This window comes from Halopseudomonas xiamenensis (assembly GCF_014219065.1).
Lineage (GTDB): Bacteria > Pseudomonadota > Gammaproteobacteria > Pseudomonadales > Pseudomonadaceae > Halopseudomonas > Halopseudomonas xiamenensis.
The window spans coordinates 1-53,667 of sequence record NZ_JACLGO010000001.1; the positions used below are offsets into that span (position 1 = coordinate 1).

General features: G+C 60.6%; 63 protein-coding genes and 4 pseudogenes (1 of these 67 only partly in view). 38 read left to right on the top strand and 29 right to left on the bottom strand.

The window, feature by feature from the left end; genetic code table 11:
* Positions 1-407: 407 nt before the first annotated feature.
* The 5 genes from H6X51_RS00005 to H6X51_RS00025 all read right to left on the bottom strand — a co-directional run bounded on the left by H6X51_RS00005 (position 408) and on the right by H6X51_RS00025 (position 5,265).
* Positions 408-1,109, bottom strand: coding sequence for an ABC transporter ATP-binding protein (locus tag H6X51_RS00005; RefSeq protein ID WP_185265471.1), 702 nt, complete (start codon positions 1,107-1,109; stop codon positions 408-410).
* Complete coding sequence (gene livG / locus H6X51_RS00010; RefSeq protein ID WP_185265472.1) at positions 1,109-1,882, bottom strand: high-affinity branched-chain amino acid ABC transporter ATP-binding protein LivG; 774 nt, start codon at positions 1,880-1,882, stop codon at positions 1,109-1,111. The genes H6X51_RS00005 and livG overlap by 1 nt, the downstream gene beginning before the upstream one ends.
* Positions 1,879-3,135, bottom strand: coding sequence for a high-affinity branched-chain amino acid ABC transporter permease LivM (locus H6X51_RS00015; protein ID WP_185265473.1), 1,257 nt, complete (start codon positions 3,133-3,135; stop codon positions 1,879-1,881). Before H6X51_RS00015 ends, livG begins: the two co-directional genes overlap by 4 nt.
* Positions 3,132-4,058, bottom strand: a complete 927-nt coding sequence (gene livH / locus H6X51_RS00020) for a high-affinity branched-chain amino acid ABC transporter permease LivH (protein WP_185265474.1) — start codon at positions 4,056-4,058, stop codon at positions 3,132-3,134. The genes H6X51_RS00015 and livH overlap by 4 nt, the downstream gene beginning before the upstream one ends.
* Before the next feature lie 79 nt (positions 4,059-4,137).
* Entirely contained in the window at positions 4,138-5,265 is a 1,128-nt protein-coding gene (locus tag H6X51_RS00025) for a branched-chain amino acid ABC transporter substrate-binding protein (RefSeq protein WP_185265475.1), read from the bottom strand.
* Between the two features lie 155 nt (positions 5,266-5,420).
* Between H6X51_RS00025 and H6X51_RS00030 the strand changes: the two genes are divergently transcribed.
* Positions 5,421-5,720, top strand: coding sequence for a DUF2288 domain-containing protein (locus tag H6X51_RS00030; RefSeq protein WP_185265476.1), 300 nt, complete (start codon positions 5,421-5,423; stop codon positions 5,718-5,720).
* A gap of 15 nt (positions 5,721-5,735) precedes the next feature.
* On the opposite strand, the gene phnE is transcribed toward H6X51_RS00030, so the two are convergent.
* The 5 genes from phnE to H6X51_RS00055 all read right to left on the bottom strand — a co-directional run bounded on the left by phnE (position 5,736) and on the right by H6X51_RS00055 (position 9,783).
* Positions 5,736-6,500 (bottom strand): phosphonate ABC transporter, permease protein PhnE, encoded by a 765-nt coding sequence (gene phnE / locus H6X51_RS00035; RefSeq protein WP_185265477.1) that lies wholly within the window; start codon positions 6,498-6,500, stop codon positions 5,736-5,738.
* Complete coding sequence (locus H6X51_RS00040; RefSeq protein ID WP_185265478.1) at positions 6,497-7,333, bottom strand: PhnE/PtxC family ABC transporter permease; 837 nt, start codon at positions 7,331-7,333, stop codon at positions 6,497-6,499. The genes phnE and H6X51_RS00040 overlap by 4 nt, the downstream gene beginning before the upstream one ends.
* The gene (locus H6X51_RS00045; RefSeq protein ID WP_185265479.1) at positions 7,324-8,139 is read right to left on the bottom strand and encodes a phosphonate ABC transporter ATP-binding protein; all 816 of its coding nucleotides are present in this window, start codon (positions 8,137-8,139) and stop codon (positions 7,324-7,326) included. Before H6X51_RS00045 ends, H6X51_RS00040 begins: the two co-directional genes overlap by 10 nt.
* Positions 8,136-8,999, bottom strand: a complete 864-nt coding sequence (locus H6X51_RS00050; RefSeq protein ID WP_185265708.1) for a putative selenate ABC transporter substrate-binding protein — start codon at positions 8,997-8,999, stop codon at positions 8,136-8,138. Before H6X51_RS00050 ends, H6X51_RS00045 begins: the two co-directional genes overlap by 4 nt.
* Before the next feature lie 352 nt (positions 9,000-9,351).
* Positions 9,352-9,783: a PA0061/PA0062 family lipoprotein gene (locus H6X51_RS00055; protein ID WP_185265480.1), complete on the bottom strand. Its 432-nt coding sequence runs from the start codon at positions 9,781-9,783 to the stop codon at positions 9,352-9,354.
* A gap of 231 nt (positions 9,784-10,014) precedes the next feature.
* Here H6X51_RS00055 and H6X51_RS00060 point away from each other — a divergent pair, with 231 nt between their 5' ends.
* Positions 10,015-10,863: an SDR family NAD(P)-dependent oxidoreductase gene (locus tag H6X51_RS00060; protein WP_185265481.1), complete on the top strand. Its 849-nt coding sequence runs from the start codon at positions 10,015-10,017 to the stop codon at positions 10,861-10,863.
* Between the two features lie 154 nt (positions 10,864-11,017).
* A complete protein-coding gene (locus H6X51_RS00065; RefSeq protein ID WP_185265482.1) occupies positions 11,018-11,296 on the top strand; it encodes a hypothetical protein in 279 nt (92 codons plus the stop codon).
* 6 nt (positions 11,297-11,302) lie between these two features.
* On the opposite strand, the gene H6X51_RS00070 is transcribed toward H6X51_RS00065, so the two are convergent.
* On the bottom strand, positions 11,303-12,160 hold the full coding sequence (locus H6X51_RS00070) for an alpha/beta fold hydrolase (protein ID WP_185265483.1): 858 nt from the start codon (positions 12,158-12,160) through the stop codon (positions 11,303-11,305).
* Positions 12,161-12,391: 231 nt separating this feature from the next.
* Between H6X51_RS00070 and H6X51_RS00075 the strand changes: the two genes are divergently transcribed.
* Both H6X51_RS00075 and H6X51_RS00080 read left to right on the top strand, forming a co-directional pair.
* On the top strand, positions 12,392-12,805 hold the full coding sequence (locus H6X51_RS00075; RefSeq protein ID WP_185265484.1) for an HPF/RaiA family ribosome-associated protein: 414 nt from the start codon (positions 12,392-12,394) through the stop codon (positions 12,803-12,805).
* A 118-nt stretch (positions 12,806-12,923) separates the two neighbouring features.
* A complete protein-coding gene (locus tag H6X51_RS00080; RefSeq protein WP_185265485.1) occupies positions 12,924-13,628 on the top strand; it encodes an SDR family oxidoreductase in 705 nt (234 codons plus the stop codon).
* A gap of 93 nt (positions 13,629-13,721) precedes the next feature.
* On the opposite strand, the gene H6X51_RS00085 is transcribed toward H6X51_RS00080, so the two are convergent.
* Genes H6X51_RS00085 through H6X51_RS00100 form a run of 4 tightly spaced genes read right to left on the bottom strand, consistent with a single transcriptional unit; the run spans position 13,722 to position 18,407 of the window.
* A complete protein-coding gene (locus tag H6X51_RS00085; RefSeq protein WP_185265486.1) occupies positions 13,722-14,852 on the bottom strand; it encodes an ABC transporter permease in 1,131 nt (376 codons plus the stop codon).
* Positions 14,849-16,045, bottom strand: coding sequence for an ABC transporter permease (locus H6X51_RS00090; RefSeq protein ID WP_185265487.1), 1,197 nt, complete (start codon positions 16,043-16,045; stop codon positions 14,849-14,851). The genes H6X51_RS00085 and H6X51_RS00090 overlap by 4 nt, the downstream gene beginning before the upstream one ends.
* Positions 16,030-17,028: an HlyD family secretion protein gene (locus H6X51_RS00095; protein WP_185265488.1), complete on the bottom strand. Its 999-nt coding sequence runs from the start codon at positions 17,026-17,028 to the stop codon at positions 16,030-16,032. Before H6X51_RS00095 ends, H6X51_RS00090 begins: the two co-directional genes overlap by 16 nt.
* Positions 17,025-18,407 carry a TolC family protein gene (locus tag H6X51_RS00100; RefSeq protein WP_185265489.1) on the bottom strand — a complete coding sequence of 461 codons (1,383 nt, stop codon included), beginning with the start codon at positions 18,405-18,407 and terminating at the stop codon, positions 17,025-17,027. Before H6X51_RS00100 ends, H6X51_RS00095 begins: the two co-directional genes overlap by 4 nt.
* Before the next feature lie 186 nt (positions 18,408-18,593).
* Between H6X51_RS00100 and H6X51_RS00105 the strand changes: the two genes are divergently transcribed.
* Both H6X51_RS00105 and H6X51_RS00110 read left to right on the top strand, forming a co-directional pair.
* Positions 18,594-18,743 carry a type II toxin-antitoxin system HicA family toxin gene (locus tag H6X51_RS00105; RefSeq protein ID WP_185265490.1) on the top strand — a complete coding sequence of 50 codons (150 nt, stop codon included), beginning with the start codon at positions 18,594-18,596 and terminating at the stop codon, positions 18,741-18,743.
* 26 nt (positions 18,744-18,769) lie between these two features.
* On the top strand, positions 18,770-19,174 hold the full coding sequence (locus tag H6X51_RS00110) for a type II toxin-antitoxin system HicB family antitoxin (protein WP_185265709.1): 405 nt from the start codon (positions 18,770-18,772) through the stop codon (positions 19,172-19,174).
* Between the two features lie 170 nt (positions 19,175-19,344).
* On the opposite strand, the gene H6X51_RS00115 is transcribed toward H6X51_RS00110, so the two are convergent.
* Positions 19,345-20,052, bottom strand: coding sequence for a hypothetical protein (locus tag H6X51_RS00115; protein ID WP_185265491.1), 708 nt, complete (start codon positions 20,050-20,052; stop codon positions 19,345-19,347).
* 261 nt (positions 20,053-20,313) lie between these two features.
* On the opposite strand from H6X51_RS00115, the gene H6X51_RS19900 reads away from it, so the two are divergent.
* The 3 genes from H6X51_RS19900 (at position 20,314) to H6X51_RS00125 (ending at position 22,055) form a co-directional block, all read left to right on the top strand.
* Positions 20,314-20,607 (top strand): hypothetical protein, encoded by a 294-nt coding sequence (locus H6X51_RS19900; RefSeq protein WP_221627139.1) that lies wholly within the window; start codon positions 20,314-20,316, stop codon positions 20,605-20,607.
* Positions 20,595-20,825, top strand: a complete 231-nt coding sequence (locus H6X51_RS19905) for a DUF4351 domain-containing protein (protein WP_221627140.1) — start codon at positions 20,595-20,597, stop codon at positions 20,823-20,825. The genes H6X51_RS19900 and H6X51_RS19905 overlap by 13 nt, the downstream gene beginning before the upstream one ends.
* A 186-nt stretch (positions 20,826-21,011) precedes the next feature.
* On the top strand, positions 21,012-22,055 hold the full coding sequence (locus H6X51_RS00125) for a hypothetical protein (protein WP_185265492.1): 1,044 nt from the start codon (positions 21,012-21,014) through the stop codon (positions 22,053-22,055).
* A 231-nt stretch (positions 22,056-22,286) separates the two neighbouring features.
* On the opposite strand, the gene H6X51_RS00130 is transcribed toward H6X51_RS00125, so the two are convergent.
* The 6 genes from H6X51_RS00130 to H6X51_RS20395 all read right to left on the bottom strand — a co-directional run bounded on the left by H6X51_RS00130 (position 22,287) and on the right by H6X51_RS20395 (position 24,500).
* A complete protein-coding gene (locus tag H6X51_RS00130; protein ID WP_185265493.1) occupies positions 22,287-22,667 on the bottom strand; it encodes a type II toxin-antitoxin system VapC family toxin in 381 nt (126 codons plus the stop codon).
* Positions 22,664-22,906 (bottom strand): type II toxin-antitoxin system Phd/YefM family antitoxin, encoded by a 243-nt coding sequence (locus H6X51_RS00135; protein ID WP_185265494.1) that lies wholly within the window; start codon positions 22,904-22,906, stop codon positions 22,664-22,666. The genes H6X51_RS00130 and H6X51_RS00135 overlap by 4 nt, the downstream gene beginning before the upstream one ends.
* 28 nt (positions 22,907-22,934) lie before the next feature.
* The gene (locus H6X51_RS00140; RefSeq protein WP_185265495.1) at positions 22,935-23,228 is read right to left on the bottom strand and encodes a BrnA antitoxin family protein; all 294 of its coding nucleotides are present in this window, start codon (positions 23,226-23,228) and stop codon (positions 22,935-22,937) included.
* 160 nt (positions 23,229-23,388) lie between these two features.
* Entirely contained in the window at positions 23,389-23,694 is a 306-nt protein-coding gene (locus H6X51_RS00145) for a helix-turn-helix domain-containing protein (RefSeq protein WP_185265496.1), read from the bottom strand.
* Complete coding sequence (locus H6X51_RS00150) at positions 23,687-24,061, bottom strand: type II toxin-antitoxin system RelE/ParE family toxin (protein ID WP_185265497.1); 375 nt, start codon at positions 24,059-24,061, stop codon at positions 23,687-23,689. Before H6X51_RS00150 ends, H6X51_RS00145 begins: the two co-directional genes overlap by 8 nt.
* Positions 24,018-24,500: a transposase gene (locus H6X51_RS20395; RefSeq protein WP_407925923.1), complete on the bottom strand. Its 483-nt coding sequence runs from the start codon at positions 24,498-24,500 to the stop codon at positions 24,018-24,020. Before H6X51_RS20395 ends, H6X51_RS00150 begins: the two co-directional genes overlap by 44 nt.
* Between H6X51_RS20395 and H6X51_RS00160 the strand changes: the two genes are divergently transcribed.
* The 3 genes from H6X51_RS00160 to H6X51_RS00170 are packed head-to-tail and all read left to right on the top strand — an operon-like array spanning position 24,399 to position 25,231.
* Positions 24,399-24,635, top strand: coding sequence for a hypothetical protein (locus tag H6X51_RS00160; protein ID WP_185265728.1), 237 nt, complete (start codon positions 24,399-24,401; stop codon positions 24,633-24,635). The two genes, H6X51_RS20395 and H6X51_RS00160, sit on opposite strands and share 102 nt — an antisense overlap.
* Before the next feature lie 37 nt (positions 24,636-24,672).
* A complete protein-coding gene (locus H6X51_RS00165; RefSeq protein ID WP_185265710.1) occupies positions 24,673-24,942 on the top strand; it encodes a type II toxin-antitoxin system Phd/YefM family antitoxin in 270 nt (89 codons plus the stop codon).
* Positions 24,911-25,231, top strand: a complete 321-nt coding sequence (locus H6X51_RS00170) for a type II toxin-antitoxin system RelE family toxin (protein ID WP_185265499.1) — start codon at positions 24,911-24,913, stop codon at positions 25,229-25,231. Before H6X51_RS00165 ends, H6X51_RS00170 begins: the two co-directional genes overlap by 32 nt.
* Before the next feature lie 405 nt (positions 25,232-25,636).
* Here H6X51_RS00170 and H6X51_RS00175 read toward each other — a convergent pair whose 3' ends face one another.
* Positions 25,637-25,921, bottom strand: coding sequence for an addiction module protein (locus tag H6X51_RS00175; protein WP_328795596.1), 285 nt, complete (start codon positions 25,919-25,921; stop codon positions 25,637-25,639).
* Positions 25,922-26,026: 105 nt separating this feature from the next.
* On the opposite strand from H6X51_RS00175, the gene H6X51_RS00180 reads away from it, so the two are divergent.
* The 6 genes and pseudogenes from H6X51_RS00180 to H6X51_RS00205 form a co-directional block, all read left to right on the top strand.
* Positions 26,027-26,275: a type II toxin-antitoxin system HicA family toxin gene (locus tag H6X51_RS00180; protein WP_185265501.1), complete on the top strand. Its 249-nt coding sequence runs from the start codon at positions 26,027-26,029 to the stop codon at positions 26,273-26,275.
* On the top strand, positions 26,275-26,616 hold the full coding sequence (locus H6X51_RS00185; RefSeq protein ID WP_185265502.1) for a type II toxin-antitoxin system HicB family antitoxin: 342 nt from the start codon (positions 26,275-26,277) through the stop codon (positions 26,614-26,616). The genes H6X51_RS00180 and H6X51_RS00185 overlap by 1 nt, the downstream gene beginning before the upstream one ends.
* A gap of 63 nt (positions 26,617-26,679) precedes the next feature.
* A complete protein-coding gene (locus tag H6X51_RS00190) occupies positions 26,680-27,939 on the top strand; it encodes an IS256 family transposase (RefSeq protein WP_185265503.1) in 1,260 nt (419 codons plus the stop codon).
* A 253-nt stretch (positions 27,940-28,192) separates the two neighbouring features.
* Positions 28,193-28,438, top strand: coding sequence for an antitoxin (locus H6X51_RS00195; protein WP_185265504.1), 246 nt, complete (start codon positions 28,193-28,195; stop codon positions 28,436-28,438).
* A complete protein-coding gene (locus H6X51_RS00200; protein ID WP_185265505.1) occupies positions 28,435-28,752 on the top strand; it encodes a type II toxin-antitoxin system RelE/ParE family toxin in 318 nt (105 codons plus the stop codon). Before H6X51_RS00195 ends, H6X51_RS00200 begins: the two co-directional genes overlap by 4 nt.
* Before the next feature lie 105 nt (positions 28,753-28,857).
* Positions 28,858-29,037 (top strand): annotated as a pseudogene (locus H6X51_RS00205) (DUF2442 domain-containing protein); the annotation flags it as partial.
* 35 nt (positions 29,038-29,072) lie between these two features.
* On the opposite strand, the pseudogene H6X51_RS19975 reads toward H6X51_RS00205, so the two are convergent.
* From H6X51_RS19975 to H6X51_RS00215, 4 genes and pseudogenes are all read right to left on the bottom strand, one after another.
* Positions 29,073-29,408 (bottom strand): annotated as a pseudogene (locus H6X51_RS19975) (IS4 family transposase); the annotation flags it as partial.
* A gap of 23 nt (positions 29,409-29,431) precedes the next feature.
* A pseudogene (locus tag H6X51_RS19980) lies at positions 29,432-29,679 on the bottom strand (IS4 family transposase); the annotation flags it as partial.
* Positions 29,680-29,835: 156 nt separating this feature from the next.
* Positions 29,836-30,549 carry a hypothetical protein gene (locus H6X51_RS00210; protein ID WP_185265507.1) on the bottom strand — a complete coding sequence of 238 codons (714 nt, stop codon included), beginning with the start codon at positions 30,547-30,549 and terminating at the stop codon, positions 29,836-29,838.
* Between the two features lie 25 nt (positions 30,550-30,574).
* Complete coding sequence (locus H6X51_RS00215; RefSeq protein ID WP_185265508.1) at positions 30,575-31,432, bottom strand: hypothetical protein; 858 nt, start codon at positions 31,430-31,432, stop codon at positions 30,575-30,577.
* A gap of 531 nt (positions 31,433-31,963) precedes the next feature.
* Here H6X51_RS00215 and H6X51_RS00220 point away from each other — a divergent pair.
* The 5 genes and pseudogenes from H6X51_RS00220 to fliS (H6X51_RS00240) form a co-directional block, all read left to right on the top strand.
* A pseudogene (locus tag H6X51_RS00220) lies at positions 31,964-32,389 on the top strand (DDE-type integrase/transposase/recombinase); the annotation flags it as partial.
* Positions 32,390-32,722: 333 nt separating this feature from the next.
* Positions 32,723-35,074: a flagellin N-terminal helical domain-containing protein gene (locus tag H6X51_RS00225; RefSeq protein WP_185265509.1), complete on the top strand. Its 2,352-nt coding sequence runs from the start codon at positions 32,723-32,725 to the stop codon at positions 35,072-35,074.
* Between the two features lie 73 nt (positions 35,075-35,147).
* The gene (locus tag H6X51_RS00230) at positions 35,148-35,519 is read left to right on the top strand and encodes a flagellar protein FlaG (protein WP_235991183.1); all 372 of its coding nucleotides are present in this window, start codon (positions 35,148-35,150) and stop codon (positions 35,517-35,519) included.
* Between the two features lie 149 nt (positions 35,520-35,668).
* Complete coding sequence (gene fliD, locus H6X51_RS00235; RefSeq protein WP_221627141.1) at positions 35,669-37,123, top strand: flagellar filament capping protein FliD; 1,455 nt, start codon at positions 35,669-35,671, stop codon at positions 37,121-37,123.
* A gap of 2 nt (positions 37,124-37,125) precedes the next feature.
* The gene (gene fliS / locus H6X51_RS00240) at positions 37,126-37,494 is read left to right on the top strand and encodes a flagellar export chaperone FliS (RefSeq protein ID WP_185265510.1); all 369 of its coding nucleotides are present in this window, start codon (positions 37,126-37,128) and stop codon (positions 37,492-37,494) included.
* Between the two features lie 223 nt (positions 37,495-37,717).
* Here the strand turns inward: fliS (H6X51_RS00240) and H6X51_RS00245 are convergent, their stop codons facing one another.
* Positions 37,718-38,587: a DUF4351 domain-containing protein gene (locus tag H6X51_RS00245; RefSeq protein ID WP_185265511.1), complete on the bottom strand. Its 870-nt coding sequence runs from the start codon at positions 38,585-38,587 to the stop codon at positions 37,718-37,720.
* Positions 38,588-38,765: 178 nt separating this feature from the next.
* On the opposite strand from H6X51_RS00245, the gene H6X51_RS19910 reads away from it, so the two are divergent.
* The 3 genes from H6X51_RS19910 to H6X51_RS00255 are packed head-to-tail and all read left to right on the top strand — an operon-like array spanning position 38,766 to position 40,050.
* Positions 38,766-38,954, top strand: coding sequence for a hypothetical protein (locus tag H6X51_RS19910; RefSeq protein WP_221627142.1), 189 nt, complete (start codon positions 38,766-38,768; stop codon positions 38,952-38,954).
* Positions 38,955-38,984: 30 nt separating this feature from the next.
* The gene (locus tag H6X51_RS00250; RefSeq protein WP_185265512.1) at positions 38,985-39,728 is read left to right on the top strand and encodes a helix-turn-helix domain-containing protein; all 744 of its coding nucleotides are present in this window, start codon (positions 38,985-38,987) and stop codon (positions 39,726-39,728) included.
* A gap of 40 nt (positions 39,729-39,768) precedes the next feature.
* Positions 39,769-40,050: a nucleotidyl transferase AbiEii/AbiGii toxin family protein gene (locus H6X51_RS00255; protein ID WP_221627143.1), complete on the top strand. Its 282-nt coding sequence runs from the start codon at positions 39,769-39,771 to the stop codon at positions 40,048-40,050.
* 154 nt (positions 40,051-40,204) lie between these two features.
* Here the strand turns inward: H6X51_RS00255 and H6X51_RS00260 are convergent, their stop codons facing one another.
* A complete protein-coding gene (locus tag H6X51_RS00260) occupies positions 40,205-42,457 on the bottom strand; it encodes a sulfatase-like hydrolase/transferase (RefSeq protein WP_185265514.1) in 2,253 nt (750 codons plus the stop codon).
* Between the two features lie 167 nt (positions 42,458-42,624).
* On the opposite strand from H6X51_RS00260, the gene fliS (H6X51_RS00265) reads away from it, so the two are divergent.
* The 11 genes from fliS (H6X51_RS00265) to fliJ form a co-directional block, all read left to right on the top strand.
* Positions 42,625-43,005, top strand: coding sequence for a flagellar export chaperone FliS (fliS, locus tag H6X51_RS00265; RefSeq protein WP_185265515.1), 381 nt, complete (start codon positions 42,625-42,627; stop codon positions 43,003-43,005).
* 18 nt (positions 43,006-43,023) lie between these two features.
* Entirely contained in the window at positions 43,024-43,320 is a 297-nt protein-coding gene (gene fliT / locus H6X51_RS00270) for a flagellar protein FliT (protein ID WP_185265516.1), read from the top strand.
* Positions 43,321-43,713: 393 nt separating this feature from the next.
* Positions 43,714-45,198 carry a sigma-54 dependent transcriptional regulator gene (locus H6X51_RS00275; RefSeq protein ID WP_185265517.1) on the top strand — a complete coding sequence of 495 codons (1,485 nt, stop codon included), beginning with the start codon at positions 43,714-43,716 and terminating at the stop codon, positions 45,196-45,198.
* A 109-nt stretch (positions 45,199-45,307) separates the two neighbouring features.
* Entirely contained in the window at positions 45,308-46,519 is a 1,212-nt protein-coding gene (locus H6X51_RS00280) for a sensor histidine kinase (protein WP_185265518.1), read from the top strand.
* On the top strand, positions 46,516-47,928 hold the full coding sequence (locus H6X51_RS00285; protein ID WP_185265519.1) for a sigma-54-dependent transcriptional regulator: 1,413 nt from the start codon (positions 46,516-46,518) through the stop codon (positions 47,926-47,928). The genes H6X51_RS00280 and H6X51_RS00285 overlap by 4 nt, the downstream gene beginning before the upstream one ends.
* Before the next feature lie 297 nt (positions 47,929-48,225).
* The gene (gene fliE, locus H6X51_RS00290) at positions 48,226-48,561 is read left to right on the top strand and encodes a flagellar hook-basal body complex protein FliE (RefSeq protein WP_185265520.1); all 336 of its coding nucleotides are present in this window, start codon (positions 48,226-48,228) and stop codon (positions 48,559-48,561) included.
* 34 nt (positions 48,562-48,595) lie between these two features.
* On the top strand, positions 48,596-50,326 hold the full coding sequence (fliF, locus tag H6X51_RS00295) for a flagellar basal-body MS-ring/collar protein FliF (RefSeq protein ID WP_185265521.1): 1,731 nt from the start codon (positions 48,596-48,598) through the stop codon (positions 50,324-50,326).
* A complete protein-coding gene (fliG, locus tag H6X51_RS00300) occupies positions 50,319-51,338 on the top strand; it encodes a flagellar motor switch protein FliG (RefSeq protein WP_185265522.1) in 1,020 nt (339 codons plus the stop codon). The genes fliF and fliG overlap by 8 nt, the downstream gene beginning before the upstream one ends.
* Before the next feature lie 25 nt (positions 51,339-51,363).
* Entirely contained in the window at positions 51,364-52,167 is an 804-nt protein-coding gene (fliH, locus tag H6X51_RS00305; RefSeq protein ID WP_185265523.1) for a flagellar assembly protein FliH, read from the top strand.
* Positions 52,154-53,503 (top strand): flagellar protein export ATPase FliI, encoded by a 1,350-nt coding sequence (gene fliI / locus H6X51_RS00310; RefSeq protein WP_185265524.1) that lies wholly within the window; start codon positions 52,154-52,156, stop codon positions 53,501-53,503. The genes fliH and fliI overlap by 14 nt, the downstream gene beginning before the upstream one ends.
* A protein-coding gene (gene fliJ / locus H6X51_RS00315) for a flagellar export protein FliJ (protein WP_185265525.1) crosses the window boundary here: on the top strand, positions 53,496-53,667 show its start. The gene runs 284 nt beyond the window's last position; only the first 172 of its 456 coding nucleotides appear in the window; the start codon lies at positions 53,496-53,498; the stop codon falls past the right edge of the window. Before fliI ends, fliJ begins: the two co-directional genes overlap by 8 nt.

The window sequence follows — 53,667 nt, forward strand, 5'->3', positions numbered from 1 at the left end:
TGGTCTCCTCCCATCTCCTTTCGTTATCAATAGATGTTTAGCATCTATCCTCTGGCGCATCGCGACGCCGTAGAGGGAGAGGGAGGAGACCATCTTATCGAGCGCCTGCTCGACGACGTTGCTGTTGGAGCGGGTGGGAGTCCGCCGGCGTAGCGCAGGCGCGCTACACCCCGATGGTGCTGTATCCGGTATTGCTCCCGGCTCAGTCTCGCTCCGGGTTGTCGAACGCCTGCTCGACGACGTTGCTGTTGGAGCTGGTGGGAGTCCGCCGGCGTAGCGCAGGGGCGCTACACCCCGATGGTGCTGCATCCGGTATTGCTCCTGGCTCAGCCTAGCTCCGGGTTGTCGAGCGCCTGCTCGACGACTGCTTCAGCATCGCTGAAGCCAGGGGGCGCCCGAAGCATCGGTCACGCCCCCAGATAAGCCTCGCGCACCTGCGGGTTGGCCAGCAGCTCCTCGCCGCTGCCCTGCATGAGAATATGCCCGTGCTCCATCACATAACCCCGGTCAGCCAGTTTCAGCGCCTGGTTGGCGTTCTGCTCGACCAGGAAGATGGTCACCCCCTGGCGGCGCAGTTCCTCGATGATCTCGAATATCTGCTGGATGATGATCGGCGCCAGGCCCAGCGAGGGCTCGTCGAGCAACAGCAGCTTGGGTTTGCTCATCAGTGCTCGGCCGATGGCGAGCATCTGCTGTTCGCCGCCGGACATGGTGCCGGCGCGCTGCTGGTAGCGTTCCTTCAGTCGTGGAAACAGCTCCAGGGTGGTCTGCAGCTGCGGCTGGATCTGCTGGCGATCGAGGAAGAACGCGCCCATCGCCAGGTTCTCCTCCACCGTCAGCCGGGAGAACACCCGGCGCCCCTCGGGCACGATGGCGATATCCCGGCGCATGATGTCGCAGGTAGCCATGCCGGCCAGTTCCTCGCCATGGTAGCGAATGCTGCCGCTGGTCGGGCCGGGGTCGCCGCACAGGGTCATCAGCAGGGTGGTCTTGCCGGCGCCGTTGGCACCGATCAGGGTGACGATCTCGCCCTGCTGCACCTCAAGGCTGACATTGTGCAGTGCCTGGATCTTGCCATAGAAGGTATTGACCTCGGTGAACGACAGCATCAGGTTTCCCCCAGGTAGGCCTTGATCACATCCGGGTTGCGGCATACCTCCTCGGGGGAGCCCGCCGCCAGCGGACAGCCCTGGTTGATCACCACCACGTGGTCGGAAATACCCATCACCAGTTTCATGTCGTGTTCGATCAGCAGGATGGTCAGTCCATGCTCGCCGCGCAATTCGGCGATCAGCTCCTGCAGGTCGGCGGTTTCCCGCGGGTTGAGCCCGGCGGCGGGTTCGTCGAGCATCAGCAGGGTCGGCCGGGTGACCATGCAGCGGGCGATCTCCAGGCGGCGCTGCTGACCGTAGGCCAGGGTGCCGGCGGTGCGGTTGGCGAACTCCAGCAGGCCGGTGCGCTCCAGCCACTGCGCGGCGCGCTCCAGCGCTTCCTTCTCGCTGCGGCGAAAGCCCGGGGTCTTCAGCAGCCCGGCCAGCATGTTGGTATTCATGTGGTGATGCTGGGCCACCAGCAGGTTCTCCACCACGCTCATCTGCTTGAACAGCCGCACGTGCTGGAAGGTGCGCACCATGCCCTTGCGCGCCAGCTTGAAGCCCGGCACGCCGCTGACCTCCTCTCCGCGAAAGCGGATGCTGCCGGCGCTGGGCTTGTAGAAACCGGTCAGGCAGTTGAATACCGTGGTCTTGCCGGCACCGTTGGGGCCGATCAACGAGACGATCTGATGCTCGTGCACCTGCAGCGCCACGTCATTGACCGCCAGCAGGCCGCCGAAGCGCATGCACAGGCCGGAGACATCCAGCAGGGGCGTGGCGGCGCTCATGTGCGTAGCTCCATGTGCGGGCGCTTCATCGGCAGCAGGCCCTGCGGGCGCCAGATCATCATCAGCACCATGAGCAGGCCGAACAGCAGCATGCGGTACTCATCGAACTGGCGCGCCACCTCGGGCAGCAGGGTCATGATGATGGCCGCCAGGATCACCCCCAGCTGCGAACCCATGCCACCGAGCACGACGATCGCCAGGATGATCGCCGATTCGATGAAGGTGAAGGACTCAGGGCTGATGAAACCCTGGCGCGCGGCGAAGAAGCAGCCGGCGAACCCGGCGAAGGTCGCGCCTATGGTGAAGGCATTGAGCTTGACCGCGGTGGGGTTGATGCCCAGCGAGCGGCAGGCCACCTCGTCCTCGCGCAGTGCCTCCCAGGCGCGGCCGACCGGCATGCGCAGCAGGCGGTTGATGACGAACAGGGTCAGCAGGACCAGCAGCAGGGCGAGGAAATACAGGAACATCACCCGGTGTACCGAGTTGAAGGTGATGCCGAAGAACTCGTGGAAGGTCTGCGCGCCCTCGCTGGCGCGGCGGCTGAACTCCAGGCCGAACAGCTCCGGCTTGGGAATGTTACCGATACCGTTGGGGCCATTGGTCAGACTGGTGAAGTTGTTCAGCAGGATGCGGATGATCTCGCCGAAGCCCAGGGTGACGATGGCCAGGTAATCGCCGCGCAGGCGCAGCACCGGAAAACCCAGCAGAAAGCCGAACAGCGCGGCCATGGCCCCGGCGGCGACCAACCCGGTCCAGAAGCCGATGCCGAAATACATCGCCAGCAAGGCGTAGGTGTAGGCGCCCACGGCGTAGAAGCCGACATAGCCCAGGTCCAGCAATCCGGCCAGACCGACGACGATATTCAGGCCCAGGCCGAGCATCACGTAGATCAGCACCAGTGTGGCCAAGTCGATGTTGCTGCGGTTGGTCAGGAATGGCCAGATCAGCGCGGCGGCGATCAGGAAACACCAGAACAGCCGGTGCGCCGCCGGTCGCGCAGCCAGAATGCTGAACGCCGCCGGGGTGCGGGGCAGGGCGGGCACCTTGAGCCACAGCGCGGTCAACTGATCGCGGAACAGGTTGAACAGGAAGATGAACAGCGCAGCGCCGGCGATCTTCACCGCGACATCGGCGCCGGCACCCACCAGTACCAGGCTGGTGCCCTGCTGGCTCAGGCGTATGCCCATCAGCAGACCACTGAGAATCACCACCACCACGGCGGAAATCAGGGCGGGCTTGAGGTTGCGCATCATACCTTTTCCACCTCCGGGCGGCCGAGAATGCCGCTGGGGCGGAACAGCAGCACCAGGATCAGCACACTGAAGGCCACCACGTCCTTGTACTCGGCACTGAAGTAGCCGGAGGTCATGGCCTCGGCCACGCCCAGCAGCAGGCCGCCGAGTACCGCGCCGGGAATGCTGCCGATACCGCCGAGCACCGCGGCGGTGAAGGCTTTCAGACCGGCCATGAAGCCGATATAGGGATTGATCACCCCGTAGTACATGCCCAGCAATACCCCGGCCACCGCTGCCAGCGCGGCGCCGATGACGAAGGTCAGGGCGATGATGGCGTTGGTGTTGATGCCCAGCAGGTTGGTCATCTTCAGGTCTTCGGCGCAGGCGCGACAAGCGCGACCCATGCGCGAGCGGGTAATGAACAGGGTCAGCAGGGTCATGCTGATCAGCGTCACCACGAAGATGATGATCTGCATGTAGGACAGCGTGGCATGGAAGCCGGTGGCAGGGCCGATATCCAGCCCGCCGCGCACCAGATTGGGCATGGCGATATCCCGCGAGCCCTGCGCCAGGCGCACCAGGTTCTGCAGGAAGATCGACATGCCGATCGCGGAAATCAGTGGGATCAGCCGGTTGCCGCCACGCAGCGGTCGATAGGCGACCCGCTCGATGCTGTAGCCATAGGCACTGGTGACGACCATGCTGACCAGCAGCGCGCCGATGATCAGCAGCGGTAGCGACTCGATACCCATCAGCGCCAGGGCGGCCAGTACGATGAAGGCGATGTAGCTGCCGATCATGTACACCTCGCCATGGGCGAAGTTGATCATGCCGATGATGCCGTAGACCATGGTGTAGCCGATGGCGATCAGGGCGTAGGTGCTGCCGACGGTAAGGCCGTTGAGCAGCTGTTGCAACAGGTAGTAGAACCAGTCAGGCATGGCGCATCCTTGACAGCAGAGTCGGTGATGAACCGCTTTGCTCCCGGCCTGCTGGGGGCCGGGAGCGGGGCGGGTGTGCTCACTCGGTCAGGGCTGTCTTGCTGCCGTCGGCATGCCACTCATAGACCACGAAGTTGAAGTCTTTCAGGTCACCCTTCTCGTCGAATGCCAGCTTGCCGGTGGGGGTATCGAAGGTATTGCTGCGCAGCGCCTCGGCCACCTTGGTCGGGTCATCGCTGCCGGCCAGGCGGATGCCATCGGCGATCACCTGCACTGCGGCGTAGGAGGGGAACACGAAGGGTCCGCGTGGGTCCTGCTTGCGCTCCTTGAAGGCCTCCACCAGGTGGGCGTTGGCCGGATCTTCATCGAAGGCCTTGGGCAGGGTCACCAGCATGCCTTCGGCAGCCTCACCGGCAATCGCGCTGATGTCGCTGTTGCCGACACCTTCCGGGCCCATGAAGGGGATATTGAGTCCCTGCTCGCGGGCCTGGCGCAGGATCAGCCCCAGCTCCGGGTGATAGCCGCCGAAATACGCGAAATCCACCCCGGACTGGCGCAGGCGGGCAATCAGCGAGGAGAAGTTCTTGTCGCCGGCGGTAATGCCGTCAAAGATCGGCACCTCGATACCGGCCTCGGTCAGCTCCTTGCGTACCGCGGTGGCGATACCTTCACCGTACTGCTGCTTGTCATGGATCACCGCGACCTTGTTCGGCTTGACCTGCTCGACGATGTACTTGCCGGCAGTCGGACCCTGCAGGCTGTCCAGGCCGATGGTGCGGAATACCAGCTCATAGCCGCGGTTGGTGATATCCGGGCTGGTGGCGGCGGGGGTGACCATGAGGATGCCTTCATCCTCGTAGATATCGGTGGCCGGCTGGGTGGAACTGGAGCAAAGGTGGCCGACCACGAAGCTGATGCCCTCATTGACGATGCGGTTGGCCACGGCGACCGCCTGCTTCGGGTCGCAGGCATCGTCGAACACCACGCCTTGGAGTTGGGCGCCGTTGACGCCGCCGGCCTTGTTGATCATCTCGATGGCCATGTTGGCGCCGGTGAACTGCATGTCGCCGTACTGCGCCACTGGACCTGTGACCGGGCCGGCCAGGGCTATTTTGATATTGTCGGCGGCCAGCGTCAGGCTGCTGGCCCCGGCCAGGGTGGTGATCGCCAGGAACTGGGAAAGAGCTTTGCGATGTATCTTTTTCATACCCTTTGCTCACTCATGTTATTGGAGTTGTGTAATGAACTGTAGCGGAGCCGGTGCCATACGGCCACCTCTGCCTTGGTCGCATGGAGATATTGCATGTCAGCCAGCGATGGTTACCATGCGCTTGATCAAATCTCACTGAAGGAACACAAAGCATGTCCGCCCCAAGCGAAACCTACGCCGCCATTCTCGGTGCCACCGCCAGGATCGAGTGGCAAGACCTGGAACCGCATTTTGCCCGCGGCGAGTTGCTGGTGGTGGACCGCGCGCTGGATCTGGTCAGCGTGGCCCAGGCGCTGATCGATGATGACAGCGCCGCGGTCAAGGGCTGGATGCAGCAGGGCCGACTGGCCAATGCCAGCGACACCCAGGCCGCCGACTGGCACCAGCGCAACCCGGACAATCTGTGGGCGGTAGTGATCCGGCCCTGGGTGCTGGTGCAGGAGCGCGACTGAGCGGGCTACCCGATATCAGCCCAACCGATTCCGCAACCAGGCGCTCAGCGCATCGACCAGCAATACCAGCACCAGCATCGCCAGGATCACGCTGGCGGCGCGCGATTGCTGGAACAGGCTGAGGGTGAAATACAGCATCTGCCCCAGCCCGCCGGCGCCGACAAAGCCCAGCACCGCGGCCATGCGGATATTGTTTTCCCAGCGGTACAGCGTATAGCTCAGCCACTGGGTCAATACCCCCGGCAGGGTGCCGTAGCAAAAGGCGGCCAGTGGCCCGGCACCGGCCTGGCGCAGCGCCCGGGCCGGCTCGGCCGGGGCGTTCTCCAGTGCCTCGGCGAACAGTCGGCCAAGCACGCCGGCAGTATGCAGTGCCAGCGCCAGGGTGCCGGCGAAGGGGCCGAGCCCGGCGGCCAGCACCATCAGCGCGGCCCATACCAGTTCCGGCACCGAGCGCAGGGCGTTGAGCAGCAGGCGTGACAGCGCCTTGGCCAACTGACCGAGACGCCCGGCGGCCAGCAGGCTGAGACCGGCCCCGGCCAGGGCCGCGAGCAATGTGCCGATGGCCGAGATCGCCAGGGTTTCCAGCGCGCCCTTGAATATCTGCCGCAGCCAGGCGGGCGAGGTATCCGGTGGGAAGAACGAGCCGGCATAATCGCCCATCTGTCGCAGGCTGTCGTGGCGCAACAGGCCGATCAGGTCCAGCTGCAGCCAACTGAACGACCATACCAGTGCGGCGCCGATCAGCGTCAGCCACAGCAGCGCCTCGATATGCCGCTTCATGCCAACCGCCGGCGCAACAGGCTGCTGAGCTGGTCGGCCGCCAGCACCAGCAGCAGGAAAGTCAGCAGTATGGTCACCACCTCGCCACCGGCGAACATGCGGATCGACAGGTCGATCATCTGTCCCAGCCCGCCGGCACCGACAAAACCCATGATCACCGAGGCACGCACCGCGCATTCCCAGCGGTACAGGGTATAGGAGGTCAGCTCCTGCGCCGCCGTTGGCAGGATGCCGTAGCAGAACGCCGCCAGTCGCGAGCTGCCGGCCTGCAGCAGCGCACGGGCCGGGCGCTGGTCGACCGACTCGTAGATTTCCGCATAGACCTTGCCGAGCATGCCGCTGTAGGTAATGGCAATGGCCAGCACCCCGGCGGTCGGCCCCAACCCCACGGCGCGTACGAACAGCAGCGCCCAGACGATCTCCGGAATGCTGCGCAGCAGGATCAGCAGCAGGCGCGCCGGGTAGCGCAGCAGGCTGGCCTGCCGGGCAGGGCGGCCGGTCAGTAGCGCCGAGACCGATAGCGCCCGGCTGGACAACAGGCTCAGCGGCACTGCCAGCAGCAGCGCCAAGGCCAGGCCGGCGGTGGCCATGGCCAGGGTTTCCAGGGTGGCCCTGCCCAGCAGCCGGAGAAAGCCGGGCGACAGCTCCGGCGGCCAGAAACCGCCGAGAAAACGGGCGAACACATCCAGATTACGCGGATCGGCCAGGGTCGCGGGACGGAATTCGGTCAGAACCAGCCCCGGCCACAACAGCAGCACGGCAAGGAGGGTCAACAACAGACGGGGCAGGGCGGCCGGGTCGCGCGGGTCGGCAGCGGTACGGGTCAGGTGCATCGACGCGGCATCCGCTCGGCTGGTAGTGGCTCGGTCGCGGGCAGCGGCGCAGCATGTTCAGCCAGGCTGTCATTGGAATACAGCTGCGCGAGATGCCGCTGGCCGACCTCGGCCGCCGGCAGGTCGAACAGCACCTGGCCATCGCGCAGGCCGATCACCCTGGGAAAGTGGCGCAGCGCCAGGTCCACCGCGTGCAGACTGGCGACCAGCGTCAGCCCGCGCTGCCCGGCCACCCGACTCAGTAGCCCCAGGGTATGCTCGGCCAGCACTGGGTCCATGGCTGACACCGGCTCATCGGCCAGCAGCAGGTCGGCCTGCTGGTACAGCACCCGGGCGATGCCGACCCGCTGCAACTGGCCGCCGGACAACTGGTCGCAGCGGGCGAACAGCTTGTCTTCCAGGTCCAGCGGCTCCAGCGCGGCGCGGGCACCGGCGGCATCCAGCGGGTAGCACAGCGAGACCAGCGCCCGCAGCAGCGACCACTGGCCGAGGCGACCGGCCAGCACGGCGGTGACCACCCGCTGGCGCGGTGGCAACGGCGGGCTCTGGTGAATCAGGCCGATACGCGCCCGCAAGCGACGCAGGGCGCCGCGGCCGAGCGAGGCGGGTTGCTCATCGAGTATCCGCAACTGCCCGGCGCTAGGCATCAGACCAGTGCCCAGTAAGCGCAACAGGCTGGTCTTGCCGGCCCCGGACGGCCCGATAATGGCCACCCGCTCGCCGCGGGTGATAGTCAGGTCGATCTGCTGCAGGGCTTGATAACCATTGGCGTGGGTCAGGCCCACGCCATCAAGCCGTATGCTCACTGCAACAGGCCGGCGGAGCGGGCTGCCTGTTCGATACCCTGGTAGTTCTCGGGGCTGGTCTCGACGAAGCGCGAGGCACGCTGCAGATCGAGAATCGCCTTGTGCTCGGGGTTTTCCGGGTCCAGCTTGAGGAAGGCCGCCTTGATGTCCTGCACCAGTTGCGCATCCAGATTGCCGCGCACCGTCCAGTTGTAATCGAAGTAGGTAGGTGTGGTGCTGTAGACCCGTACCTTGGCGGTATCGACCTTGTTCTCCTCGACCAGCTTGTCCCAGACCGAGGTGTTCAGCACACCGGCATCCACCCGGCCAGCCTCGACCCAGGCCACGGTCGCATCATGCGCGCCGGAGAAGCCGACCCGGCTGAAGAAACTGTCCGGCTCGATACCGTCCTGCAGCAGGAAGTAGCGCGGCATCAGGTGGCCGGAGGTGGATGACACCGAGCCGAAGGCGAAGCTCTTGCCCTTGAGGTCCTGATGACTGGTGATCTGCGGATCGGCGGTGATGAAGGTGCTGGTGAACACCTCATCCTGCTCGCGCTGCACCAGCGGGATGGCATCGCCGGTACGCAACCGGGCCTGCACGAAGGTGAACCCGCCCAGCCAGGCCAGATCCAGATGCCCGGCGCCCAGCGCCTCGACCACACCGGCATAATCGGCCACCGGCTGGAACTTCACCTGCATGCCCAGCTCCTGTTCCAGGTATTTGCCCAGCGGCTCGAACTTGCGCAGCAGCTCGGTGGGCGCCTCATCGGGAATGGCCGAGACGCGCAGCACCTTGGTATCGGCGGCATGAACAGGGGCAAAGCTGCTGGCAACAGCCAGGCAGACACCAGCCAGCACGGCCAGCGGACGCTTGAGGATCGACATGTGGTTCTCCGGTTCAATAGCGGAAGACTCCCGGCCGGAGGTCGAAGCCGGACGGGGCAGGGCGTCAGTTTACTGGAAGCGCGGAAGGGCGGGAACCGGCAGGTATCAGGACGGGACTGTCAGCTATCCCTGTCACCCCTCGCTGCTCCCACCCTTCCTTCGCTGCTTTCCGTCATTCTCCGTTGCTTTCCTTACGTCCTTCGCTGCTTTCCGTCATCCTTCGCGAAGGCGAAGGATCCACCGGCCCCTCCGGATCAGCCTGCAACCCTGGATCCTTCGCCTTCGCGAAGGATGACGAGGTGTAGCTTGGTCTCGGCGCGTTGCGAACAGGATGACGAGGTGTAGCCTAAACCCCCGGCCCGCAACGCAGCACCTGCGCTCGCGCCAACTGTTCACCGGCAGCATTCTCCAGCCGCGCATGGGCCCGCCAGCCCAGGCGCCAGGCGCTGATCCGGTAATGCTCGCCGGCGGTGAAGTCTGCGTCCAGGGCCAGGATGCAGCGTCGCCAGTGCGACCCCGACAACCGTTCGCCCATCCCCGAGCTGGCGCCCGGCACCTCGAAGCGGTAGCGCATCTGCAACCGGTGCGGCCCCGGCGTCAGGTCGGGAAAGCGCAGTTTATGCAGCAGTTCGCCATCCAGCCGGTATGCCTGCAGACTGCCACGCGTGGAGCTTTCCAGGTTGACCCTGGCCAGCCCCTGGTCCAGTGGCAGCGGCGCCGGCTGGGCGCAGGCAGCCAGCATGGGAAAGAGGCTGAACAACAAGACCGATCTTGACATGATTGCTCCCAACGAGTGTCGCCAACCCACAGCCTAGGCCAGAAAGCCCTAGATCAGCCAACCCCACCGCTTGTTCCATCTGCCATAAATATCGCTACTGCCCCCCGATCAACCATGCACATAGCGCTGGCGGGCATCAGGCGCGCGCGGCATGCTCCGGCAGTCGGCATCAACAGCGCTGCGCGGGACAATAACAGATGATGGCCAGCGCCATAACAGGAGAACTCAGGCATGCAAGAATTCAACAACAAGGTTGCGGTCATCACCGGCGGCGGCAGCGGGCTGGGTCGTGAACTGGCGCTGTGCTGCGCGGCGCGTGGCATGAAACTGGTACTCGGCGATGTGGACGAGGCCGGCATGCAGGAAACCCTGCGTCTGGTCGAAGCAGCGCACCCGGGCACCGAAGCGGCCACCATGCGCCTGGATGTATCCCGGCTGGAGCAGGTGCAGGAGCTGGCTGAACTGTGCAAGAGCCGCTTCGGCGGTGCGCATCTGATCTTCAACAACGCCGGTGTCAGCGTCAACGGCCCGATCTGGCAGAACACCGTGCACGACTGGGACTGGGTGCTGGGCGTCAACCTGTACGGTGTGGTCTGGGGCATCAAGGCCTTCACGCCGATGCTGATCGAGCAGAACGAAGGCCACATCATCAACACCGCCTCCGCCGCCGGCTGGCTCAATGGCCCGAGCAGCGGTATCTACAACGTCAGCAAGACCTCGGTGGTGGCGATTTCCGAAACCCTGGCGCTGGATCTGCGTGATGCCCAGGCCAATGTTGGTGTGACCGTGCTGTGCCCGGCGTTCTTCCCCACCGGCATCCACCAGTCCGACCGCAACCGCCCGGCAGACAAGGGCGATACCGTGGAAAAGAGCGAGGTGTCGCTCAAGCGTGCCGCCGCGCTCAAGTATGCCGTCGAACACGGCCGCATCCCGGCCAACGAGATCGCCGAGATGACCCTCAAGGCCGTTGAGAAGGACCAGTTCTATGTCTTCCCGCACCGCAAGATCAAGCAACTGATCAAGCTGCGCGCTGAGGCAGCGGACCGGGAAGAGGGGGTATTCGATTCGATGAATCCCTGAGCCAGACCGCCTTCACCCTGCGCCCTCCTTTTTGCAAAGGGCGCAGGGTGAAGGCCCTGTTTCTTCATGTTGCGTAGAAGAATGAAAAAACACTGCACTTTGGCGTAGTGGCACGGGTCAAAATCCGGGAGGCCCCTCAACCTGGAGAACCCTTATGCGCCTGACTTACCTTTGTATCCCGTTGTTTGCCCTGCTGCTGGCTGGCTGTGGTGATGACGAGCCCAACCGCCCAGTCGATACCACGGTCCCCGATGCACCCGCAGACGAAGCCTTCGGTACTCCGGTCGATCCTGCGGATGATGTCCTGCCGCCGAACAATGGCAACATGCCGCCGCCGACTACCCCTCAACCCGATGATGGCCTGGGCACCGAGTACGGCACCCAGCCCGGCTCGACCCCACCGGCCGGTGACGGAGCGGGCAATACACCCTGACCGCCGTCAGCTTGCCCGTCTAAGCCCGGCCACCTGGTCCGCGGCCAGCAGGAAGCGCTCGATCGCCTGGCGAACATCCTCCCAGGCGGTCTGGTGTTCCATTTCCAGGAAATGCCCGGTATTGCGGATGGTCACATACTCCGAGCGCCTGGCCAGATCAGCGAAATACAGCGCGTCGGTGGGCGTGGTGTACTCGTCCAGTTCGCCATTGAGAAACAGCAGCGGTACATCCACATTGCCTACGCATTGCATGTAGCGGTCGGTATCCAGGCTCAGTACCTGGCGAATGTGGTGGAGCATCTGCGCGTATTCATGGACTTCCAGCGTCGACACATGGCGGAAGTTGCAACGCTTGAACAGCGGCGGCAGATGCTTGCCGATGGTGTCGTTGACCAGTGTGGCTATGCTGTGCCGGTCGCAGGCGGCCATGTACTCCTGGCCGCGCTTGAGATAATCCATCATCGACGCATTCAACACCGGTGAGAACGAGCTGATCACTGCGCGCCTGATCCGCGCTGGCCGCTGCGCCAATGCCAGCAGCGTCGATACTCCACCCCAGGAGAAGGACATCACCTGGTCGGCGCGAAAATGCTCGATAAGGTCCAGCAGGATCAGCGCCTCGTCCTCCTTGCCGAGCATCGCCTGGGAGCGGTTGTGCACCCGCGACGCACCGGAGTAGGGCTGGTCGAACAACACCACGTTGAACAGCGGACAGAGAAAACGCAGCGCCTGGGCGAATGCGGCACTGGTCGCCAGTGAACCATTGACCAGGATGATGGTGCTGTCGCTGTGCGGGTGGGGATAGAAGCGCGTCTGCACCCTCAGGTCGCCGTGCACGCGCACCACCGCCTTTTCTGCATACATGTCACATACCTCGGGAAAGCCGAATATCACTGGCGGCCAGTTAACCGGGTGCAGGTTACAGGGGAGTGTCAGCAGATGACCGTTCGGCGGAACGGGCCAACCAGCGTCGGGACATGCCTTGAGATACATGCATCCGCTGATCTTTACCCAAAGGCGGCCAAATGGCGTAGGCTGGTCATACCGCCAAGAGATTCACGCGGGTTTCCGAATCAATATGAAGAGGGAAGGCTTATGCAAATTCAGGTTCACAGCGACAACCGCATCGACGGCAGCGCCCGCCTGGCAGACTGGGTCACCGCCAGCGTCTCCAACAAGGTCGGACGCTTCGACGGGGAGTTGACCCGGATAACCGTGCATATCAGCGACGAGAATGGCGAAAAGGCCGGCGCCCAGGACAAGCGCTGCCAGATCGAGGCGCGCCCCAGAGGTCAGGCACCGATCTCGGTCAGCCACAAGGCCGACTCGGTCAACCTCGCCGTCGACGGTGCCATCGAGAAACTGCACGCAGCCCTCACCAGCCTGTTCGGCAAGCTGCGCAGCAAGCGCGCCACACCGCAGATGGCCCCGGCAACCACCGACCCGGACCGCCAGGACGAACTGCTGGAAGAAGACCTGGATACCGAGGAGCAGGTACGCGGCATCTGACCGCCTGACACCAGGCCAGGGGCAGCGCGCCCTGGCCTGAATCCATTCCCCGCCTGGATTGAGCGTCTCAACCCAAATCATTTCCTGATCACACTTTGCCAAGTCTGGAGAACGACAGATGGCCAATATCGTTATCACCGGCGCCAACCGCGGCATCGGCCTTGCCCTGGTCAAGAGCTACCTGGTCAGCGGCGATCGCGTTTATGCGCTATGCCGCAACCCCGGTCAGGCGGAGCAACTCGCCAGGCTGGTCGACAACTCGGCCGGCCAACTGACCCTGCATCCCGTCGACATGGCCGACGGCGCATCCATCGACGCGGTGGGGCAGGCGCTGGGCGATACCCCGGTCGATGTACTGCTGAACGTCGCCGGCATCATCGGCGGCAGAACCGACAGCCTGGCGAACACCAGCTTCAGCGAAGACGACTTCAATGACTGGCGCAACGCCTTCGAAGTCATGACCATAGGCCCGTTCCGCCTGACCCAGGCGCTGCTACCCAACCTGCTGGCCGCCCAGGGCAAGGTAATGACCGTCAGCACCCAGATCGCCGCCTCCACCTGGAACCATGGCGGCATGTATGCCTACGGCGCGACCAAGGCGGCGGTGAACCGGCTGATGCTGAGCCTGGCAATCGACCTCAAGTCCCAGGGCATCAGCGTCGCCATGGTCCACCCCGGCTACGTCCAGACCGACATGGGCGGCCCCAACGCAGAGATCACCCCGCAGGAGAGCGCCGCCGGCATCAAGGCCGTGGTCGACGAGCTCACCCTGGAGACCAGCGGCAGCTTCTTCAAATGGAATGGGGAGTTGCATCCCTGGTGAGGGGGCTCAGGTTGTAACTGCGGGAAGACCTGTCGGGGTGTAGCGCGCCTGCGCTACGCCTGCAGCGTGATGATGCCCTCGGTCACATGGTAATCAGCACGGCCGACGATACCGCCACCAGGCCAATACGCCGAACACGACAATCAGCACCAGCAGGTTCGCCATTTCCCACGCCGCCTCGGCAAAGCTGGCGCCCAGCTGATTGAACTTGACCATGATGTTGATGCCCGGTGTCGATGGCAGAAGTTTGGCCAGCCACAGCAGCCATTGCGGTGTCGATGTGGCTGGCCAGGAGAGGTTGGACAGGAAGAAGAACGGCAGGGAGGTGACCAGAATAAGCTGGTAGGCCCGCTCGCGGGTGCGGAAGAAACTGGCAATGAACAGACCCAGGGCCACCACTGCGCCAACGAACAGCAAACCGCCGACCAGCATACCGGGGAAGTTTCCGCCTTGCGGATAATCCTGATACCAGAACATGAACCCGGCGTAGTAGAGCATATTGGTGAAGCCGATCAGCAGGCAGGCGCTGGCAATGCCGATCAATTGGGTGCCGGAGAAAAACAATTGTCCCCGCTGTTCGCGGCGGGTTCCTGCCATCACCGCAATGCCCATCAATAGGGTTTGCTGCACGATCAGCTCGGCCACACCGGTGACCACCGCACTGCCGTAACCTTCCCGTGTGTTGAACAGGGGCCGCTGCACCAGGTGCAAGGGCGGCTGTGCTGCGGCACCGGCGAAGGCGGCCTGTCTGAGCGCCGCTTCGCGAGCGAAACCGGTGATGGCATCGCCCAGCCCGGTGAGTACGGTATTGGCGCGCCCGAGCCAGGCGCCACTGGCATAGATGGCAACTTCCCCCTGGTCGCCACGCAGGATATCCCGCTCGAAGCCCTTGGGAATGACCACGAAACCCTCGGCCTTCATCGCCGCAACCTGGGCGGCGGCTTCCGCTTCGCTGGCCGTCAGGGCCGTCACCTGCACGGCGCTGACACGCCCTATATGGCGTATCAGTTCCCGGCTGAGGGCCGTGCGATCCTGATCGACGATCACCACCGGTTGTTCACTGGCCACCTGTTGCCGGTAGCCTGTGGGATAAAAGAACGAGTACAGAATAACGGCGCCCACCATCACCATGACCACGGCGCGATCGGTGAAAACAGCGCGAAAGGTGCTGGCAAAAGCCTCCACAAAAGCAGCGCGATGGTTCTGCATGGTCGTGCGGGTCATCGTTGCCCCCAGGTGGAAGGATCAAGCACCGCCCGGCGATAGGCGTGATAACCGATGGCTCCCGGTATCAGGATGAATAGCACCAGCGCCCCCAGATGGGTGAAGGTCACCGCCGCCGGGGCAGCCAGATAGCGTTCCGCTGCATCCAGTTTCACGTAGCTGGTAAAGGGCAGGAGGTAGTGCCAGATGCGGGCGAACAGGGAGGCACCGTCGATGGGAAAGGTGGCGCCGCAGAAAGCCAGCGAGGTGCCGGCGTACAGACCGACGCCCGATAGGGCGGTGCCCATATTGCGTATCACCCCGGACAGCAGCAGGCCGATGGCGGCGTAGGCGGTGTACAGCAATACCTGGCCTGCCAGCAGCGCCATCAGTGAGCCGGCAATACCATCGCCGCGGATGACACTCACCCACAGCACCGCGGCAAAACCGTAGAGGGAAAATACCGGAATATAGATCAGCCACTTACCGAGAATGGCGCCCGGCAGGTTGCCGCCACATTGTTCCAGCCAGCGTCCGGCCGTGCCATCACGCAGTTCACGGCAACAGGCACTGGTGACGGCCACGCACAGCATCAAATGCAGCACCGCGGGCAGCAGCAATCCCAGCAGAAATTGCTCAAAGCTGCGCGCCGGGTTGAACAACACGGTTACCTGGGCGCTGACCGGAGCGGGCTTCAACTTGTCTACGCCCTGCTGTAATGCGGTGTGCTCCAACACAATCCGACCGGAGAGATTCTTCACCGCCGCATCGATATCGCGAAAGGCAGTGGCACCTGCGGTGGTGAGGGCGGCGTTATAAAACGCGAACACCGTTGCCGGTTGACCACGCTGGATCTGGTCGTCGGTATCGGCGGGGATATGTATTACCGCGTCCACCTGCATGGCACGGACCAATGGCCAGGCCTGATGCAGGTCCAGCGGATGCGAGCGTACATCCAGTGCCGGGGCTGCATCCAGCGCGCGAATCAATTCGCGGCTGACAGGACCGCGGCTGTCATCCACCACGGCCACCGGCAGCGTACGGGGCACGGCGCTGTAGAACATCGCCGCGAACAGGATCATGGCCAGCCAGGGAATCCAGCTGATCAAGGCCATGTCCCAGGGCGAGTGACAGAGAAATTGCCATTCGCGTCGCGCCGAACTGCGCAGCGATGCACGAAAGCCGGTGGCGGCTCCGTTCAGGGTTGTGGCCACGGAAACAGCACACTCATGCCCGGGCGAAAGTTGGCAACCGGCTGCACCGGTCGGGCGCGTACTTCAAAGCTTTTCACATCGTAGCCCGCTGATTGCCGGGTGGCCCGCCAGGTAGCGAAATCGCCCGCCGGGCTGATGAAGTACACCTCAAAATCAACCCCGCTCAACGCCAAGGCGGGAATGTCGCCCTTGAGTGTGTGCCCCATGCCCACAGCGCCAAACTGATCTTCCCGCAGGGTGAAGGACACCCACATGTTGTCGATATCCACCAGCGTGAACACCGGATAACCGGCCGGTACCAGCTCACCCACGTCGGCCAGGCGTTTGCTGACTTCGCCAGCGACTGGCGCCCGTCCCAGCGCTTCATCGCGAGCGGCGGTAACCTCGGCTACCGCCGCTTCGGCCTGGCGTACCTGGGCGTCGGCGGCATCCCGGTCTTCGCGGCGGGCACCAGCCAGGGCCTCATCGTATTGTGCGCGTGCAGCCCTGGTCAGGGCTTCGGCAGCGCTTGCCTGGGCCAGGGCTTCATCACGCTGCTGACGGGTAACCACGCCCTCACTGTGCAAGCGATCGAGACGTACGGCCGTCGTCCGCGCCAGGTCCGAGGCCGCTTTGGCACGCTGCCAGTTGGCCTCGGCGGCACTGATCTGCTCTACGCGCGCCCCTTCGCTGGCCTTTTCCGCCTGGGCGCGGGCCGCATCCAGCGCCGCCGTGGCCTGGCGGAACTTGGCTTCCACTTCAGGACTGTCGAGGGTGAACAAATGCTGCCCGGCAGTGACGCGCTCGCCTTCGCGCACATGCAGTTCGGCAATCCGCGCCGGAATCTTTGCCGACACCTTGACCGAGTCGGCATCGGCCATGCCCTGTACCAGTCCGGTGGTGGTGCGAAAGGCCAGCCAGAGCCCGACGATGACAACGGCCAGCGCCAGGAAAACGGCCAGCAGTAACAGCAGGCGGGGGAGGGCAGAGCGGGTATGGGTCATGGTGAAAGCACTCTGTCGGCTTGGCGAAGGTAATCGCTGTAACGGTGGGTCTGTCCGCTGACATCCAGCAGCTGAATCAAGGCAAGGTCAAACTCCCAGGCTGCCAGGGCGCGATCAGTACGGGTTTTGCCCAACTGCAGGCGGGCATCGATCACATCGAGGGAGGTCGCCTGACCCTCCTGGAACGACAAGCCCTGCAGGCGCAGGTTTTCTTCGGCGCTGGCCAGGGCACTTTCCAGCAGGGTGAATTGCTGGCGTGCGCTGTCGACTGCCAGCCAGGCGCGTGCCACACCGATTTCCAGCTTGACGGCGGTATCGCGCAAACCGTGCTCCACCTGCAGTTGCTGGCTGCGCGCCGCACCCACCTGGCGATGGCGATCGGTATTGGAAAAGAGCGTGTAACTCACCCCGACACCGAAGGCCCAATCGGACTCGGTGAGCAGCGCATCCTCGCGTTTCAGGTCATATTGGCCGAACAGATACACGCGCGGTTTCCAGTTGGCCTGTTCCGCCAGAACCTTTTGCCGGGCCTGCTCGCCCACCGCGCGCAATTGCTCCAGGCCGGGATGCTGGCGCACCGCAGTCTCGACAAAATACTCAACGGGTTCAAGCGGCGCCTGTACTACAAACAGCGGCGACAAGGGTTGGATGGGAACCTCACTGCGCAACAAGCCGGCCAGTGCCGCTTGCGCTCCACGCAGATCATTGACTGCCTTGACGTATTCGCGCTCGGCATTATCCAGCGCCACCTGCGCCTGCAACAGCTGGGCGCGGGTGGCAAACCCCTCCTGTTCCAGTTTGCGCGCATGGTCGTAATGTTCCTGCAAGCCGTTGCGGACCTCCAGCCGCACCGCAACCACCTGTTGCGCCAACTGCTGCCCGAAGTAGGCCTCCACCAGTTGCACGGTTTCATCCTGGCCGGCCCGGGCCAGCAGGGCATCGGCTTCGTCCGCCGCTGCATTGGCGGCGGCCTTGGCAGCGCTGATCTGCCCGCCAGTCCAGACCGGCATGGTCGCCGTCACGATCGGGCGGGTGCGCCAATCCCTTTCTGCAAATTCCAGCGGACTGGAGATATCAAAGGCCTCGGCCACCGGCTCCAGTGAGCCCAGTGGCAGCTCGAGGCTTTTCTGGAAGTGCAGGCGGCGGATATCAATGGAGACATCCGGGTAGGACAGACTGCGACTGGCCTCGGCCAACTGGCGGCGACTTTCCACCTGGCTGCGGGAGCTGGCCAGGGCATCGGAGACATGCGAGAGGCGCTCCTGTGCTTCTTCAAAATGCAGCGCCAGCGGCTGCGCCTGCGCACCAAGGGAGACGAATGCGGTAAGGGAACCCAGTGTCAGCAGTACCAGAAACCTGCGACCAGGGGATATTGGCATGTTGTCTCCTTTCATTCCCGGCAAGCAAGATGCAGGGAGTATAGAGCGCCGTACCGTTTAATTCAGCCCGGGAGTGCCTGTTGTTGCCGCTTGTGGGACATCCGTGACCTCTTTCTCTGCTTTGCAGATCTCTTTTTGCTGTGTGTATGGTGTGTATAATTGGTTTGGGTAAACAAGGACATGCTGATGCGCAGTAGACAGGTGATTGGTCTGCTGATTGAACATGGATGGTATGAGGTAGCCGTGAAGGGCAGCCATCATCAGTTCAAGCACCCAGAGCGACCGGGGAGGGTGACCGTTCCCCCCAGTATTTTGAAGCAGGCTGGTATCAAGTGATGCTGGCGATGCAGGAGGGGTTTGCAGTGAAATATCCTGTAGTGCTACATAAAGACGCTGACAGCGAGTACGGCGTGACCGTGCCTGATGTGCCCGGCTGCTTTTCTGCAGGCGAGACCATGGCTGAAGCGCTGGATAATGTGCATGAAGCGCTGGCGCTGCATTTTGAGGGGCTGGTGGCGGATGGGAGTCCATTGCCGCAGGCGAGCGAAGTGGATGTACACGTGGTGAAGCCGGAGTACGCTGATGGCGTATGGGCGCTGGTGGACTTTGATGTAACTCCTTACCTGGGCAAAGCGGTGCGCTTCAATGCAACCCTGCCGGAACACCTGTTGGCCCGGATTGATGAATATGTGAAGAATCATCCGGAACACAGAAGCCGCTCGGGCTTTCTTGCCGATGCGTCGCTGCGGGCACTGCAGTCGGTATAGCAGCGGAGTGAGTCAGCATGGCTGGTCTGGATGCCATGGCTTATCTGCCCCCTGCTACGTAACTGATGCTGGAGAGTGGGGCAGACTGGAATCTTTGTTGGTTTCAGCAGGCGGGTATCTGAAGTGTTTAACTGCAAGGCTGATCGACTGAACTGTTAGGACTCCATGAGTCACCGTTTATTGCCGGTCGGCAATGGTACCGGCCTTGCACCTTTGGCAAGCCACCAAGCGGTAAACAGGCTTGCACTGACGAAGAACAGTTGCAATCCAGCGTAAAACAAGCTGGAAATGAAGGGCGTAATCAGGTGAAGGATAGGGGCCGTGCGAAAACCATAGACCAGGTTGGCGAAGATCCCCGCAGCGAGACTGGTAAGCGCATACCAGGCGAGAAGGAATAACACCAGGTTTTTCAGGCTCAATCGGTGCATGTACTGAAGCATCACTGCATAAGCGAATACCCCAGCGACGCCGTGAAAGAGGTCGATTTCAGAGATGATTTCATACTTGATTCCCAGTTCCGGCCACTCAAAAGGAGCGAATAGATGACTGAAGAACCTGGTCAGCATGTTGAGGCAAGTATTGACCGTAAATATGAAAATCAGCCCGCGTGCTGGAGGTAGCCTGCCCCCCTTGTGACCTTCAAGGTATACCGCGATGGCCCAGCCAAGCGCCCCGCCGAAGATGAGAATGGCAGCAATCCTCTCCATCCAATGCAGGCTGCCGTAGTGGTAATAAACAGGTAGGAAAAGCCACAGCAGGTAGAATCCTGACAGCAATGCGAGGATAGACCTGGAACGCCTTACCACCCATGAAGCATTTGCGTCTCGGGTAGTGGCCTCGGGCGTGGCTGTCTGAATGTCATTGAGGTGGCTGTCCATATCCCTGTTCTGTCCTTTACTGATTACGCGAAAGTGGTTACGGGTCATCCTTCATGTGATGACACCCGCTGGACGGATAGTTTTGCAACTGGTTGACGGAATGCAAGTCAGGGATAATCAGATTGCGACATGGTTATCTCAATGTAAAAGTAAAAGGCTATTGAGCAACCCCGCCAACTCCATCACATCCCGCAATCTTGGCGCTATTCATCACCTGTTTCTTTTGTCATTCTGCGCCCACACAATACTCAGGGAATCAAAATGCCCTATAGCCATGATCAGAACTTCAAGAACCTGATCTTGGACTACCCACAGCAGGCGCTGGAGTTCTTTGCTGCCAGGGAAGCAGTTGGTCTGGATCAACAGGCACGGATCATTCCGATCCGACAGGAGCAACTCAAACAACGCCTCGGCGACCGTTATCGCGAACTGGATATACCCGTGCTGGTGGAATGGCCGGACGGCAAGCGCGAAGCCTTGTTGTTTGTACTGGAGGAGGAAACCGACCCCACACGCTTCTCCATCCGCAGGAGAACACCAAAATGGCCGGTTTGACAGAGCGCTTGTTGAATGAGGGCAGGCAAGAAGGAAGGCAAGAAGGTAGACAGGAAGGTGAGCAGAATCTTCTGTTGCGCCTGCTTACCCGCCGCTTTGGTCCTCTGGATGCCGCAACCAAACAGCGTGTACAGCAGGCCAGCCCGGAAGAACTGGAACGCTGGGCGGATAATATTCTGGATGCCCGAACACTGGATGAGGTCTTTACTCGCCACTGAAGGCCCGTTTCTATCGAGATCACCGTCACTGCGTATCTATATCACGCTCCAGCGCTATACCAGCGGCCTTGGGCTATGCTCCATTCTTGAGTCACCGCACAGTTTCGGCAACCGGGCCAGTGTCCTCCCCAAACTCATGCCAGAATCACAGCAAAAGTCCCCGTCACAACCCCAATGGTGTCGTTCATGGATGACAACGGAATAAAAGCAGCCGCGCGCAAGGCCCTGATGGCGGCAGACCCGCTCTATCACTCCTGGCCAGCGGATCAGCAGGAACGGTTTCGTGCGACCATGGACGAGGCTGCCAGCAACAGGGTGGATGCCGTATTGCTCGGTGAGGTGCTGGGTATCTCGTGCACCACTGAAAACGCCCGCGATATCTGGCGCGGCCTGCCACTGGAGAAACTCGAGCACCTCAACTGGGCGAAACTGCTCACCGCCGGCATCGGTGAAGACATGATCTGGCTCAACGAATCCATGGCCGAGCATGTCAGCCTGCTGAGTTTTGACACCCTGCGTGATTATGACTTTGACGACTACCTGTTCCAGGAGAAGGTGAACGGTCGGGAGATCGAGGACTACCAGAAGCGGGACTACTACGCGTTGCGGTTTCCCCGCTGGGCGCGCCTGCTCATCGAGGGAAAGCTGTACTACGCCACCCTCAGTTCGCTGGCTACCTACATCACGAATCAGCTCAAGGAACAGGGGCAGGATCTGATCCAGCGCCTGGTGCCCCATGAGTATGTTCACGGAAAGAACCATGGCAAGCAGGAAAAGGATGGCGTGCTCTGGGATCTGCAGATAGATGCCGGCGGCCTGGAGCCGCAGCTCGACGAGCTGAAACAGCAATGGTACCAGTACCTCCAGCAGCGCTGGACCGAACTCAGCAAGTCATTCATATGCCAACCGCCTGCCGCCTTCATGAAGGATACCAGCGAGTACGGGGAAGCGAATTATCTGTTCCTGTTCAACAACTCTGCGGCTCTTGAACGCACCCGTTGGCGGTATTTCCTCTCGGACTGCCGGCAGATAGAGGGAGCCTTCAGCGAGGTGGAGCAGCAGCTGGACCAGGCGTGGAAGCTAGCGGAAAAATGGCTGCAGGAAGCTCACCAGAACATCCTGCAGAACTTTGATCCTGCGGTGACCAAGCTGAGAAAAAAGCGGAAGATTGTGGTGGCGCCGGGTGCCTTCGATAGCTTGTTGCGGCCGGATGGAGATGATGAGTGGTGATGTGGTAGGAGTTTGCAGTGAAATATCCTAGCTTGAAAAAGATGATTTTCTGTTCGGTCTGTATAAGGAGCATGTGCGGGCGCGGGAAGCAGAAAGAGCGTCTCGCGAGCAGACAGGCGAATTAACAGCGGCTGCGACCCTCACTGCACTGGTTGATTGGAGCATTGCTCAGCGTACAACCGCTGTGATTTGCGCGGCCCTCTGCCCAGTAGCTGATCCCTTTTCTGGGGGTCAGGTAAAGCGGATAGGCCCTTGGTACCTGGCCACTGTGCTGTCATGTGTCAGCAACTCCATTCCTTCTTCCATGGCCTGGGCTATGAGGATGCGGTCAAACGGGTCTTTATGGTGATTCTCCAGAGTTATAACCCGTGCGGTATGCGAACTGGTAATAGCCAGTTCATGATAGTCTGCGTCAAGAAGCGCCCTGCGCAGCACAGAAGGGTCGAGCTGGAGGGCCCCGCTGCCTGTCTTGATCGCTACCTCCCAGATGCTGGCTGCACTGAAATACAGATCATTCGAAGGGGATTCGATAATGCCTGCAGCCTCGGCTGGCAAACGGTCGGGGGAGACTGCCGCCCAGATCAGCAGGTGCGTATCAAGCAGAAACCTCACGATTGACCACCGGTGAACAGTGATTCGATCTCATCCGCCATCAGGCTGTCAAAATCCTCAGGTATCTCACAGATACCCTGCAGCATCCCGGTGCGGGGTTTTTTCTCAATAGCTGTAACACGCGCAACAGGCTTGCCCGCTTTGGCAATGATGAACGAGCCACCCTGGGTGCTGATATGATCGACCAGCTTCGACAGATTAGTCTTGGCTTCGTGCATGTTGACGGTTTCCGTGTGCATGGTAGATCACCTTTTTGAACTAATGTTGTTAGCTAATTTTAGTGTGGAATCCCCGAAATGCCAAGCTCAATGCAACGACCTCTACCCATCTGCGTGTCTGCCACCCGCTGCCGCCGGCTTTGAAGTAGTCGAGCACCTCGGTACTCAAGCGTACGGATACCTGGGTTTTGGTTGGGGCTTTCTGTGGGCCGTGGGTGCGGCTAGGCAGTTTCTTGCGCAGACTGGCGTTCAAGTCGGAAAAACTCTTGGCGCTGGCTACTTCGTCGGCAGTCCACTCGGGATTGTCGGCATCGAGCCGCTCGGGGTCAGGTTTGCGATTCATAATGCATTACCTCACGCTTGTTAGCCTTGCAAAAGCTGATGACTCGAATGCCGGTCATCGTCTCAGCAAACACCAGAGCGTGGAGCCGTTCACCGATATAGCCCAGGGCCCGGAGTGATAGCTTGGCCGCTTTTACCCTATGACCATGACCCCTTTGCTTTCACGCCAGAGCGTCCAATCCTTTCTTATCTACCAGGTTCAGCAGCTTCAACGAGGGGCCGTTTGGCTTCTTACCGCCAATTTCCCACTTCTGCACTGTGGAAGGGCTGATGTTGAGGTAGGCAGCAAATACCGCTTGGCTGGCTCGGGTTTTCCGCCGGATACCTTTGATCTGTTCCGGGGTATAGACCAGCACAGGTGGCAGACACATAGCATCGAACTCGCGTAGAGTCACGTCGCTCATCACGCCTGCGTCGTGTAACTCTTTGGCACTTTCGTGGATAGTGTCCAGGATTGATTTATCCATCGTTAACGACCTCGGTCAGTACGCCGTGTTTGACGGCTTTTATCAACTCGGCTTGGCTGTAGTTCAGCAAGATATCTGCATACAGCTTCAAGGCCTTCAGCTCCCTGTCGCTGATATTGGCCCTGGTATTCTTGGCGAAGCCGTAAACGAAGAAGGCTCTGTTGCCTGCGTGGTACGCCAACAGAGTTCGGACACCTCCGCTTTTGCCTCGGCCACCAACAGCCACTCGTTTCTTGAATACCTGACCGCCTAGGTCGGCGTCCACCAAGCCTTGTGTTATTTCCTCGACTGCACACAGCAAAGCCTCGTTACTTAGTCCCTCCTTAGCGGCCCATTTGCTGAATGCCCGGTTTTTGAATACCTGCATGCCACGTCCTTGTCCTGTGGGTTAGTATATCACCAGGTGCTATAGGTGCAATCCCTGTCAAACTAACAGGCGAGGCCGCTCCGTCAACAACTTGCTTGCATGATTGTGATGCTGTACTTGGAAAATGCCTCCGACCTGCCGGCTTAAAGTGGAACCATGCCGAAAGAAAAGGGGGTAGGTACATTTTCAGGTTTTGCATCGCCCGGCTCAGCGTGCCGGGGATGCTTGGTGTTAGCAGCAGGTGCACGTGGTTGGTAATCAGGCACCAGCTATGCACGCTCATCTCCAGATGGCTTGCGTACTCGTCAAGCAGATGCAGGTACTCCAGATAGCATCGATGATCGAAGAAAACAGCCTGTCGGTCGACACCCCGTTGCACGATATGGTGTGGCAGCCCAACGATTTCCAATCGTGGTTGGCGCGGCATCGCATAACCCATCCATGGACGCTTTATGATGTTTTTTTGGTGCTTTTAAGAGTGCTGTTTACAGTGCTATCTGGTGGGTGTATATTGGTTTCAGCTCGCATAGCCCTGCTGCACAGTGCGCAGCAAATTGATGCGGAACGACACTGAAAACGATGCTGACAAGCAAAGTGAGGACTCTATGGCGATGACATTCCCGGTCTTGGCTGATGTAGCTGCATCGGTCACAGACTTGAAAAGAGACCCTATGGGCACTCTTCGCGAGGGAAATGGTGAGACTGTCGTGATCTTGAATCGTAACGAGCCGGCGTTTTATGCCGTGCCTCCGGAAGTATACGAGGCCATGCTTGAGATGATCGATGACATGAGTCTGGCAGAAACCATTCGTGCCCGCCGCGATGAACCCGCGATCGAGGTGGATATAGATGAGCTCCTCCAACAAGGAAACCTCCAGTAAGAGGTATAAACTCAAATTCAAGGAATCTGCGAAAAAAGAGTGGAACAAGCTTGGTCCGGTCATTCAGCGACAGTTTGCGAACAAGCTCAAGGAGAGGCTCGATAACCCTAAGGTTGAAGCAGCCAAGCTAAGGGGAATGCCCGGATGCTACAAAATCAAGCTGAGGGCCAATGGGTACCGGCTGGTCTATGAAGTATTAGAGGCCGAGATAACCGTTATGGTTATTGCCGTCGGGAAAAGAGAGCGCGGCAAAGCATATGCCAAAGCGCAAAGTCGCCTTGACTCGTGACTTTTTGCTGCACAAAGGCCCGCCTGACGGCGAGTCAGATGGCTGAACATCTCTGCTCTATTTCGGGCGGGGCAGCTTCTGGATTCTTTTGAGCGGTCTCCCTGTCCAAGAGCTGTACTTGGCCCTTCTGTTCTTTATCAGGCTGCGGGGTAGGGCGCTTGCGGTACCGAAAATGTACCCGACCCGAATGGCACTTGCTTAACGGCCTTCTGGTCGATGCGCACCAGCTTTCCCTGAGCGCAGAGTCGCACCATGACCTCGTCATTCTCGGCGAAGGCCGGGAATCTACCGGCATACAGCAGCTGAGTCCGAGCGATGGATCTTCGGCCTTTGCCGAAGATGACGGCGTACTGGGCAATACCCCCTTAAGTAGGTGGTATTCGTACCTGACCCCTTTTTCCGGGGTCATTTAAGCAGGGCTCTGGCCTTGCTCATTACCTCCTCGCTGGGCACAGCCTGAAGCGAACCACTGTCGAGTTCCCGCGCCCTACGCCGAGCCTCAAGCAACCAGTCAGCCCTGAGCTCTTTTTTTGATGGCGACTCCAGACTCAAGACTAGACGTCGAATCAGCTGAACTCGTTCCTCTTTCGGGAGATGTAGAGCATCATCCTCAATTTTCTGACGATTCATGAAAGAAGCCTCGTGTTCTCGTGTTGTCCGATTTTGGCATGAATGAATAGCCGGTGCCATGACTCGATCTCATTCTGTGATGGACGTCAAGCGTACCTGCTCTCTTTTTCCAAGCTTGATACTAGCCTGATGTGCGACTAAAATAAGTTGCAAAAAGGAAGTGCGATGTCCAAACAAGAGAAACTGCTGGCAAAGCTGCTGAACAGGCAGGCCGGATTCACCTGGCAGGAGCTGACGGCGTTGCTGGGTGGCTTGGGATATCGCCAGTTAGAGGGGAGTGGCAGCCGGGTCAAATTTGATAACGGCAATCCGCAGGCCATGATAAACCTGCATAGGCCGCACCCTGGCAATGAGCTGAAAGCCTACGTGAAACGTCAGATGATAGAGCAACTGAAAGCGGGAGGATTGATCTGATGAGTACCATGCTGCAGCACCGGGGCTACTACGGCTCCATCGAGGCCAGCCCGGAAGACAACTGCCTGTTTGGAAAGCTGCAATTCATCCGGGCTCTGGTCAGCTATGAAGGTGAGACTGTTGCCGAGCTGACCCAGGCTTTCCGTGATGCGGTGGATGACTACCTGGAGACCTGCGAGGGGCTCGGCCAGAAGCCTGAAATCCCCTGCAAGGGCTCATTTAACGTCAGGGTAGGGCATGATCTGCACTTGGCGGCCAGTGTGGCTGCCACCAAGCAAAGCATTACCCTGAATGATTTGACCCGCAGGGCGTTGAGTGAGTACCTGGAACAGCGGGCATAAAGATTTACTCGGGACTGTCAGAAATTTTGTGTTCGGGCATCAGATGCGTTTAAGGTGCACGACATGCCAAGCAAAAAGACTACGGCCAACAAGGCCAAGAAAGACCTGCCCTCAATCCCGAAGGAACTGGTCGAGCAGTTCGTCAAAGGCCCGATGACGGCCGAGGCGATTCAAGACATCTCGATGGCCTTCAAGAAGGCGTTGGTCGAGCGCGCACTCGGTGCGGAACTGGGCCATCACCTTGGCTACCCTTGCGGCGCTGAACGCCCGGAGGGTTCCGATAACCGGCGCAACGGCTCCAGTGGTAAGACCGTACTGACCGACGATGGTCCCCTGCAACTGGACATCCCCAGAGATCGTGACGGTAGCTTCGCGCCGATCCTGATTCCCAAGCACGAGCGCCGCTTCACCGGATTCGACGACAAGATCATTGCCATGTATGCCCGGGGTATGACGGTGCGAGAGATTCGGGCGTTCCTACTCGAACAGTACGGCACAGACGTTTCTCATGACTTCATCAGTTCGGTCACCGATGCCGTGATGGACGAGGTAGGCGCTTGGCAGCAGCGGCCACTGGAACCGATGTACCCGGTTATCTTCTTCGATGCCCTGCGGGTCAAGATCCGTGACGAAGGCATGGTGCGTAACAAGGCGGTCTACCTGGCGCTGGGCGTTTTACCGGATGGTACACGCGATATTCTGGGCATCTGGATCGAGAACACCGAAGGTGCCAAGTTCTGGCTCAAAGTGTTCAACGACCTGCGCAATCGAGGCGTCGAGGACGTGCTGATCGCGGTCACGGACGGCCTCAAGGGCATGGCTGAAGCGCTCGCGGCAGTCTACCCGGAAACGACGCTGCAAACCTGTATTGTCCACCTGTTGCGCAACAGCCTGAACTACGCTTCCTGGGACAAACGCAAAGGGTTGGCCAAGGCGTTGAAGCCGATCTATCAGGCATTGAACGCTGAAGCGGCTGAGCAGGCACTGGATGAGTTCGAGGCTGGGCCATGGGGCAAGCAATACCCGACCGTGGTGGCTGCCTGGCGGCGGGCCTGGGATCGAGTTATACCGTTCTTTGTGTTCCCCCAGGCGATCCGCAAGGTTATCTACACGACTAACGCTATCGAGAGCATCAACGCTCAGTTACGCAAGATCATCAAGACACGTGGGCACTTCCCGAGCGACGAGGCGGCGAGCAAGCTGATCTGGCTCGGGCTTCGTAATATCACAGCCAACTGGGGCAAGGCAGCACATGACTGGAAAAATGCCATGAACCAATTTGCGATCCTTTACGGGGATCGTTTCACCAGGCCAACCTGGTGAATCACCGGTTCGTCGGATGACGGGCCATAAAGGTCCGAACACAAAAAATCTGACAGGCCCATTTACTCTGACCCCGACATCCATTTCATCGGGCTCTGCGCTATCATCAGGCAGTCAACCCTGCTCATTTGTAGGTTCATCAATGCTTCATACCGTTGTAGCGGAACTAATGCATCTGTCCTCTTTTCCCTTTTTTCTCTACAGTCCCTTAAATGTGGTAATGTGGGTTCAGTGAATTTTGGGAGTTAGTACTATGAGCCGCCTGACCATTGACATGACCGCTGATCAACACCAGAGCCTGAAGGCAATGGCCGCTTTGGAAGGCAAGACGATCAAGCAGTACACACTCGAAAGGCTGTTTCCTACTGACGATCAAGCATGGCAGGAGCTGAAAACACTCCTGGCCAAGCGCGTCAATGAAGGGCTGGCAGGAAAGGTGTCGAGCAAAAGCGTCAGCGAAATTCTTGATGATGAGCTTGCCGAAGGTGGGCGAGCTTGAGCAGACGCGGATACCTCCTGACCGCTGCAGCAGAAGACGATCTGCGTGGCATCATCCGCTACACACGCAAACAGTGGGGCAATACGCAGGTACGCCGCTATGTCGCCGCACTGGAGCAAGGCATGTCCCGTCTGGCAGCGCGCCAAGGGGTGTATCAGGACATGAGCGACCTATATCCAGAGCTGTGCATGGCTCACTGTGAGCACCATTACCTATTTTGTCTGCCACGCGAGAAGACACCGGCACTGATCGTGGCAATTTTCCATGAACGTATGGACTTAATGGCGCGAGTGGTGGAGCGACTGAGGTCGTAAAAAATATCCCAAGTAAAAACGGGGCAGGTGGCTGCCATTCCTACCGCGACCCGATCAGCGTAAATGTGCCAAGCGTAAAATGTACCTGACCCCTTTTTCGATGGCCGATTGATCGGTGTACCGTTGGCATGGTATCCGCGCTTGGCTAATGCCACACCGGAACAGCGCAATCATCGGGAGCTCGCTGGAGCTGGGTACGGTATTCACTCGCCTGATATCGATGAAGACCTCAGCACTGAAGGCCTGCTACTCGGTCGTAAAGCGCCAAGTCAGCGTGCCAGATAGACGACGGTGCAACGTCCTTGCAGCAAAAAAGGGGGCGTGGCGCCATCCACCAAACGTACTGGCCTGCCGCGCCACTGCCATGCTTCGGGCGCTTCCTCAGTCATCATGCGTCCGGCCTGCCGGCTCAAAGTGGAGGCCATACTGACAGGCAACCGCTATCGCGCCCGGCAGTAAGCTCATGTATGCGTGCTGTTGCTTTTCAGACCACAGGCTGGCCGCTTGATAGCGACATCGTTCACGACTTTCTGGCAGGAGCGCTCTGCTCTCATGGCCTGAGCCAGAAACAGAGGCGGAGTTTCTGTTGGAGGAAACAGTCTTTCTCGATGCTCGGGCAGCAAGGATTCCACAGAGTCGAGCAGCTCAGGACTCATCTAAAATGTACCTGACCCCTTTTTCTTCCTATAGCCGCATCGTTCACCGCTTTTTGACAAGAACGGTCTGCACTCATGGCCTGAGCCAGAAACAGGGCCAGGGTTTCTGTTGGCGGAAACAGCCTTGCTCGGTGCTCGGGGAGCAAAGACGCTACGCAATCGAGCATGTCAGGGGCGGTCAGCAGGTTGCAAAACCGTGGGAATCAAGTCCCTGGGCGTAATGGCGGATACCTTGTTGTTGATGACGGGCGAATCGGCGGCCAGGATGCACGGGAGGCTGGCTCTTGTGTTGTCAGGTAAAGGTTTGGTCGCTTTCACCATACTACCTTGAGCCAGATTTTTTGTTTGTATTTCAGGTGCCTGGTGCTTAATGCAGTGCCATTCGTACCTGACCCCTTTATCCTATCCAAAATCATCCCTGGAGCAATTAATCCAAAGGATCATCGTAGCAACTAAGAATATCCAGAACCCTGACGCTTTCACGATCTGGGTGACGCAACAAAGGCCTTTCCACATCCGGAGGGAGTTTTCTGGATTTCAGAATCTCGTAAATTTCCTCGCGACGCTGAGGGTTAAGCGCATATTTCTTTTTTGATTTACTAGTTTTATAAACCACCAACTTATTCATGAGAAGAATGTTTAGGATATTTGGAATTCGAGGTTCATACTTAACATCCAGCCCTCGTCCCTTGGGAATATCGCTTGCCCACATATAACCCTTCGCATTACCCGTCCACATGCGCTCTTGGTCGAGCTTTCTCATTAACAAGAGGGCTACGGCAACATCCAGGGCCAGCAACGGCTCTCCATTCAAAAAATGCTGGATAGCAGTATCAATTGCAACTTCCAGCGCCTCTGCTGTTGCTACATAATCAACCACAATGGGTAGGCGGCTACCAATGCGGCGGCGAACTTCTTCAAGCGTCTTTGCCTGCACTGGCTGGAGCATAACAATGGGGCCAGGAGACTGGAGGATTACTGAGCAGAAGTCTTTGGCAACTAGAGAAGCATTGGTTTCATATGGACGCAGGCGAAATTGCCATTCACCGCTCCATTTTGGATGACTTTGACATAAATTAGCCAGCACGGCAGGAGAATTCTCATACTGATCTGCTGGGTGGGTAATATAAATAATTCCCATAGCTCTTTCGCGCCACCATACGCACTTAGCGCAATTTGGTATCAGAAAGAGCTGACAGCATTACCCCTGCCGGGATCGGGATTTCGAGAAGTTTCTCAAGAGGGAGATTTGACAATGCCGCCAAAATCACTTGGCGCACATCTTCTGAACGATGCACTTGATAGTTTTCGTTGGTTCGCTCGGTAGCAGCTCTTACTCTGTTCGGCCTAGCACCAGACTGGAACGCCAACTCATGAGAAAGTGAGTGCTGCTCCAGCCAATCTCGCACTATTACGGAAACCTTCGCTGATCTGAACTGATTCCACAAATGGGCAGTGGCCTCGTCAGAGTGCTTGAGTTCTTGAACAAATACTTGAGGATGCCAATCTTCATCTAGTCCCTGCACAGCTAGGTTGGCGTCATTCTCAAGTCTTTCAGACAGGAATTCACGAGCCCATTCTTTTTGGGTTTCTACACTAATCCGGGGAATTTCAATCCAATCGTCAGCAGGAGTTGGCGCGACATCAAGAGCTACACGAACAACCCCGTTTTGACGATTCAGGAAGCGTTTACCTTCGGGGCTTAGTAAAACAAAGGCATCCCATACCGGCTTTCTCAGGGGATTGAATTTTTCAATAGCAGCAACAGGTGGTACAGAAGCTGCGTCTCCAAGAGAAACAGCTAATGCGTCCTTCTCTGTCTTTATGCGCGTAAGTTTTCCGCTGCTCTCAAGCTCCACCAAAAGCTCTGAAAGAGTGCGCTTGCCGAATGCTTTCCAGCTTTGTTCTGGAGATGCTTTCAACAACAGGCCGCCAAGTGCTGCTGTTGTGATATAGCGACTGCCCGGCTTGAGATTTTTTGCAACAGTCTGGACGACAAGGTCTAGGTAATCTTGATAGGTCATTTTCACACACCAAAAGCAGGTATCCTCTTAGGATATAAAAAATATCCTAAGAGGCTGTATGTTCTTTAAAATACCGCTTTTGCAGGGCACGAAAAACTAGGGCGCAGCTAGCGCGATAGATTGAATCTAGCGTGATAGTCGCCTGCAAGCGACTCGCGATTCAAAACCTAGCATTCTTGGCTCTCAGGTCCCACGGCTCGACAAAAAAATTGTCTTCACCCCTTGGCTAGCCAAGCAGCAGCAGCAGGTCTTCGGCTGAATTAGTATGCGCCAACTTAAAACAGCATGTCAAGACTGAGTCTTACCCAATGGCAAAGGAGCCTGGGCGAGGGTACGTGATTCCAACAGCAAATGAGTTTGAGTGCGGTGTAAGGGGGGGGGCGATCATTGCAAGATGGTGATCGACATGGATACAGCCCGTCTCAGCACGCTTGAGCAAGTTCGGACCTTTTTGGCTGGGGTCAGTGATATTGAGCTACAGGTGCTTCAGGACAAGCGGGAGCGGCGTCGGTTCGTTGAACGGACGCCGCGCTGGTTCGGCTAAAGCAGCAATTCAACAAGAGCCGTGGCTCGGCTGGCAGTCGAACCTTGCAGGGGCAGCTGAATGAACAAGGTGTGCTCATTGGTCGCTTCAAGGTGTGTCGGCTGATGAAAGAAATGGGACTTGTGTGCAAGCAGCCCGGTCGTCATGCGTACAAGCAAGCGACAGTTGAGCGGCCAGACATCCCCAACCTGCTGGCTCGCAAGTTTGCTGTCGACCGCCCCAATCAGGTCTGGTGCGGCGATATCATCTACATCTGGACCGGGCAGTGCTGGAGCTACCTGGCCGTGGTGCTGGATCTGTGTACTCGTCGTGTGGTCGGCTGGGCGATGTCTGATGCCGCTGATGCGCAGCTGGTTGCCCAGGCTCTGGATCATGCGTGGGAGCAGCGCGGGCGTCCAATGTTCATTGATTTCAAAGTAATATCTCGGAGGCTATAGCCAAATGGCTTTTGAGGCAAGGGAGGTCCATGAGGGGCCTGCCAGGCCGCAGGCGTAGCGCGGGGGCGCTACACCCCGAGTGCGGTGGGGCTAAAGGTTTTGCAGGGCTGTCCGATACGCTGGGTGTTGGCGGCGGGTGCTTTTGGGCCTGTCAACCCACCGGGAAAATTTTTCTGAAAAAAGATTAAAGCTCTTGGTAGGGGCGCCGATAACGGGATTGAACGCGAACATTATGGGTGCCTGGGCAACGCCGGCCCATGAGTCGCTAGCTCAGGCAAACATTGATTTTGGTCACACGGAGAACTACCCATGGCCCTTACAGTTAACAGCAACATTGCTTCTCTGAACGCCCAGCGTAACCTGGGTGCTTCTACCAGCAACCTGTCCACTTCCCTGGAGCGTCTGGCTTCGGGTTCGAAGATCAACAGCGCTAAAGACGACGCTGCCGGTCTGCAGATTTCCAACCGTCTGACCAGCCAGATCAATGGCCTGAACGTAGCGGTGAAGAACGCCAACGATGGTGTTTCCATTGCCCAGACCGCTGAAGGTGCGATGCAGGAGTCGACCAATATCATGCAGCGTATGCGTGACCTGGCTCTGCAGGCTGCCAACGGTTCCAACAGCGATTCCGAGCGTGCGGCTCTGCAGCAGGAGTTCTCCGCGCTGTCCGGTGAGCTGACCCGTATCGCCGAGACCACCGCTTTTGGTGGCAAGAAGCTGCTGGATGGCTCCATGGGCAATACCAGCTTCCAGATTGGCTCCAACGCCAACGAGACTGTGTCCTTCGGACTGAGCAGCGTTAGTGCCTCCGCTCTGAGTGGCACTTTCAGCTCTGCCAAAGTAGCCGGTGATGTCAGCACTCTGAGTGCTTCGGTAACTGGTGCCGCGAACAAGTTTGCTCCGTCTACTGCTACCGGCGCTTCTGTGTCTTCGGCAGGTGCTAGCGTTGAAGGCACAGCCATCGCCGCTAACGCACCGATTTTCGGAGGGGCCGGTGAAGACAAGTTGACCAGCACTGCGGCAACTGAAGGCCTGGTGATCAACGGCACTGCCATTAATCTGGCAGAGGGTGACAGCCGTCAGGGTGTGGTTGACAAAATCAATGCTCAGAGCGGCACCACTGGAGTTACAGCGTCTTTCGCAGACAATAAAATCACCCTGAGCTCTGCTAATACTTTCGTAGTTGATCAAGGTGCCAATACGGCGGCTCTGGGGCTGGCGACGAACGCTACGACTGATGGCGGAGCTGCGAGCGCCTTTACATTGAATACAGTTACAACTGGCAGCACGCTTGCACTGAATGTGGGGGGCACTGTAACCACTATTGAGATAAATCCGACTGCAGGGGGAACTGGCCGGCTTGAAGGCGCCGGTGGCGTCATCGACCAGATCAATAAACAATCAGCGAGCACAGGTGTTACCGCTAGCGTTGATGCAGCAACTGGCGGTCTGAAACTGCAAGGTACTTCGGCATTTACTATCGAAACAGCAAATACAGAGCTTGGGTTGGTAGCCGATGCAACACCACAAACTAACATCACTGGTACTGAGAATCTGCGCGATGCTGCCATCGCCACTGGCAGTACTGCTATAGGTGATCTCATAATTGGTAGCACTGCTATCACCTTGGCCGAGGGCGACACCCTGGCCGATGTGGCCGACAAGATCAACGCTGAAACCGGTACTACAGGTGTAACCGCTACCGTTAACGATCAAGGCGGCCTGTCCCTGAGCTCGACAGTTGACTTTAAGATCACTGATAACGCTGTATCCCAAGCGCTGAACCTGATTGATGCTAATGCCACCACTCTGGGCTTGATCGAAGCGGGCGCAGCCTCCAACGGCGGCGCAGCCAAAGATGGCAGCTTCAAACTGAACGATGTCACCATCTCCTTCAACAAGGGTGATGATATCGCTGCGGTAATGAAGTCGATCAACGATCAGACTGCCAACACTGGTGTCACTGCCTCCGAGAAAGATGGTCGTCTGGTGCTGTCTTCCGAGAATGGCGACGGCAAGAGCATCAAACTGGCTGATGATGTCGCTGGTTCACTGAGCACTGTGGGTCTGACAGCGGGCTCCACCGCAGCCAAACTGCAGGAGTCTACCTCGATCAACCTGAACGGTACCGAGGTCAAGCTGGCTGCTGGCAGTGATATGGAAGCCGTTGCTACCGCCATCAACACCGCCAGCACCGGTGTCAGCGCTAGTGTCAACGCCAACGGTGGCCTGGATCTGTTCTCCGGTAACGAGTCGTTCACGCTGACCGACGGCGCCTCGGGTACTGGTCTGGCAGCGCTGGGCCTGACTGATGCAGCAGGTACTCACACTGGTGTGGTAGTTGAAGCGTCCGTCAGCAACTTGGACATCACCTCTGCCGAAGGCGCACAACAGGCTATCTCGGTTCTGGACGGTGCCATGCAGCAGATCGACAGCGAACGCGCCAAGCTGGGTGCGGTACAAAACCGCTTCGAGTCGACCATCAGCAACCTGCAGAACATTGCTGAGAACGCCTCTGCCGCCCGCGGTCGTGTCATGGACACTGACTACGCTGCAGAGTCCGCCAACCTGGCCAAGAACCAGATCATGCAGCAGGCGGGTACTGCGATGCTGGCTCAGGCCAACCAACTGCCGCAAGCGGTCCTCAGCCTGCTGGGCTAAGGTAAGCTGACGGTATGACGGGCGGGGGAAGGGGTGACTCTTCTCCCGCCTTGTCCTGTGCGAGGGAAAAACCATGGATATGGGAACACTCAGTAACAGGGGTAGCCTGGGGCCAGGTGCTCCGGTTTCCAGAACGAATGATGTGGGTGCAGCGGCTTCGACTGTGGCGGTAGATAGCCGTCAGGGTGAGGAGCTGAAGCAGCAGGGCATTGCCGAGCCGGATCGCGAGCAGTTGCTGGCGGCGGTGGAGGAGATGCAGAATTTTGTGCAGGCGGCGCATCACAATATCCAGTTTCAGCTGGATGATGATAGCGGCCGGATGCTGGTGAAGGTGACCGAGCGGGGCTCGGGTGAGGTGATTCGGCAGATTCCGTCGGAGGAGGCGGTGAGGCTGGCGGAGAATTTGTCGGAGATTCGGAGTTTGTTGTTTAGTGCTGAGGTTTGAGAGGGATCCCCCTCTCCCCCGGCCCCTCTCCCGCGAGGGGAGAGGGGAGAAAAGCGAGCGCGTGGGATGGTGGCACGATATGTGCTTTATTGGCTGGAGTGTTCAATTCAGTAGCGAAGCGTCAATAAACGGGCGCAGAGGGTAGGATCATGGCGATTACCGGTATCGGTTCGGGGATGGACATCAGTGGCATGGTGAGTGCGCTGGTGAACGCGGAAGCGGCCCCGAAGACGGCGCAGCTCGATCGGCTGGAGAAGACGACCACCACCAAGGTGTCGGCGCTGGGGCAGTTTCGCAGTGCGTTGTCGACCTTCCAGACCGCGCTCGGCAAATTGAATGATCCGGCCCTGTTCGAGAAGCGCGGCGCCACTTCCAGTGCCAGTGATCTGGTCAGCATCACGGCGGACTCCAAGGCGGTGGCCGGCAGCTATAACGTGCAGGTGTTCAATCTGGCGCAGAGCAGCAAGGTGGCGCTGGCCGGGTTCGACAATGCCAGCGATGCGATTGGCAGTGGCACCCTGACCATCAATGTCGGTGAGGAGTCGCTGGATATTGATGTGACTGACGGCAGCCTGACCGATATCCGTGATGCCATCAATGCGGCGGGCAAGGAGTTGGGGCTGAGTGCGACCATCGTCAGCGATCCGAATGGTGAAGGTGGCTCGCGGCTGGTGCTGAGTTCGGACAAGTCCGGCACCGGCAATGACATCAGCGTGGCGGTGTCGAACGGCACTGGTGAGTTGAATGCGTTGGCGTTTGCGCCGCCGTCGGGTACCGAGGCGGGCTTCGAGCCGACTCCGGTGGATGCGGAGAATCCCCGTGCTGCGCGGGTGATCAGTTATTCGCGGGATGCCAATTTCGCGGTGGATGGCATCAACCTGAGCAGTGCAAGCAATACGGTCGATGACGCTATCGAGGGTGTGACCCTGACGCTGAACAAGGCGCAGACCGCCGAGGCACTGACCAATGCCGAGACCATCAAGCTCGGTGTGACCGAGGACAAGGCCGGGGTGCGTAAATCCATCACGGATTTTGTCGATGCCTATAACGCGATGCTCGACAGCGTCAACGCCTTGACCAGCGTGGTGTCGGTGGGCGGTGATGATGGTGAGCCACTGGCGGCGGCGCTGGTGGGGGATTCCTCGGTGCGTTCGTTCATGAGTGCGATGCGCAGTGAGCTGGGGTCGCCGGCCAGTGGTGAGGGTATCCGTATTCTGGCGGATCTGGGCATCAGTACCCAGCGTGACGGCAAATTGGCGGTGGATAACACCAAGCTGAACAAGGCGCTGGATAACAACTTCGAGCAGGTGAACAGCTTCTTCACCGGCGACCAGGGGCTGATGGCGCGTCTGGACAACAAGATCAAGCCGTTTACCGAGACCGGCGGCATTCTGGAGAACCGTACCAAGGCGTTGCAGAATACGCTGTCGAGCGTGGATGATCAGCGCGAGGCGCTGACTACCCGCCTGGGCAAGCTGGAGTCGCGCCTGTTCGCCCAATTCAACGCGATGGATGCGCTGGTGTCGCAGATGAGCAGCACCAGTTCGTTCCTGACCGCCCAACTCGACAGCCTGCCGGGCGTCGTGAGACAGGATAAGAAATAACCATGAAAAGCCCCATCGATACCTACAAGCAGGTCAACCTGGCGCAGGAAGTGTCCCAGTACCGGGCGGTGCAGTTGTTGCTGGCCGGTGCCATCGAGCGGTTGAAGCTGGCGCGGCATGCGCAGGAAGCCGGTAATACGGAGCGGCGCGGGACGGCGGTTAGCAGTACCATCAGCATCATCGGTGCGCTGCAGGCGTCGCTGGACAAGGAGCTGGGTGGTGAGATTGCCGAGAACCTGGATGGCCTGTACGACTACATGACCCGCAAGCTGGCCGGGGTGGCGTTGGATGATACGCCGCGGTCGCTGGACGAGGTGCAGCAGTTGTTGGAGGAGATCAAGGAAGGGTGGGATGCGATTGAGCCGAAGTAGGGAGTCGTGAGTCGGTTGTGGTGTTGATGAACCCTGGCTTTGGCTGGGGTTTGTTGTTTTTTGGGAGGGCAGTGAGCTGGTGTTTGAGGTTCCTGGGTGGAGAGGCTTGCGGCAGGTCCTGGGGTGTAGCGCGCCTGCGCTACGCTTGTGATTCTGAGCAGCTGAGGGCTGTCGGCGAGCGGGGGGCTCGCCAACCCAGGGGATGAGCCACTCATCGAATGGCTCAGTGCAGGGTAAATACTTCTTCGAGAGTACGGGCTTCGAGGATGTTGTCGGCCCAGCGTTCCAGTTCGGCTGTGGTTGCCTGTTGCAAGCGGGCTTCGGTGGAGTCGTCCAGTGGGCCGAAGCGGCGAGTCAGTTGACGATACAGCAGGCTGCGTTCGCCTTCACTCTGATAGCGCTCTTTAAATTGAGTCATCTTGTTGCTCTCCAGCGGGTAACGCTCTTGATATTCGCGCCTTTCATTATCATCCAGTGCGGTGTAGATGTCGATGAAGTCCAGATACTTGAGCTGCTTCTCAATATCCGGCTCCAGTGTCCGTAAGCCGTGTACTGCGCTGGCGTATATATTCACCTTCTGCTCTTGCTGCCAGCGCATACTGGGCAGGTTGAGGCGGGCGACCAGGTTGGAGCTGTGCAGCCAGTCGTTGGCATCCAGCCTGGCCAGTTCGCAGCTGAGATAGTGGAAAGACAGATAGGTATGACGGTCACCGCCCAGTTTCAGCTGTTTTGGAATATGCCTGCTGTTGCGCAGGAAGACCACGACTGGTACTACCCGGTCGGTTTTCATCAATTCGGTGAGATCTAGGCAGTAGTGGGCCAGCCTGCGGATGGAAAAGCGTTTGGGGTCGGTTTCCTCTTCGATGACGAACAGCAGTGTCTCCCGACGTCCGTCCGGCCATTCGACCAGTAGCGGTACGTCGAGTGCGCGAAAATGGTCGCCGAGGCGTTCCTTGAGTTGTTCCTGACGGATCGGGGTGATCCGTGCCTGTTGATCCAGACCAACTGCTTCCTGCGCGGCGAAGAACTCCAGCGCCTGCCGGGGATAGTCCAGGATCAGATTCTTGAAGTTCTGATCGTGGCTGTGGGCCATAGCGCTTCCTTGATGGGCGGTATGTGAGTGCAGGATTGCAGGAGTGATGGGATATGGACAGGATCAATGCGGCGGGGTGTGATGTGGTTGGCAGGTTGACTCTGTCAGCGAGCGGGGCTCGCCAACTCGGAGGGCCGTTCAGAGTGTGTTGGTCTTCAGTAAGGCTTGGGCTTGCTCGATGAAGTCGAAAACGTCCTCTGTGACAGTGTACTGGTATTGCCAGCGCCGGTTTTTCGACATGATTCCGCCGCTGTTGAGGTTCATCGGCACCGCTTGCCTGCTGCAGGCGGGTTTCGGTTTGTTCGTGAAGCAGCACCCGCTTGAGCCAGGCCGTGAAGTGGCGATGGAGGGTAAGTTGCTGCGGTAGCGATAGCCAGTCTATCAGACGTTCCAGCAAGTGTTGCATGTCCTCGGGGCTGCGGCAGTTTTCCAGGCTGAACAGGGCCGAGACCAGATTGCGCACTTCGGGCAGTGGTGTATCGGCGTAGGCGTTTTCGTCCAGCAGCAGGTACTCCAGACTCGGGCGGTAGCGATCCCGGCGGGCGTACGGGACGACTTCAGTCTGGATGAAGTCTTTTTTTTCGGCTCTATGTATGTTTCTTATTATTTACAAATTGCGGTAAAAGTACATAATGAGATTCAGCTTTTAAAGGGTGACAATATGGCTGCAGACACGCTCCCTTCTGAGATTGCAGTGAGGGCTGCTCGCCTGGGTGGCAAGATACGTGCTTGCCGTAAGGCGCTGAGGGTCAGTGCCGTTGTGACGGCGGAGGCGGCCGGTATTTCCAGGGTTACCTTGCACCGGATAGAGCGTGGAGAGGCTTCGGTGAACATGGCGGCCTATCTGAAGGTTGTGGCTGCGTTGGGATTGGAGTTTGAGTTGGTTGAGGCCTCGAACGTTGAGGCGCCTGGTCTGCAGATGCAGGCGAGCATTCCGGTTCGCATATCGCTGTTGGCTTATCCGGTTCTGAAAAGTCTCGCCTGGCAGGTGCAGGGAACCGATAGCCTGACTCCACAGGAAGCCTGGGATATCTACGAGCGTAATTGGCGTCATGCCGATCTGGACAAAGCCCAGCCGGATGAGCTAGCTCTCATGAGGGCTTTGCGCCAGGTATTCGGCGGGGGAGGCGGGGATGTTTAAGCGACCGCACCACCAGCGTATTGCCCTGGTGCTAGAGAATATGGACTCGGCCTTGTTGCGTGAGCAGCAGTGTTTCTTTGGTGGGGGCACTGCCATTGCGCTGCGCTATCAGGAGTATCGCGAGTCCGTTGATATCGATTTTCTGGTATCGGACCTTCCTTCCTATCGCAATCTGCGCCAACTGATAACCGGTCCAGAGGGGCTGTTGGGGTTATGGCGCCAGATTCCAGGCAGTCTTCAGGTATCGCAGCGGGGTGTTCGCGCCGATCAGTATGGGATTCGTTGCATGCTGGAGGTGATGCTGGCTGGTTCTGCTCATTGAGTCGAGCGCGACCCGTGGACTCGATATTCCCAAGCGGGGTTGCACCGCGGCGTGACGACGAGTGCGCAGTGGCTGTTAGGCAGCAGGCGTAGCGCGGGCGCGCTACACCCCTGGTTTCGCGATCGGCCTTCCTTGGTGTGCGTTGCCGGAGGGGTTAGATCCGGCAATCGTTACCCAGGTTGGCTTCGATGATGAGTCGGTCCGCTTCGTCGGTCAGGCCGTCGTGGTTGAAGTCGTACCAGCTGGAGTAGCCGCCGCCCTGGGCTGGGTCGCTCCAGTAGGTCCATTGGTCCAGGTCCTGCTGGTTCACTTGCAGGTCGCCGTTGCCGTCGCCGGGGCAGTCGATGCCGCTGGCCAGCAGCTGGGTCAATTCGTCGCGCAGGGCGTTGAAGTTGGCCTGTTGTTCGCTGGTCAGTTGCTCGGGCGTGCTGCTCGCCAGCAGGTTGTCCTGTTCGCGGTCGAGCTTGAGGTTGGCGCCGGTCGCTTCGTTGATTTCGTAGAACTCCTCGGTGTTGACCAGGGTGTCGGTGGCGCAGTCCAGGCGGCTGAGGCGTACCAGTTTGAAGTCCTCGTTGCGCAGGGCGCTCTGGTGCTGGGGGAACAGGACGGTGGCGGGCTGGTTCTGGCTTTCCAGGTAGGCGTTGACCGCGCAGCAGGAGCTGAAGCCGTTCGGGTCGATGTCGCTGCCGGGGCCGTACCAGACGCCGCTCTGGTCTTCACACACGCCCTGCTGCGGGAATATCTGCACGCAGGTGTTGGCGGCGGGAATCACGCAGGGTGGCGGGGTGCTGGCGCTGATGTTGGTGCCCTGTTCGGTGAAGTTGCTGCTGCGGATGCCGTCGCGGTCCGGTTCGGTCAGGTAGGGCATGACCGGCTGGGCGTCCAGTTGCAGTTCGCTGGGCAGGCTGCTGGCGTCGATGCCGGCGATTTCGCGGAACAGGCTGTACAGGTCGGTGCTGTTGACCATGTGCGGTACGTCGCGGTCGGCCTGGTTGACCATGGGGCCGGCGACGATCAGTGGCACCCAGACGCCGGTCTGGTACAGCGAGCCCTTGGCGCGCAGCGGGTCGAACGGCAGTTTGACGGTGGGCATGTAGGTGCCGTTGTCGCTGGTCAGCACCACTACGGTGTTGCTGTCGGGGTTGTATTGCAGGCTGCCGTCGCCCTGGCGGGTGGCGATGCCGGTGTCGACCAGCAGGCGGCCGATTTCCCGATCTACGGCTTCCAGCATGTGCTGGGCGACGGCGCGCTGCTGGACGAAGTCGGCCAGGTCGATCGGCTCGACCGGGAGAATGCCCAGCTCGGTCAGCGAGTCGGCTACCGGGGTGCCGCAGCCGATCAGGCTGAGGCTGGCGTTCGGGTTGGGCAGCAGGTTGGCTGGTGGTGGTTGCAGCGGGGTGTGCAGGGCTGAATAGCCGAGGCTGAGCATCCATGGAGTGTCGGGCTGCTGCTGGCGGGTCTGTTCGATCCAGTCGATGGCCAGGTCGGTTTCCAGGATGGTGCGGTAGCCGCGGGCGCGTGGGTGATCGGCTTCGAGGACCTCGTTGCTGCCATCGGCGCGGTTGATCTTCCAGGCGCCGGTGTAGTGGCCGTTCTGTGCGCTGAAGTCCAGTTCGCTGTGGCGGGTCTGGCTGTAGGCGCTGCTGAGCGGGTCGAGGATGCCGCCCAGTTCCAGGCAGGTGCGGCCGGGCGTGGGGTAGCTGTTCGGGTCGGTCATCAGGATATGGCTGCCGCTGGTGTGGCCATCGGGCAGGTAGCAGACGCCGTAGTCGGCGCCGTTGCTGATGTCGGCGGTGGTATTGGGCACGAAGCCGCATTGATAGGTGCCGACCGGTGCCACGCCGCCGGCAGTGGTGTCGATCGGGTAGGGCGCGCCATCCAGGTAGCCGGCAAAGTAGTCCCAGCCCAGTTCGCGCATGGCGTCGTCGCCCAGTGGGTGGTTGGCCGGGTTGAGGTCGGAGCCGGTGAGGTGCATCTTGCCGATCAGTGCGCTGACGTAGCCGGTCTGCTCCTTGAGCAGCTTGGGCGTGGTCAGGGTGTAGGGCGAGACCTGGGAGTTGGCCAGGTCGTTGGAGACGATGGCATTGCGCACGCCACTGCGGAACGGGTAACGACCCTCGAAGAAGGTCGAGCGGGTCGGCGAGCAGGTAGGCATCGACCAGGTGTTGCGAAAGCGTACGCCGGCGTGGGCGAGGGCGTCGATGCTGTCGGTCTGCGGCGGCAGGGCGCCGCCGTAGCCGAAGGCCTGGAACTGATCGACGCCGACGTCGTCTATGACGATGAACAGGATGTTGGGTGGGCTGTCGGGAGCCGGGGCAGGGCTGGAACTGCTGGAGCTGGAGCCGAATTTGCATCCGGTAATGGTCAGCAGGCACAGGCTGGCCAGGAGGATGTTGCGAGTACGCATGTCATGTCCTTATTGTTGGTACTGTCAACCAGTCGCAGTTGGACCGTGCTGATGGCTATCTGCCAAGAATAGTGGCTGTTTGCTGGCGGGGCAAAATTTCCTTCAAGTTTTTCCGCCGCTGCCGATAACAGGGGCATGTGCAACAGCTCAACAGGATCTATGCTCCCATGAACGCCTACGCAATGAAGCAGTACCAGACAGTCAGCGTCCACGCCCAGGTCAGCGAGGCGGACCCGCATCGGTTGATCCAGATGCTGCTCGAAGGTGGCCTGCAGCGTCTGGCCCAGGCCAAGGGCGCGCTGGAGTATGGCAATATCCCGCTCAAGGGCGAGCTGATCGGCAAGGCGATGGGGATCGTCGGTGGCTTGCGTGAGTCGGTCGATCTGGAGAAGGGTGGCGAGATCGCTGCAAATCTGGATAATCTGTACGCCTTCATGCAGCAGCGTCTGAGCCAGGCCAATCTGCAGAATGATCCGGCGATGCTGGATGAGGTGGCAAGTCTGTTGCGTGAAATCAAACAGGGCTGGGATGGCATCCGTCAATCCTGAGCCGCGAGGAGAAAGCCCATGGCCGTTGCCGTAGAACAGTTGCAGGACACCCACCAGGCGCTGATTGCCGCTGTGCAGGCGGGCGACTGGCAGCAGGTGGGTGAGCTGGACCACCTGTGCCGCCAACTGGTACAGCAGGCCATGGCCCAGCCGGATCGGGATGAAGCCTTGCTGGCCGAGGTACTGGGTTCGCTGTCGGCTACCTACCGCGAGGTCATCGGTCTGTGCCAGGCGGTGCAGGGCAAGCTGGCCGAAGAGCTGCAAGGCGTGCAGCGCAGCAAGCAGGGTGCCAAGGTCTATCAGATGTTCAGTTGAGTGGGCTGCTGCACCGTCATCCTCCCCCGAGCCTCGTCATCCTTCGCGAAGGCGAAGGATCTACCGCAGACTCCGAGTCAGTCGATCCCCCTGGATCCTTCGCCTTCGCGAAGGATGACGGAGGGAGGCGAAGGATGACGGAGGGAGACAGAGGATGACGGAGGAGAGCCGAAGGGGGTGGGCAGCCGATACCGATATTTGCGGCGAGATTAGACCGTCAGTTCGGCTTTTTGTTCCGCCATTGAATATGTTCTGCGACGAGTTGCACCAAAAAGACGCGCCAAGTATTTGACTCGCGCTGCCAATCTCTCTACCTTGTGCTTATAACCGCTCGCTATGGCGTAAGGCCATGTATTCTGCGTGGAAACGCAAGTAGAGGAACTTCTGCCACTCATGCAGCACAATAGTCATATCCTTCTGATCGACGATTGCCCCCATAGCCGCCATGACCTGAATCTGATTCTCGGATTTCTCGGAGAAGACACGCTGTTCACCAGCTCTACCGCCTGGCAACAGGATGTGACAGCGGAGCTGCCCTCTGCCGCGGCGGTCAAATGTGTAATCCTCGGCAAGTGCGAACATGCCGAGGGCGCTGAAGGGGTGCTGGGGCAGCTCGACAGGTGGGATGCGCATCTGCCGGTGATCATGCTGGGCAGGGCGCAGGCGGCCAACTGGCCGGATTACCTGCGTCAGCGCCTGCTGGCCACCATCGAGCCACCGCTGAGCTATAACCAGTTGCTCGACACCTTGCACCGGGCCCAGGTCTATCGGGAGGTATTCGACGACGGGCAGCGCAAGCGCCAGCGCGAGCCGAACCTGTTCCGCAGCCTGGTCGGTACCAGCCGCTCGATCCAGACGGTGCGTCAGATGATGAAGCAGGTGGCCGATACCGAGGCCACGGTGCTGATCCTCGGTGACTCGGGTACCGGCAAGGAAGTGGTGGCGCGCAACCTGCACTATCACTCCCAGCGCAAGGATGCTCCCTTCGTCCCGGTGAACTGCGGGGCGATTCCGGCGGAGCTGCTGGAGAGCGAGCTGTTCGGTCATGAGAAAGGCGCCTTCACTGGGGCGATCACCAGCCGCGCCGGGCGTTTCGAGCTGGCCGCCGGCGGCACGCTGTTCCTCGACGAAATCGGCGACATGCCGCTGAACATGCAGGTCAAGTTGCTGAGGGTGCTGCAGGAGCGGACCTTCGAGCGGGTCGGCAGCAACAAGCCGCAGCAGGCCGATGTGCGGGTGATCGCCGCCACGCACAAGAACCTGGAGCAGATGATCGCCAATGGCGAGTTCCGCGAGGATCTTTACTACCGACTGCACGTGTTCCCGATCGAGATGCCGCCGCTGCGCGAGCGGATCGAGGACCTGCCGCTGCTGCTCAATGAATTGATCACCCGACTGGAAAACGAGAAGCGCGGCTCGATCCGCTTCAGCAGTGCGGCGATCATGTCGCTGTGCCAGCACCCCTGGCCGGGCAACGTACGTGAGCTGGCCAACTTGGTCGAGCGTATGGCGATCATGCATCCGCACGGGGTCATCGGCGTGGGCGAGCTGCCGCGCAAGTTCCGTTACCTGGATGATGACCAGGAGGATCTGCGCCAGTTGCGTGAAGAACAGGATGACAATGCCTGGCGTCCGCCGGTTTCCGGTTTTACTGGCTCCACTGGTCTGCCGCCGGAAGGGTTGGACCTGAAGGAATACCTGGCCGAGCTGGAACAGGCGTTGATCCAGCAGGCGTTGGATGATGCCAATTACGTGGTGGCCAGGGCAGCGGAGCGCTTGCGCATTCGTCGTACCACGCTGGTGGAGAAGATGCGTAAGTACGGCATGAGCCGGGAGGCGGTCGAGGCTGGTAACGACGCTGAACCGTCAGAAGACTGACATGCAAGCGGTTGGGTTTTTGTTAAGTATTTGATTTTTAAGTGGTTGTTTGTGGTGGCATGTCCCTTGCTTAAACACTCGGCAGTAGTGTGTTCATCAGGGAGTCACCATGGCTGTTACCGCTCACAACCTGCCGCAGGATAGCCGCGCCGCGTCAGAGGAAAGGGAAAGGCTCGAACAGGCGCATGCGCTGTTCAGCCGGATGTCCGAGCAGTTGCGCGAATCCCAGGGGTTGCTCGAGCAGCAGGTTGCCCAGTTGCAGGCCGAGCTGGCCGAGGTCAGTGCTCAGCGCAGCCGTGAGCTGGCGGAAAAAGCCTGCCTGGCCGGCCGCCTGCAGAACCTGCTGGACTTGTTGCCCGGCGGAGTGATCGTACTCGACGGGCGCGGTGTGGTACGCGAGGCTAATCCCGCCGCCCGGGAACTGCTCGGCGAGCCCCTGGAAGGCATGCTCTGGCGTGAGCTGATCAGCGAGCGCTTCGCCCCCCGTGAAGATGATTACCACGAAGTATCCCTGCGCACTGGCCGCCGCGTATCGCTGGCCACCCGCTCGCTGCGCGGCGAGCCGGGGCAGCTGATCCTGCTGACCGACCTCACCGAAACCCGCCAGCTGCAGAGCCAGCTGGCCCGCAACGAGCGGCTGTCGGCGCTGGGGCGCATGGTTGCCTCGCTGGCGCACCAGATCCGCACGCCGCTGTCCACCGCACTGCTGTATGCCAGTCATCTCAACCAGCCGGACCTGGCCGGCGTCCATCGCCAGCGTTTCAGCCAGCGCCTCAAGGACCGTCTGCAGACCATCGAGCAGCAGGTGCGCGACATGCTGCTGTTCGCCAAGGGCGACCTGCCGTTGAACGACCGAACCTCGGCGCAGATGCTGTTCGCCGGTCTGCAGCAGCAGGCCGAGACGCTGATCGGTGAGTCCGGCGCCAGCTGCCGCTGGGAGGATCGTACCCCGCCCGGGGTGACGCTGCTGTGCAACCAGGAAACGCTGATCGGCGCGATGCTCAACCTGATCGACAATGCCATCCAGGCCGGCGCTCCACTGGCGCGGCTGAAGGTGGTGCAGCGCCTGCAGGAAGGCCGTCTGAGCCTGAGCGTGGTGGACGGCGGGCGGGGCATGACCCCGGTCGAACTGGCGAAGATCGGCGAACCCTTTTATACCACCCGCGACCAGGGCACCGGCCTTGGGGTGTCGGTGGTGAAATCCGTGGCCCAGGCCCATGGCGGCGCCTTTCTGCTGCGCAGCCGGGCCGGGCGGGGCACCTGGGCGGAGCTGGTATTGCCAGTGCTGCCGCTGGCGGTAGTTGAAGGAGAGTTGATATGACGGGTCCACGCATTCTGCTGGTGGAAGACGACCGGGCGCTGCGCGAGGCGCTGGCCGACACCCTGGCCCTGGGTGGCTACGATTATCTGGAGGCCGCCGACGGCGAGGCGGCGCTGGCCCTGTTGCAACGCGAATCGGTGGCCATGGTGGTCAGTGATGTGAACATGCCGGGCATGGATGGTCATGCGCTGCTGCGGGTGCTGCGCGAGCGGCATCCGCAACTGCCGGTGCTGCTGATGACCGCCTATGGCACGGTGCAGAACGCCGTGGCGGCGATGCGCGAAGGCGCGGTGGACTACCTGGTCAAGCCGTTCGAGCCGTCGGCGCTGCTGGCGCTGGTCGCCCAGCATGCCCAGGGGCGCCTGCAGGGCCGGGACGCTGACGGCCCGGTGGCGGTGGACCCGGCCAGCCAGCAGTTGCTGCAGCTGGCGCAACGGGTAGCCGCCAGTGATTCGACGGTGTTGATTTCAGGTGAATCGGGCACTGGCAAGGAGGTGCTGGCGCGCTATATCCACCAGCAATCGTCCCGGGCCGAGCGGCCCTACATCGCCATCAACTGTGCGGCGATCCCGGAGAACATGCTGGAAGCCACGCTGTTCGGCCACGAGAAGGGTGCCTTCACCGGCGCGGTGGCGGCGCAGCCGGGCAAGTTCGAACAGGCCAATGGCGGCACGCTGCTGCTGGACGAGATTTCCGAGATGCCGCTGGCGCTGCAGGCCAAGCTGCTGCGTGTGCTGCAGGAGCGCGAGGTCGAGCGGGTCGGCGGACGTAAGCTGATCGAGCTGGATATCCGCATCATCGCCACCACCAACCGCGACATGCCCACCGAAGTTGCCGCAGGCCGCTTCCGCGAGGATCTGTATTATCGGCTGGGGGTATTTCCGCTGCAATGGCAACCGCTGCGCCAACGTCCGGCGGATATCCTGCCGATCGCCGAGCGCCTGCTGGCCAAGCATATCGGCAAGATGAACCAGGGGCCGGTGCAGTTTGCCGTCGATGCCTGCCAGGCGCTGCAACAGCACAGCTGGCCGGGTAACGTACGTGAGCTGGATAACGCCGTGCAGCGGGCGCTGATCCTGCAGCAGGGCGGGGTTATCCGCGCTCAGGACCTGTGTTTGGGCACGGCGCCGGGCAGCGCCATTGCGCCGAACAGTATTGTCTTTTCGCCGCCGGCGGTGGTGGCGGCTCCTGCTGGCATGAGCGCAGTGCCGCCGGCTGGCGGTGGTGCGCTGGGGCAGGATGTGCGGCAGCGTGAGTTTCAGCTGATCATCGACGTGCTGCGGGCTGAGCGGGGGCGTCGCAAGGAGACTGCCGAGCGTCTCGGGATCAGTCCGCGGACATTGCGCTACAAGCTGGCGCAGATGCGAGATGCCGGGTTGGATGTGGAGGGGGTGGTGTTTGCTGGTTGAGTGCGGATGACGGGTTGGGCTCCCCCTCTCCCCAGCCCTCTCCCGCGAGGGGAGAGGGGGCTTGTCTGTGCTGGCTAGTTGATTTTCTTATTCCTGACAACAGGAGGTTGTCGATAATTTTGCAGAGAGTGGCAAGGAGCGCATAGTCATCCCCACCAGCACGGCCGGCTCCCTCTCCCCTCGCGGGAGAGGGCTGGGGAGAGGGGGAAATATACACCCCAATCCTGGCACCAATCTTGCTGTCTATTCTTCAGATTCGATTTTGCCGTCAAAATACTTACGGCCTGGAGAATGATCATGACGCAGGGTGTTGAATTCAATCGTCTGATGTTGCAGATGCGTTCCATGCAGATGGAGGCCATGAGCCGGCCGCAGCCGGTGGCGCCGGCTGCGCCGCAGGACGTCAAGGCGCCGGCGTTCGATGATCTGCTGCAGCAGGCGGTCAACCGCGTCAATGAATTGCAGCAGACCACCAGTGAATTGCAGAGCGGTTACGAACGGGGTGTGCCGGGGATCGATCTGGCCGAGGTGATGGTGGCGTCGCAGAAGTCCAGCGTCGCTTTCCAGGCCATGACCCAGGTGCGCAACAAGTTGATTACCGCCTATGAAGACATCATGAAGATGCCTATCTGATATTCTGCGCCGTGATTGACCGAGGATACGATTGATGGATGCTGCCAGCACTCCCAACACCCCTGCCACCCGACCGGAACCGGCTGCCGCCGCGGCGCCGCGCAAGCCGTTCCTGGGGCTGAGCTTTCTGGATAACCTGGCGCAGCTGCCGATGCTGCGCCAGTTCGCGTTGCTGGTCGGCCTGGCCGCCAGTGTGGCGATCGGCTTTGCCGTGGTGCTGTGGTCGCAGCAGCCGGAATACCGTCCGCTGTACGGCAGCATGAGCAACCTGGATGCCACCCAGGTGATCGAGGTGCTGCAGCAGAGCCGCATCCGCTACAAGGTCGAGCCCAACAGCGGTGCGCTGCTGGTACGCGCCGAGGACCTGGCCGATGCGCGGTTGCGCTTGGCCAGTGCCGGGATCAACCAGGGCGATGGCAACCTCGGCTTCGAGATCCTCGACCGCGAGCGTGGCCTGGGTACCAGCCAGTTCATGGAGGCCACCCAGTACCGCCGTGGCCTGGAAGGCGAGATGGCGCGTACCATCTCCAGCCTGTATAACGTCAAGGCGGCGCGGGTGCATATCGCCATGCCGCGCTCCACGGTGTTCGTGCGCGATGACCGCAAGCCCAGCGCCTCGGTGCTCCTGGAGCTGTATGCCGGGCGCAAGCTGGAGCCGGCGCAGGTCATGGCCATCGTCAACCTGGTGGCGACCAGTGTGCCGGAGCTGAACAAGGACCAGGTGACCGTGGTCGATCAGCACGGCAACCTGCTGTCCGATCAGAACGAACTGAACGAGCTGACCATCGCCGGCCGCCAGTTCGACCATACCCGCCGTCTCGAAGAGACCTTCACCCGCCGGGTGCACAATATCCTGCAACCGGTGCTGGGCACCGGCAACTACAAGGCCGAAGTGTCCGCCGACGTGGATTTCAGCACCCTGGAGTCCACCGCGGAGAGTTTCAATCCCGAGTCCTCGCTGCGCAGCGAGCAGGTGCTGTCCGAGCAGCGGGTCGCCGGGCAGGCGCCGCAGGGTATTCCGGGGGCGCTGAGCAACCAGCCGCCGGGCACCACCCAGGTGCCGGAGCAGGTGATCGATCCGGAAACAGGCGAGCCTGTGGTGATCGCACCGCCGCGTGACTCCCGCGAGCAGGCCACGCGCAACTACGAGCTGGACCGGCAGATCAGCTATACCCGCCAGCAGCAGGGCCGCCTGACCCGGCTGTCGGTGGCGGTGGTGGTGGACAACCGCCAGCAACTGAATGCCGAGACCGGCGAGATGACCAGTGTGCCGCTGAGCGAGACCGAGCTGGCCAGTCTGACCCAGCTGGTGCGCGATGCGGTGGGCTATGATCAGGCCCGCGGCGATAGCGTCAGCGTGGTCAACAGTGCCTTCGTGCCGGCCGGCGATGTGGCGGAAATAGCGGACATTCCGTTCTGGACCCAACCCTGGTTCTGGGATATCGCCAAGCAGGTGCTGGGTATCCTGTTCGTGGTGGTGCTGGTGTTCGGCGTGCTGCGTCCGGTACTCAAGGGGCTGAGTGGCAACAATCGCCAGGCGGCGACCGAGAGTGACGGTTATCCGTCGCTGGGTGATGATGCGCTGCTCGGTGACGAGCTGCGTGATGATACCGTCAGCCTGTCCGGGCCGACCAGCAGTCCGGTGCTGCTGCCGCCGCCGGGTGCCGGCTACGAGCAGCAGCTCAACGCAATCAAGGGCCTGCTGGCCGAGGACCCGGGTCGGGTAGCCCAGGTGGTCAAAGAGTGGATCAACTCCGATGAGTGAAGACAGCAAACGCACACAGAAGCTCAGCAAGCTCGATAAGGCGGCCATCTTCCTGTTGAGCCTGGGCGAATCCGACGCCGCTGCGGTACTGCGGCACATGGGTCCCAAGGAAGTGCAGCGGGTCGGCAGCGCCATGGCCGCCCTGCGCACCGTCCAGCGCGACCACGTGCAACAGGTAATGGGCGATTTCATCGAGGTGGTCGGCGAGCAGACCGGGCTGGGTGTGGGCGCCGACGGCTACATCCGCACCATGCTGACCCAGGCCCTGGGCGAGGACAAGGCCAACAGCCTGGTCGATCGCATCCTGATGGGCGGCAGCACCTCCGGCCTGGACAGCCTCAAGTGGATGGAGCCGCGCGCGGTGGCCGATGTGATCCGCTACGAGCATCCGCAGATCCAGGCCATTGTGGTGGCCTACCTGGACCCGGACATGGCCGCCGAGGTGATCGGCTATTTCGATCACAAGGTACGCCTGGACGTGCTGCTGCGGGTCGCCGCGCTGAATACCGTGCAGCCCTCGGCGCTCAAGGAACTGAACGAGGTGCTGGAGAAGCAGTTTGCCGGCAACTCCAATACCACCCGCGCCAACATGGGCGGGGTGCAGCGTACCGCCGATATCATGAACTACCTGGAAAGCGGCACCGAGGCACAACTGATAGAATCCATCCGTGACCTGGACGAGGACCTGTCGAACAAGATCGAGGATCTGATGTTCGTGTTCGACAACCTGGCCGATGTCGATGACCGTGGCATCCAGATGCTGCTGCGTGAGGTATCCTCCGAGGTGCTGGTGGTGGCGCTCAAGGGCGCCGACGAAACGGTCAAGGACAAGATCTTCCGCAACATGTCCAAGCGCGCCTCGGAGCTGCTGCAGGACGACCTGGAAGCCAAGGGACCGGTGCGCATCAGCGAAGTGGAAGCGGCGCAGAAGGAAATTCTCACCGTCGCCCGCCGCATGGCGGACGCCGGGGAAATCGTGCTGGGTGGCAAGGGTGCCGAGGAAATGATCTGACGGCACTGCGCACAAGGGTGAGGGCATGACCGACAAGACCGAGAGTGAGCTGATCCGCGGCGATCAGCTGCAGGCATTCAACCTGTGGGACCTGCCCAGTTTCGACCAGGCGCCGCACCATGTGCCGCGCGAGTCGGCCAAGCCGGAGCCGGAAGTGGAGCAGGAGCCATTACCGGAAGCCGAGAGCGAACTGCCGCAGCCCGACGAGCCGGAGGTCAAGCCGTTCACCGTCGAGGAGCTGGAGCAGATCCGTGCCGAGGCCTACAACGAGGGTTTCGCCACCGGCGAGCGCGATGGCTTCCATTCCGGTCAACTGAAGGCCCAGCAGGAGGCCAAGGCGCGGCTGGACGAGCGCCTCGCCGAGCTGGAGGCGGTCATGACGCAGCTGATGGAGCCGATTCGCCAGCAGGACGACCAGATCGAGGACATGCTGCTGAGCCTGGTCGAAAGCATGGTGCGTCAGGTCATCCAGCGCGAACTGCAGACCGACTCCAGCCAGATCCTCTCGGTACTGCGCGGCGCGCTCAAGGTCCTGCCGATGGGCGCCGAGAATATCCGCATCTATCTCAATCCCGCCGATTTCGAGGCGGTCAAGGCGATGCGCGAACGCCACGAGGAAAGCTGGCGCCTGCTCGAGGATGACCAGTTGCTGCCCGGCGGTTGCCGGGTGGAGGCCGAGCACAGCCAAGTCGATGCGAGCCGGGAAACCCGCCTGCAACAGATCATCGAACAACTCCACGAACGGCAGCGCGAGCAGCGTGCCCACCCGCCGGAACCGGACCTGAGCATCGCCGTGCCGGTGGCGGAGGACGACCATGGGCAAGCCTGAGCGCATCAGCTTCGCCCGGCGCCTGGCTGGCTATGGTGCCGCTGCCGAGTTGCCGGCGGCACCGGTGGTGGAAGGCCGGCTAATCCGCATGGTCGGCCTGACCCTGGAGGCCGAAGGCCTGCAGGCGCCAGTCGGCAGTCGCTGCGTGGTGATCAACGAGACGCCCCAGGGCGAGACCCGGGTCGAGGCCGAGGTCATGGGCTTTGCCGGCAGCAAGATCTACCTGATGCCGGTGGACCGCATGCAGGGCCTGCAACCCGGCGCGCGGGTGGTGCCTTCGGCCGGCGGCGGCAAACTGCCGATGGGTAACGAGATGCTCGGCCGGGTGCTGGACGGTATCGGCCGCCCGCTGGACGGCAAGGGCCAGTTCAAGTGCGAGGACTGGGTCGATCTCAACGGCCCGGTGATCAACCCGCTCAAGCGCCATCCCATCGAGGAAACCCTCGACGTCGGCATCCGCTCGATCAACAGCATGCTCACCGTCGGCCGTGGCCAGCGTCTCGGCCTGTTCGCCGGCAGTGGCGTGGGCAAGAGTGTGTTGCTGGGCATGATGACGCGTTTCACCGAGGCCGACATCACCATCGTCGGGCTGATCGGCGAGCGGGGGCGGGAGGTCAAGGAATTCATCGAGCAGATTCTCGGCGAGGAGGGCATGGCACGCTCGGTGGTGGTCGCCTCGCCTGCCGATGACGCGCCGCTGATGCGCCTGCGTGCGGCGATGTATTGCACCCGGGTGGCGGAATATTTCCGCGACCAGGGCAGGAACGTGCTGCTGCTGATGGATTCGCTGACCCGCTTCGCCCAGGCCCAGCGCGAAATCGCCCTGGCCATCGGCGAGCCGCCGGCGACCAAGGGCTACCCACCGTCGGTGTTCGCCAAATTGCCGGCGCTGGTCGAGCGCGCCGGTAACGCCGAGCAGGGTGGCGGCTCGATTACCGCGTTCTACACGGTATTGTCCGAAGGCGATGACCAGCAGGACCCGATCGCCGATGCCTCGCGGGCGATTCTCGATGGCCACGTGGTGCTGTCGCGGCGGCTGGCCGAGGAAGGGCATTACCCGGCCATCGATATCGAGGCTTCGATCAGCCGCGCCATGCCGCAGATAGTGACGCCACAGCACCTGCAGCAGGCCCAGCAGCTCAAGCAGCTGTACGCACGCTACCAGCAGAGCCGCGACCTGATCAGCGTCGGCGCCTACGCCGCCGGCTCCGATCCGATGACCGACAAGGCCATCGCCAAGATCCCCGGTATCCAGGCGTTCCTGCGCCAGGGGCTGCGCGAGAGCTTCAGCCTAGCCGACAGTCGCGCTGCACTGGAACAGCTGATCAATGAGTGACGGTCGCGTCAGACGCATGGCGCCGGTGCTGGACCTGGCGCTGGAAGAGGAAAAGAAGGCGGCCCGTACCCTCGGCGAATGCCAGCAGCAACTGGACGAGGCCGGCGCGCGCCTGCGTGATCTGGAGCATTATGCTGGCGAGTACGAGAAGGGCTGGGCGCAGC

Coding starts and splice junctions, on each gene's coding strand:
- H6X51_RS00015 (WP_185265473.1), bottom strand. CDS start 3,135: ATGATGCGCAACCTCAAGCCCGCCCTGATTTCCGCCGTGGTGGTGGTG.
- H6X51_RS00245 (WP_185265511.1), bottom strand. CDS start 38,587: ATGGCCCACAGCCACGATCAGAACTTCAAGAATCTGATCCTGGACTAT.
- H6X51_RS00225 (WP_185265509.1), top strand. CDS start 32,723: ATGGCCCTTACAGTTAACAGCAACATTGCTTCTCTGAACGCCCAGCGT.
- H6X51_RS00140 (WP_185265495.1), bottom strand. CDS start 23,228: ATGAATCGCAAACCTGACCCCGAGCGGCTCGATGCCGACAATCCCGAG.
- H6X51_RS00030 (WP_185265476.1), top strand. CDS start 5,421: ATGTCCGCCCCAAGCGAAACCTACGCCGCCATTCTCGGTGCCACCGCC.
- H6X51_RS00170 (WP_185265499.1), top strand. CDS start 24,911: ATGAGCTCCTCCAACAAGGAAACCTCCAGTAAGAGGTATAAACTCAAA.
- H6X51_RS00060 (WP_185265481.1), top strand. CDS start 10,015: ATGCAAGAATTCAACAACAAGGTTGCGGTCATCACCGGCGGCGGCAGC.
- H6X51_RS00115 (WP_185265491.1), bottom strand. CDS start 20,052: ATGGACAGCCACCTCAATGACATTCAGACAGCCACGCCCGAGGCCACT.
- H6X51_RS00080 (WP_185265485.1), top strand. CDS start 12,924: ATGGCCAATATCGTTATCACCGGCGCCAACCGCGGCATCGGCCTTGCC.
- H6X51_RS19905 (WP_221627140.1), top strand. CDS start 20,595: ATGGCCGGTTTGACAGAGCGCTTGTTGAATGAGGGCAGGCAAGAAGGA.
- fliI (WP_185265524.1), top strand. CDS start 52,154: ATGGGCAAGCCTGAGCGCATCAGCTTCGCCCGGCGCCTGGCTGGCTAT.
- fliS (WP_185265515.1), top strand. CDS start 42,625: ATGAACGCCTACGCAATGAAGCAGTACCAGACAGTCAGCGTCCACGCC.
- H6X51_RS00195 (WP_185265504.1), top strand. CDS start 28,193: ATGAGCCGCCTGACCATTGACATGACCGCTGATCAACACCAGAGCCTG.
- H6X51_RS00210 (WP_185265507.1), bottom strand. CDS start 30,549: ATGGGAATTATTTATATTACCCACCCAGCAGATCAGTATGAGAATTCT.
- H6X51_RS00085 (WP_185265486.1), bottom strand. CDS start 14,852: ATGACCCGCACGACCATGCAGAACCATCGCGCTGCTTTTGTGGAGGCT.
- fliF (WP_185265521.1), top strand. CDS start 48,596: ATGGATGCTGCCAGCACTCCCAACACCCCTGCCACCCGACCGGAACCG.
- H6X51_RS00135 (WP_185265494.1), bottom strand. CDS start 22,906: ATGCACACGGAAACCGTCAACATGCACGAAGCCAAGACTAATCTGTCG.
- H6X51_RS00025 (WP_185265475.1), bottom strand. CDS start 5,265: ATGAAAAAGATACATCGCAAAGCTCTTTCCCAGTTCCTGGCGATCACC.
- H6X51_RS00145 (WP_185265496.1), bottom strand. CDS start 23,694: ATGGATAAATCAATCCTGGACACTATCCACGAAAGTGCCAAAGAGTTA.
- H6X51_RS00285 (WP_185265519.1), top strand. CDS start 46,516: ATGACGGGTCCACGCATTCTGCTGGTGGAAGACGACCGGGCGCTGCGC.
- H6X51_RS19910 (WP_221627142.1), top strand. CDS start 38,766: ATGAAGTCGAAAACGTCCTCTGTGACAGTGTACTGGTATTGCCAGCGC.
- H6X51_RS00165 (WP_185265710.1), top strand. CDS start 24,673: ATGACATTCCCGGTCTTGGCTGATGTAGCTGCATCGGTCACAGACTTG.
- H6X51_RS00095 (WP_185265488.1), bottom strand. CDS start 17,028: ATGACCCATACCCGCTCTGCCCTCCCCCGCCTGCTGTTACTGCTGGCC.
- H6X51_RS20395 (WP_407925923.1), bottom strand. CDS start 24,500: ATGGGTTATGCGATGCCGCGCCAACCACGATTGGAAATCGTTGGGCTG.
- livG (WP_185265472.1), bottom strand. CDS start 1,882: ATGAGCGCCGCCACGCCCCTGCTGGATGTCTCCGGCCTGTGCATGCGC.
- livH (WP_185265474.1), bottom strand. CDS start 4,058: ATGCCTGACTGGTTCTACTACCTGTTGCAACAGCTGCTCAACGGCCTT.
- H6X51_RS00215 (WP_185265508.1), bottom strand. CDS start 31,432: ATGACCTATCAAGATTACCTAGACCTTGTCGTCCAGACTGTTGCAAAA.
- fliG (WP_185265522.1), top strand. CDS start 50,319: ATGAGTGAAGACAGCAAACGCACACAGAAGCTCAGCAAGCTCGATAAG.
- H6X51_RS00180 (WP_185265501.1), top strand. CDS start 26,027: ATGTCCAAACAAGAGAAACTGCTGGCAAAGCTGCTGAACAGGCAGGCC.
- H6X51_RS00005 (WP_185265471.1), bottom strand. CDS start 1,109: ATGCTGTCGTTCACCGAGGTCAATACCTTCTATGGCAAGATCCAGGCA.
- H6X51_RS00150 (WP_185265497.1), bottom strand. CDS start 24,061: ATGCAGGTATTCAAAAACCGGGCATTCAGCAAATGGGCCGCTAAGGAG.
- H6X51_RS00075 (WP_185265484.1), top strand. CDS start 12,392: ATGCAAATTCAGGTTCACAGCGACAACCGCATCGACGGCAGCGCCCGC.
- H6X51_RS00065 (WP_185265482.1), top strand. CDS start 11,018: ATGCGCCTGACTTACCTTTGTATCCCGTTGTTTGCCCTGCTGCTGGCT.
- H6X51_RS00275 (WP_185265517.1), top strand. CDS start 43,714: ATGCAGCACAATAGTCATATCCTTCTGATCGACGATTGCCCCCATAGC.
- H6X51_RS00125 (WP_185265492.1), top strand. CDS start 21,012: ATGGATGACAACGGAATAAAAGCAGCCGCGCGCAAGGCCCTGATGGCG.
- H6X51_RS00230 (WP_235991183.1), top strand. CDS start 35,148: ATGGATATGGGAACACTCAGTAACAGGGGTAGCCTGGGGCCAGGTGCT.
- fliH (WP_185265523.1), top strand. CDS start 51,364: ATGACCGACAAGACCGAGAGTGAGCTGATCCGCGGCGATCAGCTGCAG.
- H6X51_RS00105 (WP_185265490.1), top strand. CDS start 18,594: ATGCGCAGTAGACAGGTGATTGGTCTGCTGATTGAACATGGATGGTAT.
- H6X51_RS00280 (WP_185265518.1), top strand. CDS start 45,308: ATGGCTGTTACCGCTCACAACCTGCCGCAGGATAGCCGCGCCGCGTCA.
- H6X51_RS00255 (WP_221627143.1), top strand. CDS start 39,769: ATGGACTCGGCCTTGTTGCGTGAGCAGCAGTGTTTCTTTGGTGGGGGC.
- H6X51_RS00185 (WP_185265502.1), top strand. CDS start 26,275: ATGAGTACCATGCTGCAGCACCGGGGCTACTACGGCTCCATCGAGGCC.
- fliE (WP_185265520.1), top strand. CDS start 48,226: ATGACGCAGGGTGTTGAATTCAATCGTCTGATGTTGCAGATGCGTTCC.
- H6X51_RS19900 (WP_221627139.1), top strand. CDS start 20,314: ATGCCCTATAGCCATGATCAGAACTTCAAGAACCTGATCTTGGACTAC.
- H6X51_RS00040 (WP_185265478.1), bottom strand. CDS start 7,333: ATGCACCTGACCCGTACCGCTGCCGACCCGCGCGACCCGGCCGCCCTG.
- fliD (WP_221627141.1), top strand. CDS start 35,669: ATGGCGATTACCGGTATCGGTTCGGGGATGGACATCAGTGGCATGGTG.
- fliS (WP_185265510.1), top strand. CDS start 37,126: ATGAAAAGCCCCATCGATACCTACAAGCAGGTCAACCTGGCGCAGGAA.
- H6X51_RS00100 (WP_185265489.1), bottom strand. CDS start 18,407: ATGCCAATATCCCCTGGTCGCAGGTTTCTGGTACTGCTGACACTGGGT.
- phnE (WP_185265477.1), bottom strand. CDS start 6,500: ATGAAGCGGCATATCGAGGCGCTGCTGTGGCTGACGCTGATCGGCGCC.
- H6X51_RS00055 (WP_185265480.1), bottom strand. CDS start 9,783: ATGTCAAGATCGGTCTTGTTGTTCAGCCTCTTTCCCATGCTGGCTGCC.
- H6X51_RS00190 (WP_185265503.1), top strand. CDS start 26,680: ATGCCAAGCAAAAAGACTACGGCCAACAAGGCCAAGAAAGACCTGCCC.
- H6X51_RS00160 (WP_185265728.1), top strand. CDS start 24,399: ATGATCGAAGAAAACAGCCTGTCGGTCGACACCCCGTTGCACGATATG.
- H6X51_RS00175 (WP_328795596.1), bottom strand. CDS start 25,921: ATGGCACCGGCTATTCATTCATGCCAAAATCGGACAACACGAGAACAC.
- H6X51_RS00070 (WP_185265483.1), bottom strand. CDS start 12,160: ATGTATGCAGAAAAGGCGGTGGTGCGCGTGCACGGCGACCTGAGGGTG.
- H6X51_RS00260 (WP_185265514.1), bottom strand. CDS start 42,457: ATGCGTACTCGCAACATCCTCCTGGCCAGCCTGTGCCTGCTGACCATT.
- fliT (WP_185265516.1), top strand. CDS start 43,024: ATGGCCGTTGCCGTAGAACAGTTGCAGGACACCCACCAGGCGCTGATT.